Here is a 55,867-nt window from a genome sequence, read left to right as displayed (position 1 = left end):
ACCGCCCCGCCGGGCAGCCCTGGCCGACCTTCCCCATGCTCTACAAGGTCACCTCGGCCCACGAGGAGGGCGGCGAGCGGATCTACTCCGTCTCCACCACCCACTTCGAGGGTGACGAGGACGGCAACGTCCAGGCGCTGCACCTGATCGAGGTGGAGTTCGTGGACGGCAAGCTGGTCCAGAAGGAGGGCACCGAGCGCGTCCTCCCGGCGCAGCTGGTCACCCTCGCGATGGGCTTCACCGGCACCGACCAGGCCAACGGCCTGGTGGACCAGTTCGGCCTGGAACTGGACGCCCGGGGCAACGTCGCGCGGGACGCCTCGTACGCGACGAACGTGGACGGCGTCTTCGTCGCCGGTGACGCGGGCCGCGGGCAGTCGCTGATCGTCTGGGCCATCGCGGAAGGCCGCTCGGCCGCCCGCGGCGTGGACCGCTTCCTGACCGGCGCCAGCACCCTCCCGTACCCGGTCAAGCCGACCGACCGCTCGCTGACGGTGTAACGGAGCCCCGCCTCCGGCCGTCGGTGGGCGGCCGGGGCCCTCTCATGCGGTCCGTACAACGGTGTGCGGCACTCGACACAGCGCCTGCCATGTCCCCGACCGGGATGGCGGGCGCTGTGGCGTGCGGGGCCGCGGGTCAGAGCTTGAACAGGGCTCCGCGCCAGGTCCAGCCCGCGCCGAGGACCGCCTTCTGCAGGGGGGTCTTCATCTGCCGCGTGTCGAAGGAGAACTCCTCGACCATGCGGCGGCGGCCGTCGGGGCCCCGTTCGATCGTCCACTGCTTGGACACCGTCGTCACCTGACCGCGGCCGTACTCGGCTGACGTGGCCAGCTTGGGCGTGTCCCCGACCCAGGTGATCTCCAGCTGCTCGTCGAGCGCCCGCACCTCGTGGTTGCCGGGCACCAGGCGCATCCTGGTCTTGAGGGTCCGGTCCAGCCGGGACTGCAGGAAGAAGGAGCGCCAGGCCGGCTCCAGGACCCGCCACTCCGCCACCAGGTCCGCCTTCTCCGTCGGCCTCGCGTTCCGCACGACGTACGGCTTGTCCGGGCCGTTGACCGCGAGCAGCGCCTCCCGGACCTCCGAGGCGGACAGCGGCGCGACGCCGCGGTCCGGGTGGCGGGTGCCGGTGAACCTGTCCATCAGCCCCATGATCAGGCCCCCGTCCCGGTGTCGGGGCGGACCGTGCGCAGGAACTCCTGGAAGTCCGGGAGGACGTCGTCGTGCTGGGCGGCGGTGGCCGTCAGGATCGAGCGGACCAGCGCCCGCCTGTGCGGGTCCGTGACGTCCGTGAGGGCCATGTAGACCTGGGACTGGACGAGGTCGCGCCGTACGCCCGCGACGACGGCGGTCAAGGTCAGCCGCTGCGTCAGGCCGGGCGACTGCGCGGAGCCGATTTCGTGCCGGGTGGCCACCGTCACGGATTCGGCGGCCCCGAGCAGCTGCTGCACCGACGCGTCGGCGAGCTCCTCCATCGTCGTCTCGTCCCGCAGGAAGCCACCGTCGAGGGTGATGTTGGAGGTGAACCCGTCATCCGGCTGCGGGTACAGCGCGATGAAGGCCACCTCCGGCGCGCCGACCTCGTCCGGCGGCGCCGCCCGCCAGCCCTCCGGCAGGCTGAATTCGATGGGTACGGGCAGTGTGGTGGGCATCCGGGGCCTTCTTTCCGTATGGACGGGAAACGTACATCAGTCGAACCAGCCGCCGACGGTGTGCTTGACCGACCCGGCGGTGTCACCGATCGCGTGGGCGGCGTCACTGAAGGCATCGGTCACCTTGCCGGGGTCGACCGTGAACTCCCCGCCCACGGCGCCGCCGACACCGAGGGCCGCACCGACCTTGCCACCGAAGTGATATTTGCCGTCGTCGCCCTTGCCGAAGTCCCATTTCAGCTCCGCGCCCGCCGCGCCGTACCAGCCCTCCGCCGTACCGCCGGCGCCGATCCCGGCGACCTCGCCGCCGCCGGCCACGCTGGCCTTCCCCCCGGCGAACGCCTGGAACTTTCCATTGAAGCCCTCTTTGCCGAGCCCGACACCGGCCGAAGCCTCGGCGCCGGCGAAGACCTCGGTCCGCCCGTAGCCGCTGAGGGGCCCGTACTCGGCCTTGCCGCCGACGAGTTCGCGGATTCCCGCGGACGCCTCGGCCTTGGCGCTGAAGCCCTTGTTGGTGAACCCGTAGTTCGCGGTGCCCCTGGCGCCGCCGTAGACGTCGTACACCTCGGAGAAATGCACCCCGCCCTTGGTCGCCTCCCCCGCCTGGCTCAGGTGGAAGAGGTCGGCGTAGAGCTTGACCGAGCCCTCCTTGCCGTTCTTGACGCCGGTGAGTTTCAAGCCCGCGTCGGGCCCGGTGATCTTGAGGCCGTCGTCGGGCTTCTCGGCGTCGGGCTTCTCGGCCTTCTTCGCCTCCTGCGCGGCCTTCACGGCCTTCGTCAGATCGCCCTCCGCGCCCGCGTTGAACCCGGCGAGCGACATGTCGGCGCCCTTGCCCAGGGCGTCCTTGTTGCTGTCGACGACGCAGGCCTCAAGGGCCAGCTTGACGTTCTGGTCGAGCTCGGAGACGGCCTTGACCCGGTCGTCGATGTGCTGCTGCCACTTGGTGACGGCCGTGCGGACGGAGGCCTCACCGTCGGGGTCGTGGTGGTAGGCGCTGCGCTCGGAGGGCGTGAGCTTGCCCCAGTCGAAGGCGACGCGCCCCTCCTCGGAGACCGTCATGCCGGCGGCTATCGCATCGGCACGGGCGCTTTCCACCTTCTTCTTGAGGTCGGTGAACTTCTCGTGGGCGTCCCGCAGCAGGCTCCCGATCGCCTTGGCCTGGATCTGCGCGGCCGAGTACTCGTAGCGGGTGCCCGCGAAACCCGACTGTGCGGTACCGGAGCTGACACCGTTCCAGGTGTTGCCCATGGTGATCTTCTGTACGGAGTCGCCGTAGCGGGTCTCGACCTTGCCGAGCTCGCCCGCCATCGCCTCCCACTTGCCCGCGGCCGTCGACAGCAGACCCAGGTTCGTGGACATGACCTCGTGGTATTTCAGCACGGCAGCCCCCTAGAGACCGTTCAGCTTCGACTGCGCCGCGAACCGGTTGCGGATCCCGGTGTCATTGCCCGTGAAGAGGCCCGAGGCCCCGCGCAGCGCGCCCTTCTCCGCGTCCAGACGGGCCATCAGGTTCTTCACCTGCTGGTCCCACGTGTCCGCCACCTTTTTCAGGCCCGCTGCGGTGTCCCACCCGTCGAAGCCCTTGTGGGCGGCGTTGGTGGCCTCGTCCGCGTGCTCCGCGGCCTTCTTCGTGTTCGGCTGCAACTCGGTCTCGATCGTGCCCGCCGCCGCCTTCTTGTCCGCCGGCGACGAGGCGAAGTCGGCGGGCCCCTTGCCCGGGGCGAACGGCCCGTACACGGGCGGGGACGACGGCCCCGGACCCGATGGTTCCGGTGGCACGTGGTTCAGCCGCATGCCCACCTGCTGGTCCGCGCCGCCTGTGGCCGAACCCCACTCCTGATCGAAATCCCCTGCCATTTTTTGGCCTCCCCGTCGGCAAGAACCCGATCATATGCATGGCTCCTGTGCGTGCGAACAAGCCACCCGTGCATCCAACTCGCGCCAGGGCGGCGAAAAATGGGGCGCCGGCGCGGACGGGCTCGCCGACGCGGGTCGCTCGTGCGGGTGACCGCCGCCAGGGGACGGCCGGGAGGCGCCGCCGGGCTGCGGCGCGGGCCGGCCGGGCCGTGCCGGGGGACCGGCAGGGGACTTCGGACCGACCGGGCGCAGCGGTCCGCGAGGCCCGGCCCGGGTGTAGGCCGGACGGATCAACCGGGCCCGGCAAGGCCCCGGTTCAGGGCGGTGGCGTCTGGTAACTGTGGGGCCCATGCCGTCCCGAATGATGTTGGCCACTCTGCTGGGTGCCGCCCTGCTCGCGCCCGCCCCGCCCGCCGCCGCCGACGGGCGGACCGTCGAGTACCACGGGATGCGCCTCACCGTCCCCGCGGACTGGCGCGTCGTCGACCTCGACCGGAACCCCGAGGCCTGCCTGCGCCTCGACCTGCCCACCCTCTACCTCGGGCACGCCGGCAGCCAGGGCGAGTGCTCCGGCCGCGCCGTACGCAGCCGCGCCGACACCCTGCACCTGGAACCCCTCGACGGCGCCCCCGAGCGCGCCGACATCCCGACCCTGCGCACCGACGGGGCCGAGGTACCGCCCGCGCCGCCCGGCGACAGCCGCGAAGTGCGCTACGCCCTGCGCCACCCCGGGGTGATGGCCACCCTGTCGTACGGGAACAGCCCCGACGCCGTACGGGAACTCCTGGCACGGGCCCGTACGATCACCCCCGCCACCGCGGGCGCCCCGGCGGCCGACACCGTCAGCCCCGCAATGGTCCGGCGCCCCCTCACCGGCCAGCCGGCCTTCACCGGCACCGGCTTCGACGCCTGCACCGCCCCGACCCAGAGCGACATGGACACCTGGCGCGCCGATTCCCCCTTCCGCGCGGTCGGCATCTACATCGGCGGCCGCGCCCGGGCCTGCGCCCAGCCCCGGCTGACCTCCGGCTGGGTCCGGCACCAGGCCGAGGCGGGCTGGCACCTGATGCCGATCTGGGTCGGCCCGCAGCCCTGGGACAGCTCCAGCACCGGCCTGTCCACCGACCCCTCCGAAGCCAGCGACGAGGGTGTCGAAGCCGCCGACGGGGCGGTCGAGGCGGCCCGCTCGCTGGGCCTGGGCGCGAACACGGTGCTCTACAACGACCTGGAGCACTACACGGACCGCGACACCTGGGACGCCCCCGTCGTCGCCTACCTCACCGCCTGGACGGCACGGCTGCACGCGCTGGGCTACCGCTCGGCGGCCTACGTACACGCCGCGTCCGGGGTCCCGGCGCTGAGCGCCCACTACCACCAGGCCCCGCAGGACATGCCGGACGTGCTGTGGGTGGCCCGCTGGAACCTCTCCGCCTCGGTGACGGACGCCGACATGGGCCTGCCCGCCGGAGGCGCCCAGTGGCCCGGCCGGCGCCGCGCCCACCAGTTCCGCGGCGGCCACGACGCCACCTTCGGCGACGTCACGATCAACATCGACCGCAGCCGGCTCGACATCGACCCGGCCGCCTTCCCCCCGCTGCGACGCGGCCGGGACCTGATCCCGTTCACCTAGTGCTGTGGCAGGGAAGGTTTGCCGGGCGTCGCGACCCGGTGAACCTTTCCGGTCACAGCACCAGAGGCGGGTCATCCCTCGCGCGGCGGCTCGTCGTCGTTGCCGCGGCGCAGCGTGCGCACGGGATGGCCCGGGGTCCAGGTGCGGATCACCAGGTCGTCGCCCTCGACCGTGACGTGGACGACCTCCGTCAGGTCGGCGTGGAACAGGTGGAAGGGGTGCGGGGTCTGCGTCTCCTCCGCGTACCGGTGCAGCTCCGGCGGGTCCAGCAGCTCCAGCGCGCGCCCCGAGACCCGTGCGTCCCCGCCGGGCATCGACTCGTCCTCACCCGGGTTGGAGTGCAGGGCGAAACGCGGGTCGCGCCGGAGGTCCATGGCCTTCATCGAGCCGGGCATCATCCCGAGCCACAGCTCACCGCCGCGGATTTCGGCATTGAGCCCGCTCAGGCGCGGGGAGCCGTCCCGGCGCAGGGTGGCGAGGACGTGGTGGGGCCGCTGGGCGAAGCGGGCCCGGACGGCCTCCGCGAAGTCCGGGTCCGCCTTCTCGAGCGCTGCCCAGTTGTTCGTCGTCATACGCCCATCAAAGCGCGGCCCCCCGGCGGCCGCCGTTCAGGCGCACCGGCCCCGGCTCACGCGCCCGCGGGTCCGCGTTCCGCGGTGAGCGCCTCGATGTCGTCCAGCATCGCGGCGGCCAGATCGCGCTCACCGGCGTAGTACCGCTCGGCCCACTTGAGGGTGAGCGTGGGGAACGCCCAGGCCTCCTCGCCCCCGGCCGCCGCCGCGTCCGCTTCCGCGCGGCGGCGCATTTCCTCCGCGAACTCCCGGTGCCGGCCCAGTACGTCGCGCATCTGCGCCGGCTCCAGCAGATGGCCGAGCCACAGCCGCAGCATCGGCCCGTGCTTGAGCACCGGCGGATCGACGGGAGCCTGCTGCGCCCACTCCCGTACGGCCGCCATGCCGGTTTCGGTGATCCGGTACACGCGCTTGTCGCGGGCGCCGCCGTCCTCCTGGCCGATCCGGCGCGAGGAGGCGTAGCCGGCCTCCTCCAGGCGCCTCAGCTCGCTGTAGACCTGACTGAAAGACGGACTCCAGTAGAAGAAGCGCAAGGAGCGGTCGGCCCACTTCTTCACGTCGTAACCGGAGAGCTCCTGGCCGAAGGAGAGCAGTCCGAGCACCGCCCAGCCGGTGGCGGGCAGTGCGCGCTTGTTCGTCTCGTCTGGCACGCAGCGCAGTCTATGGCCGGTACGCGTCACGGCCCTTCCCCCTGCCGGGATATGACTGCTAGAAGTATGCCTATTAGAAACGAACAGGGGGGCTCCGTGGGCACGTTGGACGGGAAGGTCGTCGTCATCACCGGCGCCGCACGCGGCCAGGGCGCGGCGGAGGCCCGCATGTGCGCGGAAGCCGGCGCACGGGTCGTCGTCACAGACGTACGGGAGGACGAGGGCAGGACGGTCGCGAAGTCCCTCGGCGGCCAAGGGATCTTCGTACGGCACGACGTCGCCGACCCGGACGGCTGGGCGGCAGTCGTACGGGAGGCGGTCACCGCCTTCGGCACGGTCTCGGCGCTGGTCAACAACGCGGCGCTGTGGCGCACCGCCCACGTCGAGCAGCAGGGCCTCGCCGACTTCGAGGAACTGCTACGGGTCAACCTGCTCGGCCCGTTCCTCGGCATCCAGGCGGTGGCCCCGCTGCTGCGCGCCGCGTCAGGCGGCTCGATCGTCAACGTCTCCTCCACCGCCGGCCTGGTCGGGATACCCGGCCACGCGGCGTACGGCTCCACCAAGTTCGCCCTGCGCGGCCTGACCCGGTCGGCGGCGCTGGACCTGGCCGGCGACGGGATCCGCGTCAACTCGGTGCACCCGGGGGCCGTCGACACCCCGATGGTCGCCCGGGCCGTCGCGGGGCGGGACTGGTCGCACGTGCCGCTGGGGCGGATGGGGCGGCCGCAGGAGGTCGGGGAACTCGTCCGCTTCCTCTGCTCGGACGCCTCGTCGTACGTGACGGGCGCCGAGTTCGCGGTGGACGGCGGGATGACGGCCGGATGACCGGCGGCCCAGACCCCCTGTCCCCGGCCGCGCGGGCGCTGTGCGACGCGCTGGCGACGGGTTTCCCCGGCCCGGGCGACGTCGCGGCCCTGCGGGCGACGGCCGCCGGGGGCCGTTCCCGTCCCGGAGGCCCGGCCGTTTCCGGCGTCCACGACACGGACGCGGCGGGTGTTCCCGTACGGGTCTACGACCCCGCGCCGGGCGCGGCCGGGCGGCCGCTGGTCGTCTACTTCCACGGGGGCGGCTGGGTGATGTGCGGCCTGGACACCCACGACCCCGTGTGCCGGGCGCTGGCGGTGGCCTCCGGGGCGGTGGTCGTCTCCGCCGACTACCGCCTGGCCCCGGAGCACCCCTGGCCGGCGGCGCCGGACGACGCGCTGACGGTGCTGCTGTGGGCTCGCGCGCAGGCGGGCCGACTGGGCTGCGATCCGGGCCGGGTGACGGTGGCGGGGGATTCCAGCGGCGGCAACCTCGCGGCGGTGACCGCGCTGCGGGCGCCGGGCCTGGTCGCCGGGCAACTGCTCGTGTACCCGCCGCTGGACGCCTCGATGCGGTCGGGGTCCGTCGACCGCTACGGGCAGGGCTACTTCCACACCGCCGCGCACATGGCCTGGTACTGGGAGCAGTACGGCGGCGACCCGCAGCACCCGCACGTCTCACCGCTGCGGGCCGCCGACGTCTCGGGCCTCCCGCGCACCCTGCTGGTCCTCGCGGACTGCGACGTCCTGCGCGACGAGGGCCTCGCCCACGCCCGCCGTCTCGCGGCCGCGGGCGTCGACTGCGCCGTCCACCTCTACCCGGGCGTCTTCCACGGCTTCCTGGGCCTGCCCCTGCCCGCGGCCTCCTCGGCCCTCACGGCCGCCGCGGCCTGGCTCACGCGATAGGCGTCCCCGCCCGGGGGCGCGAATGCGGTGGCGGGGGCGGGGCTGCCCGTCTACTGCCGGGCGTCGCGACCCGTTGAACCTTCCCGGTCACAGCACTAGGGGCGGGCCGCACGTCCACTACGACGACCCTGTGGCGGCCCACCGGGCCGGCGTTCCTGGAGCGGTACCCGGTGCGGCGTGCCGGCGGCGAGACGATCCTGGAGCCGTGGGTCCCGGCGGAGGAACTGGACGAGTTCAACCGGCACATCGTCGGGCGCGTCGAGGTGGTGCGCGAGTTCCGCCGACGCGGGTGCGCAGGCCGCAGAATGGGGGGATGACTACGCAACCCCGCACCAGGGCGCGGTCCTTCGACGCCGCCGCCCCGCTGTACGCCGCCCACCGGCCCGGGTACCCCGGTGAGCTGTTCGATGCCCTGGAGGAGTTGGGCGGGCGGCCGCTGGAGGGGGCGCGGGTGGCCGATGTCGGGGCCGGGACCGGGATCGCCTCCGGGGCGTTGAGCGCGCGGGGCGCCGATGTCGTCGCCGTCGAGCCCGGCGACGGGATGGCCGCCGAGTTCCGCCGCGCGCACCCCCGTATACCGCTCGTCCGCGGGGACGGCGACCGGCTGCCCCTGGCCACCTCCGGGTTCGACCTCGTCACGTACGCCCAGGCCTGGCACTGGACCGACCCCGCGCGTTCCGTTCCCGAGGCCCGCCGCGTGCTGCGCCCCGGCGGCGCGCTCGCGCTGTGGTGGAACGACCTGGACTTCACCGTCCCCTGGATCGCCGAGCAGGACGCACGGATCGCGGCCTTCCTCGACGCCGCCCCGGGTGTCGCTCCCCGCGGGCTGCCGCCCGAGCTGGGGTTCACCACCCGTGAGATCCGATGGTCGCGCCGCGTCCCCCTGGACTCCCACCTCGCCAACCACGCCAGCCACTCCGTGTTCCTGATGCTGGGCGAAGCCGGCACCCGGGAGTTCCTGGACGCCGAACGGCCCCGCGTCGCGGCCCTGTTCCCCGACGGCGTCGTCGAGGAGCGGTACGTGGTCACGCTCGGCGTCAGCGTCCTGTGAGCGGCAGCCGCGCCTCCAGCACATCGGCGCGGCACTGCGACGGCGTGCCCCACGCGTCCCGCAGCGGGCGCGCCTTCCGCAGCCACAGGGACAGGTCCAGTTCCTCCGTGTAGCCGACCGCGCCGTGGACCTGGAGCGCGGTCATGGCCGCCGCGTACGCAGCCTCGCCCGCGGTGAGCTTCGCCGCCGCCACCTCGCCCCGCTCCAGCGACAGCGCCCCCGCCCACAGCAGCGGCCGCGCGAACTCCAGGGCCATGAGCGTGTCCGCCAGCCGGTGCTTGACCGCCTGGAAGCCGCCGATCGGCGTCCCGAACTGCGTGCGCTGCTTCGCGTACGCCACCGTGCGGGCCAGCAGCGCCTCACCCACGCCCAGGCACTGGGCCGCCGTCAGCAGGCGCGCCCACCCCAGCGCGGCCGCCGCCGCCTCCAGCACCCGGGGACCTTCCGCCAGCGGCTCCTCCTCGGCGACGGCGGGCCGGAACAGGCGCCGCGCCGGGTCCGTGGACGCAAGCCGTTCCCCCGCCGTCCGCGCCAGCCGCAGTTCGCCCGCCCGCGACACCCGGAACCGGCAGGCCGCCGCGTCCGCGTCCAGGGCGTACGGGCCCCCGCCCGGCAGCGTCAGCGTGGCGAGCACCTCACCGGCCAGCAGCCCCGGCAGGAAACGTTTCGCCAGCGTCCCGTCGCCCAGCCGGGACAGCAGCACCGCCACCGCCGCAGTCTCCACCGCCGGGCCCGGCATCCCCGACCGGCCCCACTCCACGAAGCCGAACGCCGTCTCCACCGGCAGCGGCCCCAGCCCGTCGTACGCCTCGTCTGCGGCCAGCGCGAACAGCCCCGTACCCGCGGCCCGGGCCCACACCGTCCGCCCGGGCCCGTGCTCGCCCGCGCCCCAGGCCCGTACCGCGGCCGGGACGTCCGCCGCGCCGAGCAGGGCGCGCAGCGTACGGGCGAAGTCGCGCTGCTCGTCGGTCGGCAGGAAGCGCATCAGCGGCGGCCCTTCGGGAGGCCGAGCAGCCGCTCGGCGATGATGTCGCGCTGGATCTCGTTCGTCCCGGCGTAGATCGGGCCGGCCAGGGAGAAGACCCACGGCTCGGCCCACGCCCCGTCCACCAGCTCCGCGTCCGCGCCCAGCAGGTCCAGCGCCGTCTCGTGGAGGGCGATGTCGTACTGGGACCAGAACACCTTGTTCAGGCTGGACTCGGCGCCGATGGTCTCGCCCGCCGCGAACCGGGCGGCATTGGCCCAGGTGAACAGCTCGTAGGCGCGCGCCCCGACCACCGCGTCCGCGACCCGGTCCCGCATCGCCGTGTCCCCGGGATCGCCGGCCGCCTCCCACAGCGACACCAGCCGGCCGGCCGCCGCCAGGAAGCGGCCCGGGGAGCGCAGGGTGAGCCCGCGTTCGTTGCCGGTCGTGGACATCGCGATCCGCCAGCCCTGTCCCGGCTCGCCGATCACGTCCTCGTCCGGGACGAACACCCGGTCGAGGAAGAGCTCCGCGAAGGCCGGTTTGCCGTCGAGCCGGCCGATGGGCCGCACCGTCACCCCGGGCGCCCGCAGGTCGAACATCAGGTAGGTCAGGCCCTGGTGCGGTTTCGCCGCACCCGCCTGCGACGCCTCCGACCGGAAGATCCCGAACGCCCGGTCCGCGAACGCCGCCCGGGAGGACCACGTCTTCTGCCCGGTCAGCAGCCAGCCGCCCTCCGTGCGCTCGGCCCGCGAAGTCAGCGAGGCCAGGTCGGAGCCGGCCTCCGGTTCCGACCAGGCCTGCGCCCAGATCACCTCGCCGCTCGCCATCGGCGGCAGCACCCTGGCCCGCTGCCGCTCCGTGCCGTGGGCCAGGAGCGTGGGGGCGAGCAGGCTGATGCCGTTCTGCGAGACGCGCCCGGGGGCGCCCGCGGCCCAGTACTCCTCCTCGAACACCAGCCAGCGCTCCAGGTCCACCCCCCGCCCGCCGTACTCCTCGGGCCAGGACACCACCGCCCAGCGGCCGCGGTGCAGCAGGGCCTCCCACGCCCGGTGCGCGGCGAAGCCCTCCGCCGTCTCCAGCGACGGCAGGGGTGAGGCGGGCACGTGGGCGGCGAGCCAGTCCCGGGCCTCGGCCCGGAAGGCCCGGACCCCGGCCGTGTGCGTCAGCTCCATCAGGCGTCCGCCTCCTCGCTTCCCTAACAAGTGTTAGGTAGGTTAACGTACGCTCATGAGCAGCGTCGAGGAGTCCGACCGAACCCCCCGGTACACCCCCGGGCACGGGCTGCTGGAGGACCGCGCCGCCGTCATCACCGCCGCGGCCGGCGCCGGCATCGGCGGCGCCACCGCCCGCCGCTTCCTGGAGGAGGGCGCCCGCGTCGTCATCGGCGACGCGCACGCCCGAAGGCTGGGGGAGGCCCAGAGCGCGCTCGCCGCCGAATTCGGGGCGGACCGGGTCACCTCCCTGCCCTGCGACGTCACCGACGAGGACCAGGTGCGCGCCCTGTTCGCACACGCGGAGCACGCCCACGGCCGCCTCGACATCGTCGTCAACAACGCCGGCCTCGGCGGCACCGCCGACCTCGTCGACATGGGCGACGACCAGTGGGGCCGCGTCCTCGACGTCACCCTGAACGGCACCTTCCGCTGCACTCGCGCCGCCCTGCGCTCCCTCAAGGCGGCCGGAAGCGGCGGCGTCATCGTCAACAACGCCTCCGTCGTCGGCTGGCGCGCCCAGCGCGGCCAGGCCCACTACGCCGCCGCCAAGGCCGGGGTGATGGCCCTGACCCGCTGCGCCGCGCTGGAGGCCGCGGAATTCGGCGTACGGGTCAACGCGGTCGCCCCGAGCCTGGCCATGCACCCGCACCTGGTGAAGGTCACCAGCGGGGAACTGCTCGCCGAACTCACCGCCCGAGAGGCGTTCGGCCGCTACGCCGAGCCGTGGGAGGTCGCCAACGTCATCGTGTTCCTGGCCAGCGGCTACTCCTCCTACATGACGGGCGAGACCGTCTCCGTCAGCAGCCAGCACGCCTAGTGCTGTGAACCTTCCCGGTCGCAGCACGAGACCGGCGCCCGGACCGACAATGGGCGCGTGCCAACGAACAAGAAGAAAACGCAGGTGACCGCATCGCCCGAGCGGCGCCGTGAACTCCTCGACACCGCAGCGGAGGTCTTCGCCGCACAGGGCTACAACGCCACCACCGTCCGCAAGATCGCCGACGCCGCCGGCATGCTCGCCGGCAGCCTCTACTACCACTTCGATTCCAAGGAATCGATGCTCGACGAGATCCTCTCCGCCTTCCTGAACGAGCTGTGGCAGGGCTACGACACCGTCCTCGCCGCCGGCCTCGGCCCCCGGGAGACCATCGAGGCCCTCGTCACCGAGTCCTTCCGCGAGATCGACCGGCACCGCGCCGCCGTCGCGATCTACCAGAAGGAGTCCCGCCACCTCTCGGCGCAGCCCCGCTTCCACTACCTGTCCGACTCCCAGCGCAAGTTCGAGGACGCCTGGCTGGGGACGCTGGAGCGCGGGGTGGCCGACGGCGTCTTCCGGGCCGACCTGGACATCCGCCTGACCTACCGCTTCGTACGCGACACGGTGTGGGTCGCGGCCTCCTGGTACCGGCCCGGCGGACAGCACAGCCCCGAGGAGATCGCCCGCCAGTACCTGTCGATGGTGCTGGACGGGATCGCCCTGCGAACCTGACCCGCCCCCGACCCCGAGGAGTCCCGATGCCCGAGGCCTACATAGTCGACGCGGTGCGCACGCCCGTGGGGCGGCGCGGGGGAGGCCTGTCGGCCGTCCACCCCGCCGACCTCGGCGCGCACGTCCTGCGGGCCCTGATGGAACGGTCCGGGGTGGACCCGGCGGCAGTGGAGGACGTCGTCTTCGGCTGCCTCGACACGGTCGGCCCCCAGGCGGGCGACATCGCCCGGACGGCGTGGCTCGCGGCCGGCCTGCCCGAGGAGGTGCCCGGCGTCACCGTCGACCGGCAGTGCGGCTCCTCGCAGCAGGCGGTGCACTTCGCGGCGCAGGGCGTGCTGTCCGGCACCCAGGACCTGGTCGTCGCGGGCGGGACGCAGAACATGTCGATGATCCCGATCGCCTTCGCCTCCCGGCAGGCGGCGCAGCCGCTCGGCCTCACCGAGGGGCCCTTCGCCGGCTCGGAGGGCTGGCGCGCCCGGTACGGGGACGCCCCGGTCGACCAGTTCCACGGCGCCGAGCTCATCGCCGCCAAATGGGGGATCTCGCGCCGGGACATGGAGGAGTTCGCCCTCCGCTCCCACCAGCGGGCCGTGCGGGCCGCCGGCGAAGGCCGCTTCGACCGGGAGATCGTCGCCTACGGGGACGTGGGCGCCGACGAGGGCCCGCGCCGGGACACCACGTTGGAGAAGATGGCGGCCCTCAGGCCCGTCGTGGAGGGCGGCACCATCACCGCGGCCGTCTCCTCCCAGGTCTCCGACGGCGCCGCCGCGATGCTGCTGGCCTCCGAGCGGGCGGTCTGCGCACACGGCCTGCGCCCGCGGGCCCGTGTCCACCACCTGTCGGTGCGCGGCGAGGACCCCATCCGGATGCTGTCGGCGCCGATCCCGGCGACGGCGTACGCGCTCAAGAAGACGGGGCTGTCACTGGACGACATCGACCTGGTGGAGATCAACGAGGCTTTCGCGCCGGTCGTCCTCGCCTGGCTCAAGGAGACGGGCGCCGACCCCGGCCGGGTCAACGTCAACGGGGGCGCCATCGCGCTGGGCCATCCGCTGGGCGCTACGGGCGTGAGGCTCATGACGACCCTCCTGCACGAGCTGGAGCGCACGGGCGGCCGCTACGGCCTCCAGACGATGTGCGAGGGCGGCGGCCAGGCCAATGTGACCATCATCGAGCGCCTGTAGGAGCCCAGCGGGGCGCCGGGGACACGGGTCACCCCATGGTGTTGACCGTCCCCGGGCGTCGTGTGCTAGCTTTGGAGGCGTTGCAGTTGTGGTACCCATGAAACTTATGTGCGCCTGACGGGATTGCTCCGACAGGCGCTTTTGTTTTTTACCGGGATCTCCGGATGGGGCCCTTGCCGCCTATTCAGGAGATTTAAAATGGCACTTGGCACCGTGAAGTGGTTCAACTCGGAAAAGGGCTTCGGCTTCATCGAGCAGGACGGTGGCGGCCCGGACGTCTTCGCCCACTACTCGAACATCGCCACCCAGGGCTTCCGTGAGCTCCAGGAGGGCCAGCGCGTGTCCTTCGACGTGACCCAGGGCCAGAAGGGCCCCCAGGCGGAGAACATCCTCCCCGCCAACTAAGTCTTTCAGCACGCCGGGGTCCGCACCGCGAGGTGCGGGCCCCGGCTTGTCTGCTGTTTCGACCTTTGTTTTACCTGCCGGTTTCAGGAGGGCTTTCTCGCATGACCAGCTCCAGCTCCGCACGACCCAGCCGCCGTCCCGTCCGGGGCCGAGGAGCGGCCCAGGGACGTCCGAAGGCTGGTGCGGGACGGCAGAAGTCCGCCCCCGCCGCCAGGCCCCAGGAATTCACCATGCCCGAACCGCTGACCCCGGCCCTGCCGCCGGTCGCCGCGTTCGAGGACATGGACATGCCCGAGGCGCTGCTGAAGACCCTCGCCGCCCAGGGCGTCACCGAGCCCTTCCCGATCCAGGCCGCGACCCTGCCGAACTCCCTCGCCGGCCGTGACCTGCTCGGCCGCGGCCGCACCGGCTCCGGCAAGACGCTTGCCTTCGGCCTGGCGCTCCTCGCCCGCACCGCCGGCCGTCGCGCGCAGCCGAAGGCGCCGCTCGCGCTGGTCCTCGTGCCGACCCGTGAACTCGCGCAGCAGGTCACCGACGCGCTGGCGCCGTACGCCACCGCCGTCAACCTGCGCATCGCCACCGTCGTCGGCGGCATGTCGATCAACCGGCAGTCCGGCGCCCTGCGGCGCGGCGCCGAGGTGCTCGTCGCCACCCCCGGCCGGCTCAAGGACCTCATCGACCGCGGAGACGCGATCCTCGACGAGGTCGCGATCACGGTCCTCGACGAGGCCGACCAGATGACCGACATGGGCTTCATGCCGCAGGTCACCGCGCTGCTCAAGCAGGTCCGGCCCGACGGCCAGACCATGCTGTTCTCCGCGACGCTGGACAAGAACATCGACAAGCTCGTCAAGATGTTCCTGACCGACCCGGTCGGCCACTCCGTCGACCCGTCGGCCGGCGCCGTCACCACGATGGAACACCACGTCCTGTACGTCATGGACGAAACCGACAAGAAGGCCGTGGCGACGCGCATAGCCGCCCGCGACGGCCGGGTGATCATGTTCGTGGACACCAAGCGGGGTGTCGACCGCATGGTCAAGAAGCTCCTGGCCGACGGCGTCCGCGCCTCCGGCCTGCACGGCGGCCGCTCCCAGCCGCAGCGCAACCGGACCCTGGACTGGTTCAAGACGGGCGAGGTCACCGCGCTCGTCGCCACCAACGTGGCCGCGCGCGGCATCCACATCGACGACCTGGACCTCGTCGTCAACGTGGACCCCCCCACCGACCACAAGGACTACCTGCACCGCGGCGGCCGTACCGCCCGCGCCGGTGAGTCCGGCAGCGTCGTCACCCTGGTCCTGCCCGACCAGAAGCGCGACATGACCCGCCTGATGTCGGACGCCGGGATCTCCCCGCGTACCGCGCAGATCAAGTCCTCCGACGAGGAGCTGTCCCGCCTGACCGGCGCCAAGACGCCGTCCGGCGTCCCGGTGGTGCTGGAGGTGCCGCAGCCCGCGCAGCCCAAGGCGCGTTCCGGCTCGGGCCGCCGTTCGGGCGGACCCCGCACGGGTTCCGCCGCAGGCGCGGCTCCGTCCGCCGGTGGTGGCCGCGGCCGCCGCTCCGGTGGCGCCGGCGTCGGCCAGGCTCCCGCGGCCGGGTCGGGCCAGGCCCGCCGCGGCCAGGCCGCCGGGCAGGGCTCCGGTTCCGGCGAGCGCGGCCGGCGTACCGGTGGCGGCGCCTCCGGCGGCGCGGCGGCGGCTTCGGCGCGCAGCCGCGTCGGTGGCGCGGGCCAGGGCCGGCGCCGGTCGGCCTGATCCGGCCGGAAATACCCCGCTACGCCGGGCGGCGCGCAGTGTGCGCGCCGCCCGGCGTAGCCGTTCCTACGACCTGACCAGCCGGCTCCGCAGCCTCGCCAGGGTCCGCAGGTCCAGGCCGAGGCCGTCGGTCAGGTAACCGTGGAAGCCGCCGTAGTCCGCCTCCAGCCGGGCGGTCGCGGCGTCCAGGTAGTCCTGGCGGACCTCCTGGAGCGGGATCAGCAGGTCCGGGTCCTGCATCCGGCCCGACTGCTCGAGGCCCGCCCGCACCTGGGCGTCGTAGGCCGCGCGGAAGGTGTTCGAGGCCAGGTAGTCCCGCCCGGCGCTGCTCTCGGGAACGCCGAGCGCCCGCAGCAGTACGTAACTCACCCAGCCGGTACGGTCCTTGCCCGACGTGCAGTGGTACAGCAGCGGCCCCGTGCCCCCCGCGATCTCCCGCAGCGTCGCCGCGAACTGCGCCCGGTTCTCGGGGCCGGTCACGAACGTCCGGTAGATGTCGCGCATGTAGGCCTCGGCGCGGCCGCCGCCGAGCATCTGCTCCTGCTTGACGGGGTCGCCGCTGGAGATGGCGGTGAGCAGGGTCGCGTACAGGCCGAGGTCGCTGACCGGGCGCGAGGTGGGGGTGAGCCCCGCGGGCAGCCGGTCGGCGCCGTCGTATTGGACCTCCAACGGGACGCGGAAGTCGACGGCCTTCGTGAGGCCGAGGCCGGAGACGGTGGTGAGGTCCGCGGCGGTCAGCTTGTTCAGCGCGTCGGAGCGGTAGACCAGCCCCTGGCGGACCTGGCCGCCGGTGTAGGTGCGGTAGCCCCCCAGGTCACGGAAGTTGACCGCGCCCTGGAGGGGGACCTGACGGATCGTTTCGGCCACGGCCGGCTGGTGGCGCCCTGGGCGGACGGGCACCTGCGCGGCGGAGGCGGCGGTGGCGGACACGGTGGTGACGACGAGGGCGCAGGTGAGGACCGCCGTCATCAGGCGGATACGGACACGGCTCATCGGGGCGGCTCCTGGGACGAGGAGGAGGAAGGGTGGTCACCCCGGTGGGGGCTGGGCTCCGGGCGCGTGCAGTCGTACGAGTGCGCTCTGTGCCTCGGCCATGACCCGGCCGACGAGCTCCGCGCAGGACGGGAGGTCCTCGATCACCCCCGCGACCTGCCCGGATGCCATGACACCGAGGTCCGTGCGGCCCTCGACCATGGACGCTTTGAGGAGCATCGGGGTGTTCGCGGCGAGCAGGACCTGGCTCCAGGACAGGTCCTTGCCGTGCTTCATCGCCAGCCCGTCGCGCACCATCCGCGACCAGGACAGCCCCGACAGCTTGCGGAAGCCGGCCGCGTGCCGCACCGCCCGGGCCAGCACCCGGGCGCGGCCCGCCCGCTCCAGCGAATCGACCAGCTCGCTGCGCAGCATCCGGTGCGGCAGCCCGTCGACGGCCGTGGTGACGGTGACGTCGTTGACGCCCGCCTTGAGGTACTCGGCCTTCACGGCGTCCGGGACGGTCGAATCGGAGGTCAGCAGGAAGCGGGTGCCCATCGCGATGCCCGCCGCCCCGTACGCGAGGGCCGCGACCAGGCCCCGGCCGTCGTGGAAGCCGCCCGCCGCGACCACCGGGACGTCCACGGCGTCGACCACCTGCGGCAGCAGGACGGTCGTGGCCACCTTGCCCGTGTGCCCGCCGCCCTCACCGCCCTGCACGATCACCGCGTCCGCGCCCCAGGCCGCGACCTTCTCCGCGTGCCGGCGGGCCCCGACCGACGGGATGACGACCACACCCGCGTCCTTGAGCCGGGTGATCAGCTCCCGAGACGGCGCGAGGGCGAAGGACGCGACCCGCACCCCCTCGTCGATGATCAGCCGGGCCCGCTCGGCGGCGTCGCCGGCGTCGGCGCGCAGATTGACCCCGAAGGGCGCGTCCGTACGGGACTTCACCTCGCGGACCGCGGCCCGCAGTTCACCGAGCGTCATCGTCGCCGACGCCAGGATCCCCAGCGCTCCCGCGTTCGCCGACGCCGACACCAGCCGAGGCCCGGCCACCCACCCCATGCCGGTCTGCACGATCGGGTACCGGACCCCGACCAGCGCGGTCAATGCCGTCTCCATCGCCTCAGACCCGCACTTCCCGCTCGCGCAGGCCCGCGGGGTCGATCACCTCGCGGATCAGGCGCAGCTCCTCGGCGCCCGGCTCCCTCGTGTACGGGACGTCGCCGGGCACCTCCAGCGCGAAACCGGTGGAGTCCCGGACCTGTTCGACGGTGACCCCGGGGTGGAGGGAGGCCAGGCGCATCGAGCGGTCGGGGGTCTCGAAGTCGAAGACGCCGAGATCGCTGACCACCCGGGGCAGACGGTGGAAACGCGTCACCCCGGCCGCCTCGGCACGGTCGTGGCCGACGCCGCTGACCATGTCGACGCGCTCGACGAAGACCCGTGCCGAGTGCCGCGGGATCCAGTAGCTCACCGGGTTGTTCAAGGTGTTGACGGGCGCGCCCCGCACCCCCAGGAGCTGGCGGGCGGGCCGCTCCCAGTCCCCGATGCAGGAGATGTTCTGGTTGCCGAAGCGGTCGATCTGGCTGGCGCCCATCATCACGTGGCGCCTGCCGCCGGTGACCATGGCGAGGTGACGGCGGTACGGCAGCCAGCCCTCCACCGTGCCGTCGAGCCCGACGAGCATCGCCTCGCCGTCGGTCAGGAGCAGGTCGGGGGAGAAGGTCCGCTTCGCGAGCCGCGCGCCGACGGAAGGGACGAGCCCCATGGGGCTGGCGAGGACCTCGCCGTCGCCGCGCCAGGCCTCGGCGCAGGCGATCACACAGTATTCGGCGCGGGTCGGCTCACTGTTCACCGCTGCTGCTCCTCGTGCCAGGCCTGGACGGCCGACTGGTAGGCGTGCTCGCCCGGACCGGACAGGAAGCGGGCGGCGAACTCGGGCCAGGGGGTGGACGCGTACAGCTTCTGGAAGGACTCGTCACGGCCGTAGTCGGGGACGCAGGAGGTGAAGTGCGCCCCGTTGGGGGTCTCCACGACGCCGGTGACGCTGTGGCGGCTGACGAGCAGGGACTGCGGGGGCCCTGACTTGGCGAGGTCGGCGCTCTCCACCAGCTGCTCGCAGGAGACGTACGCCGCGTCGGCGGCCTCGCAGAACAGGTCGTCGAAGTAGGGGTCGGGGCCCAGGTACTGGGCGTTGCCGAGGCGGTCGGCGCGGTTGAGGTGGACCAGGGCCGCGTCCATGCGCAGCGCCGGGACGGCGACGAACTCCTCGCCGTCGGCGTAGGGGGAGGTCACGGTCCGCAGCTCGGGGTTGACGCGCATCACGTCGGACCCGAGACCGGCGCGCACGGGCAGGAACGGCAGCCGGTTCGCGGCGGCGTGCAGGCCCCACATGAACATCGCCTCGTCCAGCTCCGTCAGCGCGAACGCACCCCGCTCGCGGGCGGCCCGGAAATGCGGCTCCAGGGGGATCGAGTCGAGGGTGGCGAAGGGGGCGACGAGGCGGCGGATCCGCCCGGCGGCGGCCAGCAGCCCGACGTCCGGGCCGCCGTACGAGACGACGGTGAGGTCGGTGACCTCGGAGCGCAGCAGTGCCCGCACCAGCGCCATGGGCTTGCGCCGCGAACCCCAGCCGCCGATGCCGAGCGTCATCCCGCTGCGCAGCCGCCCCACCACGTCCTCGGGGGTCATCGACTTGTCGGTCATGCGTCCCGCCCCTTCCCGAAGGAGTCGCGGACCCGGTCGGCGACCCCGCTGAGATTGGCCTCGAAGGTGAACCCCTGCTCGAATCGGTAGCTGCGCCGCACGTCGACGGGGTCGATGCCGTTGATGGCCGCCTTGGCCAGCCGGATCAGGTAGCCGTCCTTGCGCGCGATCTCCGCCGCCAGCTCCAGGGCGGCGGCGCGGACCTCCGCGCGCGGGACCACCTTCCACACCGAGCCGTGCGCGTGCAGCTCGGCCGCCGACGCGGTACGGGAGGTGTAGTACAGGGCCCGCATCAGGTGCTGGGGGACCAGGCGGGCCAGATGGGTGGCCGCGCCGAGCGCGCCCCGGTCCAGCTCGGGCAGGCCGAAGGCGGCGTCGTCGGAGGCGACGATCGCGTCCGCGTTCCCGGCCAGGCCGATCCCGCCGCCGAGGCAGAAGCCGTGGACGGCGGCCACCACCGGCACCTCGCACTCGTACACGGCGGCGAAGGCCTCGTAGCAGCCGCGGTTGGCGCCGATGAGGGAGCCGTGGCCGCGGTCGCGCTGCATCTCCTTGATGTCGACGCCGGCGTTGAAGCCCCGGCCTTCGGCGGCGAGGACGACGCAGCGGACGGCGGGGTCGCGGCCGGCCGCGCGCAGGGCGTCGGCGAGTTCGTACCAGCCGGCGACCGGAAGGGCGTTGACGGGCGGGAAGTCGACGGTGACCAGTGCGATGCCCTTGTCGGGGCTGGAGGTGGAGACACCCATGGGCGGATCAGCTACCTTTCCACCAAACATTTGTTAGGCGAGGAAGGTAGCAGCCGATGGAGCTCAAGGGGAGGGTGGCCGTCGTCACCGGCGGAACCCGGGGCGTCGGCGCGGGCATCGCGCGTGCGTTCCTCGCGGCGGGCGCGCGGGTCGTCGTCTGCGCGCGCCGACCACCGGAGCGGCCCGTCGAGGAAGGCGGCCTGCGGGCCTCCTTCACCGCCGTCGACCTGCGCGAACCCGGCGCCGTCCAGGAGCTGTTCGAGGCGGTCGCCGACCGGTACGGGCGACTGGACTGCCTGGTCAACAACGCGGGCGGGACCCCGTACCGGCTGCTGGGGGAAGGGGACGCGGCACGCCACGCCCGGGTCGTCGAACTGAACCTCCTGGCCCCGATGACGGCTTCGCTCGCCGCCTACCCGTGGCTGCGGGCCTCCCGGGGCTCGGTCGTGATGATCGGCAGCGTGAGCGGCACGCGGCCTTCCCCGGGCACGGCCGCCTACGGGGCGGCGAAGGCCGGGCTGGAGAACCTCGCCCGCTCCATGGCCGTCGAGTGGGCCCCCGAGGTACGGGTGAACTCGCTGGTCCCCGGCATGGTGCGGACCGAACTCGCGCACCTGCACTACGGGGACGAAGCGGGCGTCCGGGCGGTCGCCGAAACCGTACCGCTGGGGCGACTGGCGGAACCGTCCGACATCGGGGCGGCGGCGGTGTTCCTGGCCTCCGACCGGGCGGCGTACGTGAGCGGGGCGAGCCTGCTGGTGCACGGCGGCGGGGAGCGGCCCGCCTTTCTGGACGCGGCAACCGTCAACAAGGAGGACTGAGATGGGACTTGCCGAGGGGCGCGTGGTCATCGTGACGGGCGCGGGGCGGGGACTGGGCCGCGCCCACGCGCTGGCCTTCGCGGCGCAAGGGGCGCGGGTCGTGGTCAACGACCTCGGCGTGGGGCTCGACGGGCTCCCCGGCCCCGACAGCCCGGCCGCCCGAGTGGTGGCCGAGATCGAGGCGGCGGGAGGGGAGGCCGTCGCGCACGGCGGGGACATCGCCACCGGCGAGGGCGCGGCGTCCCTGGTGGAGTGCGCACTCGGGGCGTTCGGCCGCCTGGACACGCTGGTCAACAACGCCGGGTTCCTGCGGGACCGGATGCTGGTGAACCTGGACGAGGACGACTGGGACGCGGTGGTCCGGGTCCACCTGAAAGGGCACTTCCTGCCGCTCAAGCACGCGGCGGTGTACTGGCGGGCCGAGGCGAAGGCGGGGCGGCCCGTCGCGGCACGGGTGGTCAACACCTCCTCGGGCGCGGGGCTGCTGGGCTCGGTCGGACAGGGGAACTACAGCGCGGCCAAGGCGGGGATCCTGGCGCTGACGCTGGTCGCGGCGGCGGAGATGGGCCGCTACGGGGTCCAGGTCAACGCGATCGCGCCGGCCGCGCGGACCCGGATGACGGAACGGACCTTCGCCGGGGCCATGGCGGCGCCGGGCGGGGGCGGCTTCGACGCGATGGCCCCGGAGAACGTGTCGCCGCTGGTGGTGTGGCTGGGCTCGGCGGCCTCGGAGGGGGTGACGGGGCGCGTCTTCGAGGCGGAGGGGGGCCGGATCACGGTGATGGAGGGCTGGCGGCCCGGCCCGACGGCCGAGCGCTCCGCGCGCTGGACGCCGTCGGAGGCGGGCGAGACGGCGGCGAAGCTCCTGGCGCGCGCGCAGCCCCCGGGGGCGGTCTACGGATCGGGGCAGTAGCGCGCCGGCCCCGTCCGCCGAGGGGGACCTGCGCCCCCGGCCGGGGGGCGTCGCGACCGTACCGCTCGGACACCCGGCCCGGGGGCGCTGTGGCCTGGCGCCGGGCGGGGCGGGGTTCGCGGCGGCGGCCCCGGGCCGGGCTGGCCTTCGGCCCGGTGTCGTGACGCCGCGCGCGGGGCCCGGGGCCGGCCTTCTGCCCGGGGCGTTATGGCGCCATGCCGGGCGGCGCCGAGTCCCGGATAGCGGCCGGGGGTTGGGGGAGGGCGGCCCCCGGCCCGGGGTTGGCCTTGGCCCGGGGTGTTGTGGCGTGGTGCCGGATGGGGCCCGCGGTGGCGGCCCCCGCAGTCGGCCTTCGGCCCCGGGGCGTTGCGGCCCGTCAGGCGCGGCGGGGGCTGGGGCGCGGTCCGGGGTCGGGACGCGCCGCGGGCCCGGCCCCCTGGCGAGGGGTCGGGTCCGGGGCTTCGCGCGTGCGTTGCGGTATGACTACCCGCTACGCCTCCCCGCCGAACCATCCTGGCCCCGACTTCCCATCGGCGATGCTGTGATCATGCCGATTCACACGTACGAGAACACCTCCCGCACCGCCGCGGCGGGTCCGCTCACCCTCCACTACCACGAGGCCGGCCCCGCCGACGCCCCCGTTCTCGTCATGCTGCACGGTGGCGGCCCGGGCGCCTCGGGCTGGGGAAACTTCGCCGACAACCTGCCCCACTTCGCCGAGCGCTTCCGTACGCTGCTCATCGACCAGCCCGGATACGGCCGCTCCGACCTGCCGGAGCCCGACCGCGACTACTTCTCGTACAGCGCCCACGCCGTCGTCGCCCTCATGGACGAACTCCGCATACCCCGCGCCCACTTCCTCGGGACCTCGCTCGGTGGCGGCACCGCCGCCCGGATCGCCCTCGGCCACCCCGACCGGGTGGGCAGGCTGCTGCTGAACGCCCCCGCCGGGCTCTCCCTGAACCTCTTCTCCGCCGCGCCCACCGAAGGCCTGCGGCGGCTCATCGAGTTCGGCGGCTCGCCCGAGCCGACCCGCGAGCAGATGCGGGCCTTCCTCAGCACCCTCGTGCACGACCCGTCCCTCGTCACCGACGCACTCGTCGAGGAGCGCTACGCCGAGGCCGTCGACCCGCGCGCCCGGCTGGGCAGTGCCCGGATGGCCGCCTCGTTCGCCAAGTGGCCCGAGGGTTCGCTCCTGTGGCGCGAGACGCACCGCATCGGCTGCCCGGTGCTGCTGACCTGGGGGCGGGAGGACCGCGTCACCCCCGTCGGCGGGGCGTTCGTCGCACTCAAGGCCATCCCCGACGCCCGGCTCCACGTCTTCCCCCGCTGCGGCCACCTGGTCCAGGCCGAGGCCGCCGAAGACTTCCAGCGCCTGGCCGCGGACTTCTTCCTCCACTGACGGCCTGGCCCGGCCCGGCCGGTCCCGCCGGTCAGGTGTCGACATCGAGCTCCGTGCGGCACAGGCCGCACCGCGCGGTGAGCCGGCCCCGCCCGGCCGGGAGCCGCAGCCGCTGGGCACAGACCGGGCAGCGGAAGCCGACCCGCAGGGCGGCGCCCTGGCCCTCGAAGCGGTACGCGGCTCCCGGCGCGGCCGCCCCGGCCCGGCGGCCGTGGGCGTAGCGGCGGCGCTCCGCCCACGGCGCGGCCGCCAGCGGGGGCAGGCGGTGGTCCCGGTCGGCGAGCGCGCGGCCGCGCACGTAGGCCTCGTAGGCCTGGGGGCTGGTGAACCAGGTGGACAGGTCCTCGCCGAACAGGCGGCCGCGCTTGGCGAGGACGTAGCCGAACTCCTCGGGCGTGAGGTAGCCGAGCTTCTGGTGGGTCAGGGCGTCCTCGCGGTAGGCGTCGAGCAGCAGCCAGCCCGCCCCGAGGCAGGCGGCCGCGGTGTCGGTGAGGATCTCGTTCTCGGCGGTGGTGGGGAAGGCCAGGTCGAGCCGGTGCAGCAGGACGTGCGCGGCCTCGTGGGCCAAGGCGGCGGCCAGATCGCGGCGGTGGGTGCGGAAGCGCTCGTTCACCTCGACGAAGTACTCGGGTCCGGCCGTCAGCTCCACGGAGGCCGCCTCCGCCATCGGCCGGAAGCCGACCACCATCCGGGCGTCGGGCAGCCGTAGCGTGCGCACCACGGCGGAAGCCACGCGGTGCGCGCCGAGGTACAGGTCCTCGTCGTCGCCGAAGGCCGCCTCGGCGGGGGCGAGGCTCGCCCCGTACGCCAGGACGCCCTCGTAGGAGAGCCGCCGGAACAGCGCCGTGATCGCCTTGCGCACCGTTTCCAGATGCGGAAATCCGTGCGCGACCGGGCTGCTGTGCCTGCCGTTCTGCGTCATGGAGCCCTCCTCGCCGCAATCACGGCAGCGACGCGCGGAAGTTGTCCGAAAACGCGTTCTTGTTGCCCGGGCGGCGGCGTTGTGTCATGGACGCGTCATCACCCGTGACGCGCACGGCCCAACCCCCCACGAAAGGCAGTGTGTCGACTGTGTCCACCCTTGCCACCCTCCTCAAGCGCGCCCTCGCCGTCGGCGCCGTCGCCCTCGCGGCCGTCAGCCTCCAGCCGGGCTCCGCCACCGCCTCACCGACCCCCGTCGTCGGTGGAACGCGGGCCGCACAAGGCGAGTTCCCGTTCATGGTCCGCCTCTCCATGGGCTGCGGCGGCGCCCTCTACACCCAGCAGATCGTCCTCACCGCAGCCCACTGCGTGAACGGCTCCGGGAACAACACCTCCATTACCGCCACCGCCGGCGTCGTCGACCTCAACAGCACCAGCGCCATCAAGGTCAAGTCCACCAAGGTGCTCCAGGCGCCCGGCTACAACGGCTCCGGCAAGGACTGGGCGCTCATCAAGCTCGCCAAGCCCATCAACCTGCCCACCCTCAAGATCGCCGACACCAAGGCCTACGACAACGGCACCTTCACCATCGCCGGCTGGGGCGCCGCCCGCGAAGGCGGCGGCCAGCAGCGGTACCTGCTCAAGGCCACCGTCCCCTTCGTCTCCGACGCCGCCTGCCAGAGCGCGTACGGCAGCGACCTCGTCCCCGGCGACGAGATCTGCGCCGGCTACGACCAGGGCGGCGTCGACACCTGCCAGGGCGACTCCGGCGGCCCGATGTTCCGTCGCGACAACACCAACGCCTGGATCCAGGTGGGCATAGTCAGCTGGGGCGAGGGCTGCGCCCGGCCCGGCTACCCCGGCGTGTACTCGGAGGTCTCCACCTTCGCCGCCGACATCAGGGCGGCGGCCGCCGGCCTCTGACCCACCCCGCCCCGGCCTCCCGGCCCGCTCCGGCCCGGGAGGCCGAGGCCCCCGCCCGCCCGAAGCCCGTGCCCGCCCGGGGCGCGCGCCCGTCCGAAGCCCGGGCCCGCACCGCCCAAGGCGCCCACCCGAAGCGCGCGCCGCCCGGGGCCCGCACCGCCCGGGGCGACCGCCCGTCACCGCCCGCATCCCCACCGTCACCGCACACCCCGGCCCGCCCAGGCCCGGTCGTCTCACTGACCGGCCGACCAGGTCGACAGCCGTTCACGCACGTATTCTCGGGGACCATGAACACCAGCCACCCCGACGAGCCCGACGTCACCGGTCAGGCGACCGGCGAGACGCCCGGCCAGACGACCGGCGAGGACGTCACCGCCGAACTGGCCCGCCTCAGGGACAGCATCGACAACATCGACGCGGCCGTCGTCCACATGCTCGCCGAGCGCTTCAAGTGCACCCAGCAGGTCGGCCACCTCAAGGCCCGCCACCAGCTGCCCCCCGCGGACCCGAGCCGCGAGGCCCGCCAGATCGCCCGCCTGCGCCAGCTCGCCGAGAACGCCAAACTCGACCCGGCCTTCGCGGAAAAGCTCCTCAACTTCATCATCGCCGAGGTCATCCGCCACCACGAGACGATCGCTGCGGGCGAAGAGTAGACCCCTGGGGCCCGGCCGCCGCATCCGGCAGCATGGGCCCCATGTCCTCCGCCCTGACGCGCGACGAAGCGCAGCTCCGAGCCCAGCTCCTCGACGTCCACCACTACGCCGTCACCCTCGACCTGACCACCGGCGACGAGACCTTCGACTCCGCGACCGTCATCCGGTTCAGCGCCCGCACCCCCGGTGACACGTTCCTCGAACTCAAACCGGAGGAACTGCGCTCCGTCGAGCTCGACGGCCACCCCCTCGACCCTTCCACCCTCGACGGCAGCCGCCTCCCGCTGACCGGCCTCGCCGAAGGCCCCCACGAACTGCGCGTCGACACCCGCATGCGCTACTCCCGTACCGGCGAGGGCCTGCACCGCTTCACCGACCCCGAGGACGGGGAGACGTACGTCTACACCCAGATGTTCATGGACGACGTCCAGCGCGTCTTCCCCGCCTTCGACCAGCCCGACCTCAAGGCCGTCTTCGAGTTCACCGTCACCGCGCCCTCCCACTGGTACGTCCTCGCCAACGGCATCACCACCCGCACCGGCGACCGCGAGGGCGACGGCGCGGGAATCTGGACCTCCGCCCCCACCCCCGTCATCTCCACCTACCTCGCCGCCGTCGCCGCCGGCCCCTGGCACAGCGTCCGCACCGACCACGCCGGGCTGCCCTTCGCCCTCCACTGCCGGCGCTCCCTGGCCCCCCACCTCGACGCGGACGCCGAGGAGATCCTCTCCGTCACCAAGGACTGCTTCGACCGCTACCACGAAAAGTTCGCCGAGCCCTACCCCTTCGACTCCTACGACCAGGCCTTCGTCCCCGAATTCAACGCGGGCGCCATGGAGAACCCCGGCCTCGTCACCTTCCGCGACGAATTCATCTTCCGCTCCGCCGTCACCGACACCGAACGCCAGCGCCGCGCCATGGTCATCGCCCACGAGATGGCCCACATGTGGTTCGGCGACCTCGTCACCCTGCGCTGGTGGGACGACATCTGGCTGAACGAGTCCTTCGCCGAGTACATGGGCTACCAGACCCTCGTCGAAGCCACCCGCTTCACCGGCACCTGGACCGAGTTCGGCATGGAACGCAAGCCCTGGGGCTACGACGCCGACCAGCGGCCCTCCACCCACCCCGTCGCCCCCGACGCCGTCCCCGACACCGCCTCCGCCCTCCTCAACTTCGACGGCATCTCCTACGCCAAGGGCGCATCCGCGCTGCGCCAGCTCGTCGCCTGGCTCGGCGAAAAGGACTTCCTCGACGGCATCAACACCCACTTCACCCGCCACAAGTTCGCCAACGCCTCACTCGCCGACTTCGTCGACTCCCTCGCCGCCCACACCGAACGCGACGTCCACGCCTGGGCCGACGTGTGGCTGCGCACCACCGGCGTCGACACCCTCAGCCCCCGCATCGAGGAGAACGCCTCCGGCTGGACCCTCACCGTCGACCACCACGGCAGCCGCCCCCACCACATCGGCGTCGGCCTCTACGACCGCGTACCGGGCCGCCGCGATCTCGAACTGCGCGAGCGCCTCAGCCTCGACGTACCCTCCGACGAGGTCCTCTCCGTCAGCGGCCCCCGCCCCGCCCTGGTCCTCCTCAACGACGGCGACCTCGGCTACGCCAAGATCCGCCTCGACGCCACCTCCGTCGAAACCGCCCTGCGCAGCCTGTCCGCCCTGCCCGACCCGCTCACCCGCGCCGTCGTGTGGAACTCCCTGCGCGACATGGTCCGCGACGGCGAACTGGAACCGGACGCCTACCTGGAAACCGCCCGCGCCCACCTGCCGGACGAGCAGGACCTGGCCATCGTCCAAGGCGTACTCGCCTTCGCCCGGACCCACATCGCCGCCCGCTACGTCGCCCCCGCGCAGCGCACCGCCGCCCTCGCCACCATCACCGACACCGCCCGCGCCCTGCTGCGCCGCACCGAGGACGGGTCCGACCCCGGCCTGCGCCTGGCCGCCGTACGCGTCCGCATCGACAGCGCCACCCAGCCCGACACCCTCGCCACCTGGCTGGCCGACGGCACCGTACCCGGCGGGCCCGAACTCGACCCCGAACTGCGCTGGCGCATCCTGGCCCGGCTCGCCGTCCTCGGCGCCGTCGGCGAGAGCGACATCACCGCCGCCCTCGCCGCCGACCCCACCGCCACCGGCGAGGAAGGCGCCGCCCGCTGCCGCGCGGCACTGCCCAGCGCCGAAGCCAAGGAAGCCGCCTGGAACCGGCTCTTCCACGACGACACCCTGTCCAACTACCTGTTCAGCGCCACCGCCCAGGGCTTCTGGCAGCCCGAACAGGCCGACCTCGTCCAGGACTACGTCCCGCGCTACTACCCCGAGGCGATCGCCGTCGCGGCCCGCCGCGGACCCGCCATCGGCGACGCCGCCGGCCGCTGGGCCTTCCCCGCCCACGCCGTCGACGAGGACAACCTGCGGGCCGGGCGCGCCTGCCTCGAAGACCCCGAGCTCATCCCGCTGCTGCGGCGCAAGCTCGTCGACCAGCTCGACGACCTCGCCCGCGCCCTGCGCGTACGCACCGCGGGCTGACCCACTGCCGCCGCCCCCCGAACGACAGGGCCACCGGTCGAACAGCCGGCCGTGCGCCCCACCCGTACGGGGCAATCGGACAAACCCCGGCGGTTACCCCATTCGGGTCTGATCGTTGTGCTGGGCGGGGACCGGACTGTCCCCGCCCAGCCACGGTTTAAGGACACCCGATGACCAGCCCGCCCGGCACCCCGACGCCCCTGCCCCCGCTCGCCGGCGGCCCCGGCGGCGCCGACGCCCTGCGGCCCCTCATCGACACCGTCCTCGGCGCCCTGCGCACCGGAGCCGAAGAACGCGGTGGCCCCCTCCCCGCCGGCGGACCCGAAACCGTCACCGCCCGCGTCCTGGCCGCACTGGGCGACGTACTCCCCACCCACGGCACCGGCGACCACGAAGCCCTGCGCACCCTCGTCCACACCCTCACCGCCGGCGCCGCGGATCCCGCCGACCCCCTGTGCGCCGCCCACCTGCACTGCCCGCCACTCGCCGTCGCCGCAGCAGCCGACCTCGCCGCGAGCGCCCTCAACCCCTCCCTCGACTCCTGGGACCAGGCCCCCGCCGCCTCCGCCGTCGAAGCGCTCCTCACCCGCACCCTCGCCGCCGAGTTCTACGACACCCCCCGCGCCGACGCCCTCGTCACCACCGGCGGCACCGAAGCCAACCAGCTCGCCCTGCTCCTGGCCCGCGAACGCCACGGACCCCGCCTCACCGTCCTCCACGGAACCAACGCCCACCACTCCGTGCCCCGCTCCGCATGGCTCCTCGGGCTGCCCCCCGCCATCGCCCTCCCCACCCCCACCGGGACACTCGACCCCGACCGCGTCGCCGAAGCCCTCACCCGCACCACCGGCCCCGTCCTCGTCGCCGCCACCGCAGGCACCACCGACGCCGGCCTCATCGACCCCCTCGGCCCCCTCGCCGACCTCTGCCACCAGCACGGCGCCGACCTCCACATCGACGCCGCCTACGGGGGCCTCCTCGCCCTCAGCCCCCGCCACCGCACCAAGGTCGAAGGCCTCTCCCGCGCCCACTCCCTCACCCTCGACCTGCACAAACTCGGCTGGCAACCCGTCGCCGCGGGACTCCTCGCCGTCCCCGACACCGCCCTGCTGGCCCCTCTCGCCCACCAGGCCGACTACCTCAACGCCACCGACGACACCGAAGCAGGCCTCCCCGACCTCCTCGGCCGCTCCCTGCGCACCACCCGCCGCCCCGACGCCCTCAAGATCGCCACCACCCTGCGCTCACTCGGCCGCGACGGACTCGCCCACCTCATCGACCTCACCTGCGCCGCAGCCCACCGGCTCGCCGAACTCCTCGACGCACACCCCGGCTTCGAACTCCACGCGCCCCCCACCATCAGCACGGTCCTCTTCCGCCCCACCCCCACGGACGACGACCAGCTCGCGGCCCTGCGCCGCACCCTCCTCCTCGACGGCAGCGCCGTGCTCGGCCGCGCCACCGCCGGCGGCCGCCTCTGGCTCAAAGCCACCCTCCTCAACCCCCACACCACGCAGCGGGACCTGCAAGCCCTCCTCACCCTCCTGGCCCCGACCCCCTCCCGGAAGGCAGCACCCACCGATGACCGCGCAGCCCGAAGCACCCCATGACCTCGTAGGAATCGGCATCGGCCCCTTCAACCTCTCCCTCGCCGCCCTCGCCCACGGCCTCCCACGGCAAGGAACCGGCGAACTGGCCACCGCCTTCTACGACCAGCGCCGCGACTTCCGCTGGCACCCCGGACTCCTCATCGACGGAGCCACCCTGCAAGTCCCCTTCCTCGCCGACCTCGTCACCCTCGCCGACCCCACCAGCCCCTGGAGCTACCTCAACTACCTCCGGCACAAGGAACGCATGTTCCCCTTCTACTTCGCCGAGCAGTTCCACATCCAACGCGCCGAATACGACGCCTACTGCCGCTGGGTAGCCGGCCGCCTCCCCGGACTCCACTTCGGCCACCAAGTCGACGCCGTCCGCTGGAACCCCGAACGCGACGTCTTCGAAGTCGACTTCACCCAACTCGACAGCGACGGCGAAGCCGAAGCCCTCGGCCGCACCTACACCCGCAACCTCGCCCTCGGCATCGGTACCGCCCCCCACATCCCCGAACCCCTGCGCCCCCTCGCCGAAGCCCCGACCGTCCCCGTCATCCACTCCTGCGACTACCTCGACAACCGCGAACGCGTCCTCGGCGCCGAACACGTCACCGTCATCGGATCAGGGCAGTCCGGAGCCGAAGTCTTCCTCGACCTGCTCCGCGCCCGCCCCGCCGGCCGCGAACGCCTCACCTGGCTCGCCCGCACCCCCTCCTTCGCCCCCATGGAGTACTCCAAACTCGGCCTGGAACACTTCACCCCCGACTACACCCGCTACTTCCACGCCCTGCCCGAACCCGTCCGCGACCAGCTCGTCCCCGCCCAATGGCAACTCCACAAGGGCATCGACGCCGACACCATCGCCGCCATCCACGAAGAGCTCTACCGCCGCACCCTCCACGGCGGCTGGCCCGACGCCGTCCTCACCCCCGGCGTCAGCGTCCGCACCGCCGGCCGCGTCGCCACCACCAAAGTCGAACTCCACCTCGAACACACCCAGCAAGGCACCCGCTCCCGCCTCACCACCGACGCCGTCATCCTCGCCACCGGCTACCGCGAACGCCCCCTCACCAGCCTCCTCGCCGGCCTCGACCCCTACCTCCGCAAGGACTCCTCGGGCCGCCCCCGCATCGACGACCGCTACCGGATGATCCTCGACCCCAGCATCACCGGCAGCGTCTACGTCCAGAACGGCGAACGCCACACCCACGGCGTCGGAGCCCCCGACCTCGGCCTCGCGGCCTGGCGCAGCGCCGCCATCCTGAACACCCTCACCGGCAAAGAGGCCTACCCGCAGCCCGCCCGCACCGCATTCACCACCTTCGGCCTCGACCAGCGGGAACACGCCCGCCCCCACCCCGCGAGCGAACTGCTCCCGCTGGTCGAACACCCCTGACGGCCACCACCCGACAACCGGCCACGCGGGACCGGCCCGGCGGCACCCGGCCACACCAAGGCCGGCCGGCCAACGTGGCTACGCGAAGACCGGCACCCCGGCCCGCGTCAGCCGCCAGTCCACCGAAGCGAACTGCGCCGGATCGATCGTCCCCTTCGCCTTCACCCACTGGATGATCGTGTTGCGTATCTCCTCCGAGTTCGACCACAGCTGCCCGGCCTGCGGGACGTGCGGGAAGTTCCCCCCGCCCGAGGCCCGGTAGTTGTTCACCGCGAACACGAACCGCGCCGCCGGATCCAACGGCTTCCCCTGGAAGGCCAACCCCGTGATCCGCGACCCCACCGGCTGCGCGATGTCGATGTCGTACGTCAACCCGTACACCGCGTCATAGTTGTAATCCGGAACGTTCTCCGAGTTCGTCAACTTCGCCGGGTCCACCACATCGCCCGGAGCAGTACGCACGTAATACCGCGCCGAGTACTCGAGGTAATCCTTCACCTGCGCACCCGTCAGCAGCCGCGCCTCCAAGGTGTTCTCAAACGGGTACAGCCCCGCCGCATCCTTGATCGTCACCTGCCCGGCCGGGATCGCCGCCGTCCGCGAGAAACACGAAGCCTGCGACAACACCGGCAGCGCCGCCCACTGCGTACCCGCCAGAGCCGCCTTCACCGTCTCCGCCTGCACGTGGTTGATCAGATCGATGATCGGAACGTCCTTCACCGGACCCTCAGCCGAAGACATCGCCTGCACCGACGTACCGATCACCTGGTTCACGTACGCGACGACCTTGCGGTGCTCGTCCGACAACAGCCCCGTGATCTTCGGATCCTCCACCGCCGTGTTCGAATCCAGCACCTGCGCCGCGACCTTCGCCACCGACCAGCGACCCCGCTCCCACACCAGCTCGAAGTCGAACAACGTCAGCCGCTGCCCCCACTTCAACGGCTCGGACAGCACCACGTCCTTACCGGTCGCCTTGTTCCTCACCCGGTACTCGGGGATCTCCGTGTGCGCATGACCCACCAAGATCGCGTCGATCCCCGGCACCTGCTCCGCCACCAGCCCGGCCGCGTTCTCGACGTACGGCAGCTGGTCCCCGTAGCTCGACGTACCGCTGGAACCCGAATGCGCCGCCACGACCACCACATCGGCGCCCATCGAACGCAGCCGCGGCACGAACTTCGCCGCCTGCTCCTCCAGACCCGGGAACGTCATCTTCCCCTGCACGTTCGCCTTGTCCCAGATCGCGATCCCCGGATTCGTCAACCCCAGCACCGCCACCTTCACATCCCGCCCGTGCGGAGTCCGCAACCGGTGCATGCTGTACGGCGGGAACGCCGGCTGCAACGTCTTCGCATCCAGCGCATTCGCCCCCAGCAACGGGAAACGGCACTGCTCCTGGAACTTGCGCAACACCGGAATGCCGTAGTTGAACTCGTGGTTGCCGAGCGCCGCGGCGTCGTACCCGATCGCGTTCATCGCCTGCGCCATCGGATGCACCGGACCCCGCCGCGCGGTGATCGGATCCACCTTCGCGTAGTAGTACGCCAGCTGCGTGCCCTGGATCGTGTCTCCGGCATCGATCAGCAGCGTGTTACAGCGCCCCTTCTGCGCCCGCACCCGCTCCACCAGCGTGGAGATCTTCGCGAGACCGACGTCGTTGTGGGCCTTGTCGTCGAACTCCTTGTCCGTGAAGTAGTCCCAGTTGAAGACGTTCCCGTGCAGATCGGTCGTCCCCATCACCGTGAACGAGTACGTCCGCGGCCCGGGCCCGTGCCCCGGCTGCTGCCCGCTCACCGCGGCCGCGGCCGGAGTGCCCGCGCCCCCCGCCAGCGCCACAGCCGCACCCGTCGCAGCCGAAGTACCCAGAAAAGTCCTGCGGTCGAACGCCATGCCATCTCCCCTGTCTGAGGCGTATACAACGCGCGTAGATTCTGACCCACGGGTAACAACCCACAACACCCCCAACAGGTTTCGATCCGATGACCACACCCGGACGAGCGACAGTGCGACAGTGAAACCATGACTCAGGACGCCATGCACCAGCCCTACGGAACCCCCGAAGTCCCGCGCGTCGCGGTCCGCGGCGAAGCCCGGCTCGAAGTCGACCCCGAAATCGCCCGCATCGGCATCACCGTCAACGCCCGCGGCACCGACCGCCGCACCGCACTCGAAGACCTCACCCGCCGCAACAACGCCGTACTCGACCTCATCAAGAGCTACGGCGACCCCGTCGAAAAACTCGAAACCGGCGCCTTCTCCATCACCCCCGAACTCACCCGCCACGGCCGCGCCGAACGCGTCCGCGCCTACCACGGCCGCGTCGTCATCACCGCCGAACTGAGCGACTTCACCACCCTCGGCGAACTCACCACCCGCCTCGCCGACCTCGACCTCACCCGCGTCGACGGCCCCTGGTGGGCCCTGCGCCCCACCTCACCCGCCCACGGCCAAGCCCGCCGCCAAGCCGTACTCGAAGCCGTCCAGCGCGCCCGCGAATACGCCGAAGCCCTCGGCGCCGGCCTCACCGCCCTCGTCGAACTCGCCGACCTCGGCGCCGACGACGCCACCCCCTACGGCACCCCCGCCGGTGCCGGCATGCGCACCATGGCCTACGGCGCCCCCGCCGAAGACGCCGGCGCACCGCCACTCGACCTCGAACCCCAGCGCCAGACCGTCTACGCCCAGGTGAACGCCCGCTTCACCATGACCCCGCCCCGGCTCTGACACCCCCATGACGGCATTCCGGGGGTGCTCATCAGAGCACCCCCACGCACATTCAACAAATGTCAACAACCTTTCTCCCAAAGGTTGTTGAGTGGACACCCGGAACCAATTTCCTACTCCCTGGTAGGGGCATACGCTCGCCTCATGCGCCGAGCAAAAATCGTTTGTACCCTGGGACCCGCCACCGACTCATACGACCAGATCAAAGCCCTGGTCGAAGCCGGAATGGACATCGCCCGCCTCAACCTCAGCCACGGCACCTACGCCGAACACGAGGAGCGCTACCAGCGCGTACGCAAGGCCTCCGACGAGACCGGCCGCAGCGTCGGCGTCCTCGCCGACCTTCAAGGCCCGAAGATCCGCCTCGGCCGCTTCCACGAAGGACCCGTACTCCTTGAACGCGGCGACGAATTCACCATCACCGTCGAAGACCACGAAGGCGACCGCCACACCTGCGGCACCACCTACAAAGGCCTCGCCGCAGACGTCACCACAGGCGAACGCATCCTCGTCGACGACGGCCGCGTCACCCTCCAAGTCGTAGGCGTCGACGGCCCCCACGTCCACACCCTCGTCATCGAAGGCGGCATGGTCTCCGACCACAAGGGACTCAACCTCCCCGGCGTCGCAGTCTCCGTCCCCGCCCTCTCCGAAAAAGACATCGAAGACCTCCGCTGGGCCCTGCGCGCCGGCGCCGACATCATCGCCCTCTCCTTCGTCCGCAGCGGCCGCGACATCGAAGACGTCCACCGCATCATGGACGAGGAAGGCCGCCGGCTCCCCGTCATCGCGAAGATCGAAAAGCCCCAGGCCGTGGAGAACATCGACGACATCGTCGCCGCCTTCGACGGCATCATGGTCGCCCGCGGCGACCTCGGCGTCGAAATGCCACTCGAACAAGTCCCGATCGTGCAAAAGCGCGCCGTCAAACTCGCCAAGCGCAACGCCAAACCGGTCATCGTCGCCACCCAAATGCTCGACTCGATGATCGAAAACTCCCGGCCCACCCGCGCCGAAGCCTCCGACGTCGCAAACGCCATCATCGACGGAACCGACGCCGTCATGCTCTCCGGGGAAACCAGCGTCGGCAAACACCCCGTCGAAACCGTACGCACCATGGCACGCATCGTCGAAGCCGCCGAAGAAGACATCCTCGCCAAAGGCCTCCCCCCGCTCACCGAACGCAACAAACCCCGCACCCAAGGTGGCGCCGTAGCCCGCGCCGCCGCCGAAATGGGCGACTTCCTCGGCGCCAAATTCCTCGTCGCCTTCACCCAGAGCGGAGACACCGTCCGCCGCCTCTCCCGCTACCGCTCACCCATCCCCCTCCTCGCCTTCACCCCCGACCCCGCCACCCGCTCCCAGCTCAACCTCACCTGGGGCGTCGAAACCTTCCTCGGACCCCACGTCGACTCCACCGACGCCATGGTCGACCAGGTCGAAGAGGAACTCCTGCGGATCGGACGCTGCGTACCCGGCGACATCGTCGTCATCACCGCCGGCTCACCCCCCGGCGTCACCGGCTCCACCAACCTGGTCCGCGTCCACCACATCGGCGACGCCGTCCGCTGACGACACCGGATCGGCCGCGTACGCCAACCCGCCGGAAGCACCCGCTCCCGGCGGGACACCCTCACGCCAGATCGGTACCCGGATCCACCACCCAGTGGTTCGCCGCCAGCACCCGCCCCGCGAACACCACCTCACGCGCGGCCAGCAGCCGGAAACCAAGAGACCGGCAGATACCGTTCGAAGCACCGTTGTCCACTGCCGGAAACGCGTGCACCAACCCCCAGCGCCCCTCCTCCCGCGCCCGCTCCAGCAAGCTGCGGACGGCACGCTTGCCCAGCCCCCGCCCCTGGAACTCCGGCAGCACCATCCACCCGATCTCCGACACCGGACCGTCCTGCGAGTCGTGCGACCACAAGGTCACCGAGCCCGCCACCACCGCCGGCACGGCCGGATCAGGAACGATCATCTTGATCCAGTCGAGATCCGCCGCCGCCCTGCGGACATCCCGCTCGACCTTCTCCTCGATACCCGCACGCGGCAACGGCCCGCCCAGATCGCCCATCATCGCCGGATCGCACCGCATCCTCACGTACGCACCGACATCGCCGAGCTCCACGTCCCGCAACTGCACTGCCCACCCCTTTCGTCCGCCTGACCGCTCCGCTCCGATTCTCCCGGACCGCCGGAGAACGCCTGGAGGCTTGACCTCAAGCTAAGTTGAGGTCCTACCTTCACCGCATGGACTTCAAGCACTACCCCCAAGAGCAGGTCGCCGCCCAAGCCATCGGCTACTGGAGCCGCGAAGCCGCCAACCTCGTCATCACCAGCCTGCGCACCGCCCTCGCCGAAGAAGACCTCACCCAACCCCACTGGTGGATCCTCAACCACGTGGCAGGCGCCCCCGGCGCCTGGACCAGAACCGCCCTCACCGGCAAGCTCACCCGCTTCGACGACCAGAACACCGACTTCGAAGCCGTCTACGACGACCTCACCGACCGGGGCTGGCTCACCACCACCAGCGGCGCCCTCGCCCTCACCGTCGAAGGCGAAGCCGGCCGCCTGCGAGCCCACGACCGCAACGCGGCCGTCCACACCCGCATCCGCCAGGGCATCGACACCCCCGCCTACGCCGCCACCATCGACACCCTCCGCCGCATGGTCGCCAACCTCGGCGGCAACCCCGACCTCCCCTGACCCGCTGTCAGGCCCTGCCGCTACCGTCCGCCCAGGGGCTTCACCAGCGCTTGGGCCATCAGAGGCCGCGCAGATAGGCGTAGGCGGGCTTGTCGGTGGGGGCCGAGCAGGGTGGGGTGAGGGTTCGAGCCGGGTTTGCCAGGCCTGGATGGTCGACCGGGATATGCCGGTCCCCTTGCTGACGGAGTTCAGGCTGCGTCCGTCGGCGAGCAGCCCGATCACGTGGTTGCGGGTGAGCATGTCGTACATGCGGCCGACGCTGGCGTGAGCATTTCGCTCACGCAGTCGATTCCGGCGGAGCTTCGCTGGAACGAGTGAAGGTCACGCGCTTCGCGCGTGACCTTCGAAAATAAGGAGAAGTACCCCGGGTCGGATTCGAACCGACGCTGAATGGGTTTTGAATCCATTGCCTCTACCGCTGGGCTACCGGGGCCCCTTGGAAACGAAGGATACCGAAGACCCTCCGTGACACAAACATACAGGAGCTAGGTAGGCTCATGGGAGCTGAATCGCCCCGCAACGAGGAGCCACCCGTGACCGCCGAGCACGAGTCGACGCCCACGCCCGACGCCGACCAGTCGCACGTTCCGCCGCTGACGACCCGCGTCGTCATCGCCGAGGACGAGGCGCTCATCCGTCTCGACCTGAAAGAGATGCTCGAAGAGGAGGGGTACTCCGTCGTCGGCGAGGCCGGGGACGGCCAGGCCGCCGTCGAGCTGGCCCGGGAGCACCGGCCCGACCTGGTGATCCTCGATGTGAAGATGCCGGTCCTCGACGGGATCTCCGCCGCCGAGAAGATCGCGGAGGAGTCCATCGCGCCGGTGCTGATGCTGACCGCGTTCTCGCAACGCGACCTCGTGGAGCGGGCCCGTGACGCCGGGGCGATGGCGTACCTGGTGAAGCCGTTCAGCAAGAGCGACGTCGTTCCGGCCATCGAGATGGCCGTCTCCCGGTTCGCCGAGTTGAAGGCGCTGGAGAAGGAGGTCGCGGACCTTTCGCTGCGGCTGGAGACCCGCAAGCTGGTGGACCGGGCGAAGAGCATCCTGCAGACCCAGTACGGTCTGAGCGAGCCGGCCGCGTTCCGGTGGATCCAGAAGACCTCCATGGACCGCCGTATGTCCATGCAGCAGGTTGCCGAGGCGGTCATCGAGGACGCCGAGGAGAAGAAGCAGAACGCCGCCAAGTAGGGGCGTGGAACGCGCGTGAGGCCCGCCACCGGGTGACGGTGGCGGGCCTCACGCGTGTTGTACGGCGGAGGGGTCAGTCCTCGCCGAGGTAGGCCTTGCGGACGTCCTCGTTGACGAGGAGTTCGCGGCCGGGGCCGGAGAGGACGACCTTGCCGATCTCCATGACGTGGCCCTGGTCGGCGAGCGAGAGCGCCGCCTGGGCGTTCTGCTCGACCAGGAGGATGGTCGTGCCCTGGGACTTGAGTTCGGCGATCGTCGCCATGATCTTCTGCATCATGAGCGGCGAGAGGCCCATCGACGGCTCGTCCAGCATGAGCAGCTTCGGCCGGGACATGAGCGCGCGGCCCATGGCGAGCATCTGCTGTTCGCCGCCCGAGAGGGTGCCCGCGGCCTGCTTGCGGCGTTCCCCGAGGATGGGGAAGAGGTCGTAGGCGCGCTGGACGTCCTTCTGGATGCCGTCTTTGTCGCTGCGCAGGAAGGCGCCGAGGAGGAGGTTGTCCTCGATCGTCATGCGCGGGAAGATGTGCCGCCCCTCGGGGGAGTGGGCGAGTCCGAGCGCGACGATGTTGTGCGCGGGGACCTTCTTGAGCGACTTGCCCTGGAACTTGATCTGGCCGCCGCGCGGTTTGATCAGGCCGGAGAGGGTGCGCAGGGTCGTGGTCTTGCCGGCGCCGTTGGTGCCGATGAGGGTGACGATCTCGCCCTCGTCGACGCTGAAGGAGATGCCTTTGACGGCTTCGATCTTGCCGTAGGCGACGCGGAGGTCCTCGACCTCGAGGAGTGCGGTCACTTGGCTTCTCCGTCCGTGCTGGTGGTGCTGTGCGCCTCCGTGGTTTCCGTGACCTGTGCGGTCTCGGGAGCTTCGGCCGTTTCGGTGGCTTCGGCTGCTTCGGCTGCTTCGGGAGTCTCCGGAGTCTCGGTGGCCTCGGCGGTCTGTGAGGCTTCGGCGGCTTCGACTTCCGCGACTTCTTCGGCGCCGGGGGCGCCTTCGAAGGGTTCGCCGAGGTAGGCGGCGACGACGCGTTCGTCGCTCTGGACCTCGGTGGCGGTGCCTTCGATGAGCTTTTCGCCCTGGACGAGGCAGGCGACGCGGTCGCAGAGGTTGAAGATGAAGCGCATGTCGTGCTCGATGACGAGGACGGCGATGCCCTTGTCGCGGATCGCGAAGATGAGTTCTTCGGTGGTCCGGGTTTCCTGCGGGTTCATGCCGGCGGTGGGCTCGTCCAGGAGGATGAGGCCGGGGTCGCTGGCGAGGGCGCGGGCGATTTCGAGCTTGCGCTGTTCGCCGTAGGGCAGGTTGCGCGCGAGGTGTTCGGCCTTGTGGTCGAGGCCGATGAACTCCAGGAGTTCCATGGCCCGTTCGCGGCTGGCTTGTTCGGCGCGGCCGAAGCTGGGCAGGCGCAGGAGGGCGGACCAGAGGCCCTCCTTGGTGCGGGTGTGGCGGCCGACGAGCACGTTTTCCAGGACCGTCATGTTGTTGAAGAGACGGATGTTCTGGAAGGTGCGGGCGATGCCGGCGGCGGTCACCTTGTACGACTTGGGGGGCAGGACCGTGCCCTTGTACCGGACTTCGCCCTCGGTGGGGATGTAGAGGCCGGTGAGGCAGTTGAAGAAGGTGGTCTTGCCGGCGCCGTTGGGGCCGATGAGGCCGACGATCTCGCCGCTGCGGACGGTGAGGTCGACGTTCTTGACGGCGGTGAGGCCGCCGAATCGCATGGTGACGCCGCGGGCGTCGAGGACGGTCTCGGCGGTTGCCGTGGTGGTCGTCGTCATGGGTCAGACCCCTGTCTTGCCGAGGACTGTGGGCGCTTCGAGGTCCGCGCGGAGTTCGAGCTGGTTGCGCCGGTTGGGGATGAGGCCTTCGGGGCGCAGGCGCATGAGGATGACGAGCGCGATGCCGAAGACGAGGAGCTGGTATTCGCCGAGGAATTGCAGCTTGTTGGGGATCATGAAGAGGAGGGCGCCGCCGACGAGGGGGCCGGAGATGGTGCCCATGCCGCCGAGGACGACTGCGGCGAGGAGGAACGCCGAGTTCGGGGGTACGGCGTTGGCGAAGACGTACTGGTCCGGGGTGACGGTGTAGTTCACGTGGGCCTGTACGGCGCCGGCGAGGCCGGCGAGGGTGGCGCCGAGTGCGAAGGCGACGAGTTTGACGCGGAAGCCGTTGATGCCCATGGCCTCGGCGGCGGTCTCGTCTTCGCGGATGGCGACCCAGGCGCGGCCGATGCGGGATTCGGCGCTGCGGCGGAAGACCATGATCACGATGAGGGTGACCAGGAGCATCAGCAGGAAGTAGTTGGCGAAGCGGCCGACGGTGAATCCGGCGATGGTGTGGTTGGCGCCGAAGTCGAATCCGAAGAGGTCGACGTTGGGGACGCCGGCGATGCCGTTGGGGCCGTTGGTGAGGTCGGGGCCGGAGACTCCGTCGAGGTTGTTCATGGAGATCCGGAAGATCTCTCCGAAGCCGAGCGTCACGATGGCGAGGTAGTCGCCGCGCAGGCGCAGGGTCGGGGCGCCGATGAGGACGCCGAAGACCATGGAGGCCGCGGCGCCGAGGAGGATGGCGGCCCAGAACGGGAGGTGTACTCCGAAGGGGGAGTTGGGGGAGCCGGAGACCAGGGCGGCGGTGTAGGCGCCGACGCCGAGGAAGGCGACGTAGCCGAGGTCGAGGAGGCCGGTGAGGCCGACGACGATGTTCAGGCCGAGGGCGACGGTGGCGAAGATGAGGATGTTGACGCCGAGGGTCGCGTACTGGTCGTCGGTCTGGGTGAGCGGGAAGGCCGCGGCGGCGGCGAAGGCGCCGACGAGGGCGACGTTGCGGTGCTTGGCGGTGAGCGCCGTGAAGCGGGCGAGCAGGCCGGCCTTGTTGAGGGCGGCGAAGCCGAATCCGGCGGTGATGAGGAAGCCGAGGAAGAGTTCCTGGTACGGCGTGGTGATGCCGTAGGTGAAGACTCCGAGGGTGACGGCCAGGACGGCTGCGATCAGCAGGATCTCGGCCCAGGCCGGGAGCGTGCGGGCGGGGCGCGGGGTGTCGGTGGCGAGGGCGGCCTTGACGGTCGTCCAGGTGTTCCCGAGGTGGTGCTTGCGCTGTTCCCAGGGGGTGTCGTCGGGGTCCGGGGCGTCCAGGGCGGGGCGCTCGAAGGGGAGTGCGAGCGCGCCGGTCAGGGCGAGGAGGGTGACGACGGCGACGATGTAGCCGCCGGGTTCGAGGTTGACGACGCCGCCGAGGGTGACCGTGATGGTGATGATCGTGTACCAGGCGGTGGCGAAGGCGGCGAGTGCGGCGAGTTTGAGGGCCGCGTCGGCGCCTGCGGGGGTGAGCCAGCGCAGGCCCTTGATTCCGTAGGAGGCGAGTCCGAAGACGGTGGTGAGGGCGCCGCCGATGAGGACGAGCCACTGGAGGCCGCCGGGGTAGCCGTAGACGGTGAGGTCTCCGGGGAAGGCGGCTGTCCAGGTCCAGGACAGGAAGCAGGAGATGACGGTGAGGATGCCGCCGGCGGTGGCGAGGAGGCGGGCCGTCTTTTCGGGGATCGCGATGAAGCCGGTGTCGGCTGCGGTGGTCTTCGCGGTGTCCGCGGTGATGGTCGTCATGGTTCTCACGCCCTGTCCGCCACGCGCTCGCCCAGCAGGCCCTGGGGCCGCAGGAGGAGCACGAGGATGAGGAGTACGAACGCCCAGGTGTTGCCCCAGGACTGGCCGCCGAGCTGGCTCATGCCGGGGACGTCGGCGATGTATGCGGTGGTGAGGGTCTCGGCGAGGCCGAGGACCAGGCCGCCGATCATGGCGCCGTAGATGTTCCCGATGCCGCCGAGGACGGCGGCGGTGAAGGCCTTGAGGCCGAGGATGAAGCCCATGCGGTAGTTGACTTCGCCGTACTTGAGGCCGTAGGCGACGGCTCCGATGGCGGCGAATGCGGCGCCGAGGGCGAAGGCGACCGTGATGATGCGGTCGGTGTTGATGCCCATGAGCTTCGCGGTGTCGGGGTCTTGGGCGGTTGCCTGCATGCCGCGGCCGGTGCGGGTCTTCTTGACGAAGAAGCCGAGGAAGGCCATGGAGATGGGGGCGGCGATCAGGAGGAAGACGTCACCGGTCTGGATGGTGACGCTGCCGAGGTGGAAGGCGCCCCCGGGGATCTGGGGGAAGACTACGGAAGACTTCGCGTCGGGGTACCAGGCCCATACCGCCTGCTGGAGGACGATGGAGAGGCCGATGGCGGTGATGAGCGGGGCGAGCCGGGGCGCTGTGCGCAGCGGTCGGTAGGCGAAGCGTTCGGCTCCCACGGCTATGAGGGTGGCGACGATGACCGCGCCTATGAGCATGAGCGGCAGCGCGATCCACATGGTGGTGCCGGTGGGGAGCATCAGCCAGACCGTGAGGGCTCCGAAGCCGCCGGTCATGAAGATCTCGCCATGCGCGAAGTTGATGAGCTGGACGATGCCATAGACCATCGTGTAGCCGATGGCGACGAGCCCGTACATGGATCCCAGTAGCAGGCCGTTGACCAGCTGTTGCGGCAGTTCGTGCACCGCAGGTCCTCCGAGTCTTTCGACGGATGTGACACCGCGCGGGGCGCTGTGTGCGCGCCCCGCGCGGCAAATGAGGGGTGGGCTGCTAGCGAGCTAGCGGAGGATGGTCAGCTGCCGAGGGTGCCGGACTCGACGGTCTTGAAGTCGTCGCCGTCGACCTTGTAGACGGTCAGCTGCTTGTTGGTGGCGTCACCGAACTCGTCGAAGGAGACCTTGCCGGTCACGCCGTCGAAGTTGACGCCCTGGACGGCTTCGAGGACCTTGGCGCGGGCGTCCGAGGGGAGCTTGCCGTTGTTGTCGTCGACGACCTTCTTGACGGCCTCGATGACGGCCCAGGCGGAGTCGTACGAGTAGCCGCCGTAGGCGGAGTAGTCGTCCTTGTAGCCGGCCTTCTTGTAGTTGGCGATGAAGTCCTTGGCGGAAGGCAGGGTCTCGACGGGTGCGCCGACGGAGGTGCACAGGTCGCCCTGGGCTTCGGCTCCGGCGAGCTCGACGTACTTCTTGTCCTTCATGCCGTCGCCGCCGACGAGCGGGATGTTGGTGCCGGAGGCCTTGATCTGCTTGCTGAGGGGGCCGGCCGCGGGGTATTCGCCGCCGTAGTAGACGACGTCGGCGCCGGAGCTCTTGACCTGGGTCACGATCGCGGAGAAGTCCTTGGACTCCGGGTCGATGTGGCCTTCGCCGACGACCTGGCCGCCGAGCTTGGTGAACTCGCCCTTGAAGGTTCCGGCGAGGCCGGCGCCGTAGGTCTTCTTGTCATCGATGATGAAGACCTTCTTCTTGCCCGCCTTGTTGAAGAGGTACTGCGCGGCGAACGGGCCCTGGATGGCGTCCGTGGTCGCGGTGCGGAAGTAGCTCTTGTAGGTGCGGACCTTCTGGCCTTCGGCCCACTTGGGGCCCTGGGTCAGGGAGGGGCTGGTGTTGGCCGGGGAGATCTGGGCCAGTTTGGCGTCGTCGAAGACCTTCTGCATCGACTCGGACACCGAGGAGTTGAGGGGGCCGACGACGCCGAGGACGGTCTTGTCGGCGGTGAGCTTGGTGGCGTTCTGCTGGCCGGAGGAGGCCTGGGCCTGGTCGTCGAGGGCCTGGATCTTGAAGGTGACGCCCTTGACGTACTTCTTCTCGTTGGCCTGCTTGGCGGCGAGGTCGGCGGAGTTCTTGATGCCGAGGCCGAGGGCGGAGAGGTCGCCGGTCAGCGGGGCGTCGACGCCTATGACGACCGTGGTGCCGCCACCGTCACCGGTGGAGCCGGCCTTGTCGTCGCGCGAACCACAGGCGGTGAGAGTGAGAGCGCCCGCGGCGAGGGCGGCCGTCACGGCGATGAGCTGACGATGACGCACGATCAGTCCTTTCCTGGCGCCGCGTCCCCCCTGGGACGCGTCGAGTCGAACGCGCGGAACCGAACTGAATGGAATCCGGTGGTCGCGGTAACTGGCGGTGACTCTAAGCGGGACTTCGGACGTTATGGAGGGCTCAGGCCAATGATGTGACTCTCTTGTTATGCCACGGCGTAATACATACCGGACCGGTGCGGGTGGAACGGGGGAATTGCAGCCGGTTTCGTGCAGTCCGCATGCTGAGATGCGGCAGGACCGTGGGGTGGTTTGAGTCCTGTCATTCCAGGACTCTGGGGAGTTTTGCTCATGACGGCGTCGGAGGGGTGACGTCTCGATCTTCGGGACAGGCCCTGGTCAGGGCGACGGAAAGATCCCGTGCATATCGGTCACCGGGGATGTAACTGTGGTCCTCTTTCACGATTCCATTACTGAGGGTTACTTCCAGGAAAGGCAGCCCGGAATTCCGTGCCACATGCACGCAGTCGCCGACCCGAATCCCGATGACCAGCTCGCGGAGCTCCCCCTTGGCCACCACGAGGGGCAGCGGTGGCTTGATCACTACGCTCAGTGCCTGCGACGGCTGCGTGATCCGGTCGACGGAGACGGGCAGGGCGGACTCGCTGCGCACACGCACAGTGAACGCGAACGCGAGGTCCGAGGTGGGTGGATCGACCGGTTCGCCGTAGGAGAGGGAGACGGTCTGGGAGGGCGCGGCCTGCGTCTGCGGCGCGGGCCGGGGGCGTCCGGCATACCGGTGGGCGAGCCCGAAGGTGAGGCCGGCGGTGCAGAGCACGGCCGTGACGGCGATGACGGTCCGGCGGCGTCCACGGCTGGAGCCGGTCCGTGTGAGGGCGGGTCCACGGGGCTCCGTGCGCGGGATCTCATGGCCCGAGGTGCCGTCCCCGGGCTCGACGGGGCCGATGCCGCCGCTCACCGCCGGGGCCCGCCGGCCGGGGCGTCCGGAACGGCGGTCGCGGCGTCCGGGAGGGCGGTCGTGGCGTCCGGGACGGCGCTCGGGACTGCGGTCGCCGCGCGGGTGGCGGTTGCGCGCCGCGGCGCCGGTCCGGATCCCATGCGGGGAACGCTAGACCGGCGCCGGGGACAGCACAACTGCTGTCGGCGCAAAGGCCGTTACGAGTTCGTGTCGCGCAGGAGGCAGGTGAGGCGGGCCGTGCAGACGCGCTTGTCCTGGTCGTCGGTGATGACGATTTCGAAGGTGGCGGTGGAGCGGCCCTTGTGGACGGGGGTGGCGACGCCGGTGACCAGGCCGGAGCGGGCGCCGCGGTGGTGGGTGCAGTTCAGGTCGACGCCGACGGCGATCTTGTTGATGCCGCCGTGCATCATCGCGCCGACCGAGCCGAGCGTCTCGGCGAGGACGGCGGAGGCTCCGCCGTGCAGGAGTCCGTAGGGCTGGGTGTTGCCCTTGACGGGCATGGTGCCCACCACACGGTCGGCCGAGGCCTCCAGGATGCGGATGTCCATGCGCTCGCCGAGGTCGCCCGCCGAGAACAGGGCGGGCAGGTCCACGCCCAGGGCCGCGTACTCGTCGAGGACCTCCTGCGGGAACTTCACTGCGTGCTGCTCGCCCATGGGCCGGCTCCGTTCGTGTGTCAACGTTCGTTAACCATCTTGTCCTGAGGTCGTTCTATCAGGCCGGTTCGAAGCGCACGACGACGGACTTGCTCGCGGGGGTGTTGCTGGTGTCGGCGGTCGAGTCCAGCGGGACCAGCACGTTGGTCTCGGGGTAGTACGCGGCGGCGCAGCCGCGGGCCGTCGGGTAGTGCACGACGCGGAAGCCCGGGGCGCGCCGCTCCACGCCGTCGGCCCACTCGCCGACGAGGTCGGTGTAGGAGCCGTCGGCGAGCCCCAGCTCGGCCGCGTCCTCGGGGTGGACCATGACGACGCGGCGGCCGCCGGTGATCCCGCGGTAGCGGTCGTCGAGGCCGTAGATGGTGGTGTTGTACTGGTCGTGGCTGCGCAGGGTCTGCAGCAGCAGCCGGCCCGCCGGGACCTTCGGGTACTCCACGGGCGCGGCGGTGAAGTTGGCCTTGCCGGTCTTGGTGGGGAAGCGGCGCTCGTCGCGCGGGGCGTGGGGGAGGCGGAACCCGCCGGGGCGGGCGGCGCGGGCGTTGAAGTCCTCGAAGCCGGGGACGACGCGGGAGATCCGGTCGCGGATGGCGGCGTAGTCCTTCTCGAACTCCTCCCACGGGGTGCGCGAGGCGTCGCCGAGGACGGCGCGGGCCAGGCGGGCGACGATCGCGGGCTCGGAGAGCAGGTGGGGGGAGGCGGGGGCGAGGTTGCCGCGCGAGGCGTGGACCATGCCCATGGAGTCCTCGACGGTGACGAACTGCTTGCCGCTCGCCTGGACGTCCTTGTCGGTGCGGCCGAGGGTGGGCAGGATCAGGGCGTGCCTGCCGGTGACGGCGTGGGAGCGGTTGAGCTTGGTGGAGACGTGCACGGTCAGGGCGGCGCGGCGGATCGCGGCTTCGGTGACCTCGGTGTCGGGGGTGGCGCCGACGAAGTTGCCGCCCATGGCGAAGAGCACCTTGGCCCTGCCGTCGCGCAGGGCCTCGATGGAGCGGACCACGTCGTAGCCGTGGTGGCGGGGCGAGGTGATGCCGAATTCCGCATCGAGGGCGTCGAGGAAGGCGGGCGCGGGCCGTTCGAAGATGCCCATGGTGCGGTCGCCCTGGACGTTGGAGTGGCCGCGGACGGGGCAGACGCCGGCGCCGGGCCGGCCGATGTTGCCGCGCAGCAGGAGCAGGTTCACGACCTCGCGGATGGTGGCGACGGCGTGCTTGTGCTGGGTGAGGCCCATGGCCCAGCACACGATGGTGCGCTCGGAGGCCAGGAGCATGGCCAGGGCGCGTTCGATCTCGGGGCGGGTCAGGCCCGTGGCGGTGAGGGTCTCGGCCCAGTCGGCCTTCTTCGCGGTGGCCGCGAACTCCTCGTAGCCGTGGGTGTGCTCGCGGATGAACGCCTCGTCGGTGGCGCCGTCGGCTTCGATGACGAGCCTGTTCAGGAGGCGGAAGAGGGCCTGGTCGCCGCCGATGCGGATCTGCAGGAACAGGTCGGTCAGGGCCGTTCCCTTGATCATGCCCAGCGGTTTCTGCGGGTTCTTGAACCGCTCGGTGCCGGCCTCGGGCAGCGGGTTCACCGAGATGATCTTCGCGCCCGCGGACTTGGCCTGTTCCAGGGCGGAGAGCATGCGCGGGTGGTTGGTGCCCGGGTTCTGGCCCGCGACGATGATCAGGTCGGCCTGGTGGAGGTCTTCGAGGGAGACGCTCCCCTTGCCGATGCCGATGGTCTCGTTCAGTGCGGAGCCCGAGGACTCGTGGCACATGTTGGAGCAGTCCGGCAGGTTGTTGGTGCCGAACTCGCGGGCGAAGAGCTGGAAGAGGAAGGCGGCCTCGTTGCTGGTGCGGCCCGAGGTGTAGAAGAGGGCCTCGTCGGGGGAGGCGAGGGCGCGCAGCTCCTGCGCGATGATCTCGAAGGCCCGCTGCCAGGACACCGGCTCGTAGTGGTCGGATCCCTCCGCCAGGTACATGGGCTGCGTGATGCGGCCCTGCTGGCCGAGCCAGTAGCCGCTGCGGGCGGCGAGCTCGGAGACCGGGTGCCCGGCGAAGAAGTCCGGGGTCACCCGGCGGAGCGTCGCCTCCTCGGCGACGGCTTTGGCGCCGTTCTCGCAGAACTCGGCGGTGTGGCGCTTGTCGCCCTCGGGCCAGGCGCAGCCCGGGCAGTCGAAGCCGTCCTTCTGGTTGACCTTGAGGAGGGTGCGGGCGGTGCGGGTCAGGCCCATCTGCTGCCCGGCGATCTTGAGGGTGTGCCCGATCGCGGGCAGGCCGGCCGCGGCGTGCTTGGGGGGCGCGACCTGCGGCGCGTCCTGTACGGGATCACCTGCGGGCGGCTTGGTGGCCATGTCGCTCCCCTTCGAGCATCCGGGCATCGCGTCGGCGGGGCCGCGCGCATCGCGTGTTCAGCAGATCCTGTCACGCCCCGCCGACATCCCGGGCGGCGAGAGCTGCCGTCCCGGATTGTCACAGCGGACGCCTAGGATCGGAGGCGTGGCAGATTCAGCATCGAAGAAGACCGACCAGCCGACCGCAGCGGACCGCCCCCGCCTGATGCTCATGGACGGGCACTCCCTGGCGTACCGGGCGTTCTTCGCGCTGCCCGCGGAGAACTTCACCACCGCGACGGGCCAGCCGACCAACGCCATCTACGGCTTCGCGTCGATGCTGGCGAACACGCTGCGCGACGAGGCGCCCACGCACTTCGCGGTGGCGTTCGACGTGTCCCGCAAGACGTGGCGGGCGACGGAGTTCCCCGAGTACAAGGCGAACCGCTCCAAGACGCCCGACGAGTTCAAGGGACAGGTCGAGCTGATCGGCGAGCTCCTGGACGCGATGAACGTGCCGCGGTTCGCGGTCGACGGCTTCGAGGCCGACGACGTGATCGCGACGCTGGCCACGCAGGCCGAGGCCGAGGGCTTCGAGGTGCTGATCGTCACGGGCGACCGGGACTCCTTCCAGCTCGTCTCCGAGCACACCACCGTGCTCTACCCGACCAAGGGCGTCTCCGAGCTGACCCGTTTCACCCCCGAGAAGGTCGAGGAGAAGTACGGGCTCACCCCGCAGCAGTACCCGGACTTCGCGGCGCTGCGCGGCGACCCGTCCGACAACCTGCCGGGCATCCCGGGCGTCGGCGAGAAGACCGCCGCCAAGTGGATCACGCAGTTCGGGTCGTTCAAGGAGCTGGTGGAGCGCGCCGAGGAGGTCAAGGGCAAGGCCGGGCAGAACTTCCGTGACCACCTGGAGTCGGTGAAGCTCAACCGCGTCCTGACGGAGATGGTCAAGGACGTCCAGCTGGACAAGACCCCCGCCGACCTGGCGCGCACCCCCTACGACCGGCCCGCGGTCACGGGTGTGCTGGACGTGCTGGAGATCCGCAACGCCTCGCTGCGCGAGCGGCTGCTGGCGATGGACCCGGGCGCCGCCGAAGTGCAGGCCCCCGCCCCGGCGGCCGGGGTGGAGCTGGACGGATCCGTGCTGGGCGCGGGCGAGCTCGCCCCCTGGCTGGAGCGCCACGCCGGTGAGGCCCTCGGCGTGTCGACCGTCGACAGCTGGGGTCTGGGCCAGGGCAACATCAGCGAGATCGCGCTGGCCACGGCCGGCGGCCCCGCCGCCTGGTTCGAGCCGTCCGAGCTGGACGAGGCCGACGAGCGGGCCTTCGCCGCCTGGGCCGCCGACCCGGCGAAGCCCAAGGTCGTGCACAACGCCAAGGGCCTGATGCGGGTCTTCCCCGAACACGGCTGGACCCTCGCGGGCGTCACCATGGACACCGCGCTCGCCGCCTACCTGGTCAAGCCCGGCCGCCGCTCCTTCGCGCTTGACGCCCTGTCCAACGAGTACCTGCACCGGGAACTCGCCCCGGCCGCCGCCGACGGTCAGCTCGCCTTCGGCGCCGACGAGACCGCCGAGGCGGAGGCCCTGATGGCGCAGGCCCGCGCCGTCCTGGACCTGGGCGAGGCCTTCACCGGCAAGCTCGCCGAGGTGGGCGCCGTCGAGCTCCTCCACGACATGGAGCTGCCGACCTCCGAGCTGCTGGCCAGGATGGAGCGGGCCGGCGTCGCCGCCGACCGCGACCACCTCGAAGGCATGGAGCAGCAGTTCGCGGGAGCCGTGCAGCAGGCGGTGAAGGAGGCGCACGCGGCCGTCGGCCACGAGTTCAACCTCGGCTCGCCCAAGCAGCTCCAGGAAGTGTTCTTCGGCGAGCTGGACCTGCCCAAGACGAAGAAGACCAAGACCGGCTACACCACCGACGCGGACGCCCTGGCGTGGCTCGCGACCCAGACCGACCACGAACTCCCGGTGATCATGCTCCGCCACCGGGAGCAGGCCAAGCTGCGCGTCACCGTCGAGGGCCTGGTCAAGTCGATCGCCGCCGACGGCCGCGTCCACACCAGCTTCAGCCAGACCGTCGCCGCGACCGGCCGCCTGTCCTCCACCGACCCCAACCTGCAGAACGTGCCGGTGCGCACCGACGAGGGCCGCGCCATCCGCCGCGGTTTCGTCGTCGGCGAGGGCTACGAGTCCCTCATGACCGCCGACTACAGCCAGATCGAGCTGCGCGTCATGGCCCACCTCTCCGAGGACGAGGGCCTGATCGAGGCGTTCTTGTCGGGCGAGGACCTGCACACCACCGTCGCCTCCCAGGTGTTCGGCGTGGAACGCGACCGGGTCGACCCGGAGATGCGCCGCAAGATCAAGGCCATGTCGTACGGCCTGGCCTACGGGCTGTCCGCCTTCGGCCTGTCGCAGCAGCTGAACATCGAACCCGCCGAGGCGCGGGGCCTGATGGAGACCTTCTTCGAGCGGTTCGGCGGGGTACGCGACTACCTCCAGCGCGTCGTGGAGGAGGCCCGCGCCACCGGCTACACCGAGACCGTACTGGGCCGCCGCCGCTACCTGCCCGACCTCAACAGCGACAACCGGCTGCGCCGCGAGGCCGCCGAGCGGATGGCGCTGAACGCCCCCATCCAGGGGACCGCCGCCGACATCGTCAAGGTCGCGATGCTGCGCGTGGACCGGGCCCTCACCGAGGCCGGGCTCACCTCGCGCATGCTGCTCCAGGTCCACGACGAAATCGTGCTGGAGATCGCCCCCGGCGAGCGCAAGAAGGTGGAGGCACTGGTACGCCGCGAGATGGCCGCCGCCGTCGACCTGCGCGCCCCGCTCGACGTGTCCGTGGGCGTCGGCCCCGACTGGGAGTCCGCCGCGCACTGATCGCGGCCGCGGCCGTCCCGGCGCCCGTCCCCGCTACACGGTGGGGACGGGCGTCCGCCGCTCATCGTCACTCCCACGGGCGTCGCTGCCGCGCCGGTCGCCGCGGGGGTGGCGCAGCCGCACCAGGGCCCCGTAGAGCAGCAGCGCCACCAAGAGGCCGCCGCCCGCGCCGAAACAGACGGTCGGGATGATGTCGAGGGGCGTACGGATCCGGTCGAAGAACGTGAAGTAGCGCAGCACCCGCATCGTGACCCCCGCCCCGACGCACGCCGCGAGCAGAGCGGCCGCGCACCACGCCTCCGCCCGCCCCAGCGACGGCACGGACCGCGGGGCGGGCGACAGCGGCAGGCGGCGCAGTGCGCTCACCGTGAACCACAGCAGGGCGCAGGCGGCGAGCGCCGAACTGCCGTACTGGAGGTAGGAGTAGAGGGGCAGACCGAAGGCGAGCGGCTCGCCCAGCCCGGGCAGCGCGTCGGTCCCCCACCGGTCGAGGTGCGTGAAGCTGTCCCACACCACGTGCGTCAAGGAGCCGAGCACCGCCGAAAGGTAGAACCAGAGCGCGAGCACGGCCGGCCGGCGGCCCGCGCGCCAGTCCTCACCCCGCAGCAAGGCGTACGCCCTGCCCCGCCAGGCCGGTGGCAGCAGGGCGATCAGAGGCTCGCGCAGAAGCAGCCAGCAGGCGGCCAGGGCGGCGGTCAGCGCGGCGTCGGCCGTCACCACCCCGAGAAGGGAGTGGGTGAAATCGCCGTACCCCATCACGCCCTCCACCACCGCGTCCAGGAAGTAGAACGTGTCCGGGGCGAACGAACCCAGTACCAGCGCGGAGGCGACCAGCGGCCCGCGGGCGCGCCCGGCCCGTCGGACGGCCGGAAGTACGGCCGCCGCATGGCTGAGGGTGAACGGCATGGCGCCCCTTCTCGTTCGCGAAACGGTCCGGGACAGTATGCGGGACCTGCGCAGGAGGTGCGGGAATGGTGAAGTCCCGCCTCCGGTACGTGCCTTGTGCAGGCACCTGACGTAGGGTCACGCGGACGTCGACGGGGAGGAGTCAGGCTCATGCGGGGACGAATACCGGCCCGGTTGGTCCGGCTGCGCAGGAGCGGCGCCGCCGCATTGGTCTCCGCGCTGGTGGTGGCCGCGGTGACCGCCTCCCAAGGGCCGGCCTCGGGCAGCGAGGAACGGCCGTCCGTCGCCGCCGGGGAGGGGCCCGGCGCCTCCGCGACCGCGGGCCTGGGCGGGGACTCCGCCTACTCCACCGAACTCCCGCCCCCCGACGGGCCGCAGCAGCCCGGGGCCGCGCCGGCCGGGGGTACTCCCGCGTCACCCGCGGCCACGGGGACCGCGGGGGAGCCGGGCAACGAGCCGGTGGCCATGGGCGGGGCCGAGGGCGCCCGGGGGATACCGGCGAGCGTGCTCGCGGCGTACCGGCGCGCCGAGCGGAGGATCGCGGAGACCGACCCCCGGTGCGGGCTGCCCTGGCAACTGCTCGCGGCGATCGGCAAGGTGGAGTCGGGGCAGGCCCGGGGCGGCCGGGTGGACGCCGAGGGCACCACGCTCCGGCCGATCCTCGGCCCCGTGCTCGACGGCAACGGCTTCGCGGACATCGCGGACACCGACGCAGGTGCCTACGACGCAGACGCCCGCCACGACCGCGCCGTCGGGCCGATGCAGTTCATCCCGTCCACATGGGCGGCGTGGGGCCAGGACGGCAACGGGGACGGCCGTCGGGACCCGAACAACGTGTACGACGCGGCGCTGGCCGCCGGGCGCTACCTGTGCGCGGGCAGCCGTGACCTGCGGGTGGGCGCCGACCTGGACCGGGCGGTGCTGTCGTACAACCAGTCCGGGGAGTACCTGAGGACGGTCCGGTCCTGGTTCGCGTACTACCTCAACGGGACGCACGAGGTTCCGGACGAAGTCGGCACGGGCACCGGGACCCCGCCGACGCATGCGCCCGAGCCGCCTGCGGCGCCGACTCCTTCGCCTACTCCGCCACCTTCGCCTACTCCGGTGCCGACCCCGAAGCCCACCCCCACACCCAGCCCGACGCCCACGCCCAGCCCGACGCCCACGCCCAGCCCGACGCCCACGCCCAGCCCGACGCCCACGCCCACGCCGAAGCCGACCCCCACCCCGACTCCGAAGCCCACGCCGACTCCCAGCCCGAAGCCGTCCCCCACGCCCACGCCGAAGTCCAGTCCCACCCCCACCCCGAAGTCCAGTCCCACCCCCACCCCGAGCCGCTCCGAAACCCCGTAGCCGAACGGTTCTCATCTCCACCCCGCGTTGCTACGGTGCCTCCTCCCTGACACCCCATCAGATCAGGAGGCCCCGTATGCGCGCCCTCGTCGCCGCCGCAATCGGGCTGGCCGCCGCGCTGGCCCTCGTCTTCGCCGTCACGGCGCTCGGGGTGCCCGAAGGCACGACCTCGCCCAAGCCCCTGCTCACCACCGCGCCCCCCGCGCCCGGAAAGTAGAGGAGGGCCCGGCCATGCGACGCAGAGCGAGCCTCGTCCTGCTTGCCGCAGCCGTTTTCTGCGCAGCCCTCGCACCGCTGCTGCGCTGGTACGCGTACCCCCGCCTCGCCAAGATCCCGCCGAACCAGTACCAGGAGATGGTCCTGGAGGCGAAGGACGCGACGCTGCTCGACTACACCGCCGGCATGCAGCCCAAGAAGGTCGACAAGGTCACGATCGTCCAGACGCTCAAGGGCAACGTCGAGGCGTCGAAGCAGATCGAGGCGAGCGCCGGCAAGGACGTCGTCGTCTGGGACACGCTGTCGTACATCATGGGCCCCGACGGCAAGATGGTCTCCCAGATCCCCGAGCGGTACGTCTTCGACGCCCACACCCAGGACCCGGTGCACGCCACCGGCGAGATGGTCGACGGGGACCCGGTGAAACGGGAAGGCATCGAGTTCAAGTGGCCGTTCTTCACCGAGCCGCGCGACTACCTCTACTTCGACGCCCAGACGCGCAGTTCCTCACCCATCCACTACGTCGGCCCCCGCACGTTCAAAGGCATGGACGTCTACTACTTCGAGCAGACGGTCCCCTGGACCAAGGTCCCCCTGCCGAAGAAGATGCCGATCGAGGGCATCGATCCCAAGACGTTCGAGGAGAGCACCGGCACCAGCCTCTGGTACACGGTCAAGGCCATGTTCTGGGTGGACCCGGTGACCGGCGCGCCCGTCAACGCCGAGCAGCAGATCCAGCAGGAGATGCGCGGCGGGATCGCGGCCGGCGCGCCCGACGGCAGGCTGACCGTCTTCGCGGGGGACGTGAAGATACGCCCGGACTACTCGGCGTACACGGTGGACCTGGTGCGGTCGAACCGTGTGAAGGTCCTCGCCCTGCACACCTACGCACCCCTCGGCCTCACGGTCGGCGCGCTCGCCCTCCTCGCGCTCGCCCTGTGGCTGGAGGCGCGCGGACGGCGGCGCGAGGCGGAACTCACCGCCTGAGCCGGGCGTTGGTGTGCCGGGTCGGCTCCGCGGTCGCGGGATCCTCCGGCCACGGGTGCTTGGGGTAACGGCCGCGCAGCTCGGCGCGGACGGCGCGGTAGCCGCCCTGCCAGAAGGAGGCGAGGTCGGCCGTGACGGCCGCGGGCCGGCCGGCGGGCGACAGGAGGTGGACGAGTACGGGAACCCCCGCCACCCGCGGGGTCTGCGCCAGCCCGAACAGCTCCTGGAGCTTCACGGCGAGCACGGGCTGCTCTCCCGTGTAGTCCACCCGGATACGGGAACCGCTGGGCACCTCGATCCGCTCGGGGGCGAGCTCGTCGAGCCGGGCCGCCTCACCGGTCGCCCAGGGCAGCAGCCGGTTCAGCGCCTGACCGGCGTCGATCCGCGCGAGGTCGGCGCGGCGGCGGGCGCGCGACAGCTCGGGCTCCAGCCAGTCGTCGGCCCGCTCCAGCAGTGCCGAGTCGTCCGCCACGTCGGGCCAGGCGCCGCCCAGCGTGCGGTGCAGGAAACCCAGCCGGGCCCGTAGTGTCCGCGCGTCCGGCGACCAGCGCAGCAGGCCGAGCCCCTCGGTGCGCAGCCCGTCGACGAGGGCGGCCCGCACCAGCGCGGGGTCGGGGTCGCGCAGCGGCCGGGTGACCAGCTCGATCGCCCCGAGCCGCTCCGCCGCCCGGGCCACCACGTCGCCGTCCTCCCAGCGGACCTCCTCGCCGGAGGCCAGCAGGTGTGCGGCGGCGGTCCGCGCGGTGTCCTCGTCGAGGATCGCGGCGAGGCGCACCCGGGCGGAAGCGGAGTGCGGGGGCCGGTCGGCGACGGCCACGGCCAGCCAGGGCGCGGTGCGCAGCGGTGACCCCTCGGCGAGTTCGGCCCCCGTCCCGGAGGCCATGAGGAAGGCTCCGCCGCCCTTGGCCTTCGCCACCCGCTCGGGGAAAGCGAGTGCCGCGACGAGTCCGGCGGCGGTCTGGTCGGGGAGCTCTTCCGCCCCCGCCCCGCCCCTTCCCGAAACCGGTCCTGCGCCCCGGGCCCCTTCGGGAGCTCCGCCCAAGGGCCCCCGCGCCCCGATCGCCGGCGCTGCGCCCCGGGCCCCTTCGGGAGGGGGCGGGCCGGGGGGAGTCCCCGCAGGGTCGCCCAGAGCGCGCTCCAGACGCTTGGCCTCCGCCCGCCAGCGGGGCGCATAGCCGTCGGAGCCACGGCGGGCAGCCCGCCAGGCGGCCGCCAGGTCGTCCCCGTACTCCCGCGGCGGCTCCTCGCTGAGCAGGGCCACCAGCTGCGCGGCCCGGCGCGCGCCCAGTGCCGCCGCGCCGTCCAGCAGGGCCCGCGCCAGCCGCGGGTGCAGCCCCAGCCGGGCCATCCGCACCCCGCGCCGGGTCGGCCGCCCGGCGTCGTCCACCGCGCCGACCGCCCG

At 71.9% G+C, this 55,867-nt stretch carries 53 protein-coding genes and 1 tRNA gene (2 of these 54 only partly in view); 27 read left to right on the top strand and 27 right to left on the bottom strand.

The genetic code is table 11. From position 1 onward, the window contains the following. Positions 1-500 carry the 3' end of a glutamate synthase subunit beta gene (locus tag IE207_RS01070; protein WP_190182077.1) on the top strand. It extends 961 nt beyond the left edge of the window, so 500 of the gene's 1,461 nt are visible here — the last part of the coding sequence; its start codon lies beyond the left edge, outside the window; the stop codon is at positions 498-500. Positions 501-636: 136 nt separating this feature from the next. Here IE207_RS01070 and IE207_RS01065 read toward each other — a convergent pair whose 3' ends face one another. The 4 genes from IE207_RS01065 to IE207_RS01050 are packed head-to-tail and all read right to left on the bottom strand — an operon-like array spanning position 637 to position 3,506. After that, positions 637-1,140: a hypothetical protein gene (locus IE207_RS01065; RefSeq protein WP_308433539.1), complete on the bottom strand. Its 504-nt coding sequence runs from the start codon at positions 1,138-1,140 to the stop codon at positions 637-639. Between the two features lie 11 nt (positions 1,141-1,151). Next, entirely contained in the window at positions 1,152-1,649 is a 498-nt protein-coding gene (locus IE207_RS01060) for a hypothetical protein (RefSeq protein WP_190182075.1), read from the bottom strand. A 36-nt stretch (positions 1,650-1,685) separates the two neighbouring features. Continuing rightward, on the bottom strand, positions 1,686-3,008 hold the full coding sequence (locus IE207_RS01055) for a hypothetical protein (RefSeq protein ID WP_229873223.1): 1,323 nt from the start codon (positions 3,006-3,008) through the stop codon (positions 1,686-1,688). Positions 3,009-3,038: 30 nt separating this feature from the next. Then, positions 3,039-3,506 (bottom strand): hypothetical protein, encoded by a 468-nt coding sequence (locus tag IE207_RS01050; RefSeq protein ID WP_190182073.1) that lies wholly within the window; start codon positions 3,504-3,506, stop codon positions 3,039-3,041. Between the two features lie 361 nt (positions 3,507-3,867). On the opposite strand from IE207_RS01050, the gene IE207_RS01045 reads away from it, so the two are divergent. After that, positions 3,868-5,136, top strand: a complete 1,269-nt coding sequence (locus IE207_RS01045; protein WP_190182072.1) for a DUF1906 domain-containing protein — start codon at positions 3,868-3,870, stop codon at positions 5,134-5,136. Between the two features lie 71 nt (positions 5,137-5,207). Here the strand turns inward: IE207_RS01045 and IE207_RS01040 are convergent, their stop codons facing one another. Further along, positions 5,208-5,708 carry a pyridoxamine 5'-phosphate oxidase family protein gene (locus IE207_RS01040; protein ID WP_190182071.1) on the bottom strand — a complete coding sequence of 167 codons (501 nt, stop codon included), beginning with the start codon at positions 5,706-5,708 and terminating at the stop codon, positions 5,208-5,210. Between the two features lie 56 nt (positions 5,709-5,764). After that, on the bottom strand, positions 5,765-6,358 hold the full coding sequence (locus tag IE207_RS01035; RefSeq protein WP_190182070.1) for a PadR family transcriptional regulator: 594 nt from the start codon (positions 6,356-6,358) through the stop codon (positions 5,765-5,767). 66 nt (positions 6,359-6,424) lie between these two features. Here IE207_RS01035 and IE207_RS01030 point away from each other — a divergent pair, with 66 nt between their 5' ends. The 4 genes from IE207_RS01030 (at position 6,425) to IE207_RS01015 (ending at position 9,118) form a co-directional block, all read left to right on the top strand. Then, a complete protein-coding gene (locus IE207_RS01030) occupies positions 6,425-7,183 on the top strand; it encodes an SDR family NAD(P)-dependent oxidoreductase (RefSeq protein ID WP_190182069.1) in 759 nt (252 codons plus the stop codon). Continuing rightward, positions 7,180-8,067, top strand: a complete 888-nt coding sequence (locus IE207_RS01025) for an alpha/beta hydrolase (protein WP_190182068.1) — start codon at positions 7,180-7,182, stop codon at positions 8,065-8,067. The genes IE207_RS01030 and IE207_RS01025 overlap by 4 nt, the downstream gene beginning before the upstream one ends. Positions 8,068-8,237: 170 nt before the next feature. After that, positions 8,238-8,384 (top strand): hypothetical protein, encoded by a 147-nt coding sequence (locus IE207_RS01020; protein ID WP_229873219.1) that lies wholly within the window; start codon positions 8,238-8,240, stop codon positions 8,382-8,384. Then, entirely contained in the window at positions 8,381-9,118 is a 738-nt protein-coding gene (locus IE207_RS01015) for a class I SAM-dependent methyltransferase (RefSeq protein WP_190182067.1), read from the top strand. Before IE207_RS01020 ends, IE207_RS01015 begins: the two co-directional genes overlap by 4 nt. On the opposite strand, the gene IE207_RS01010 is transcribed toward IE207_RS01015, so the two are convergent. Continuing rightward, the gene (locus IE207_RS01010; protein WP_190182066.1) at positions 9,105-10,103 is read right to left on the bottom strand and encodes an acyl-CoA dehydrogenase family protein; all 999 of its coding nucleotides are present in this window, start codon (positions 10,101-10,103) and stop codon (positions 9,105-9,107) included. The two genes, IE207_RS01015 and IE207_RS01010, sit on opposite strands and share 14 nt — an antisense overlap. Then, entirely contained in the window at positions 10,103-11,257 is a 1,155-nt protein-coding gene (locus IE207_RS01005) for an acyl-CoA dehydrogenase family protein (RefSeq protein ID WP_190182065.1), read from the bottom strand. The genes IE207_RS01010 and IE207_RS01005 overlap by 1 nt, the downstream gene beginning before the upstream one ends. A gap of 55 nt (positions 11,258-11,312) precedes the next feature. Here IE207_RS01005 and IE207_RS01000 point away from each other — a divergent pair, with 55 nt between their 5' ends. The 5 genes from IE207_RS01000 to IE207_RS00980 all read left to right on the top strand — a co-directional run bounded on the left by IE207_RS01000 (position 11,313) and on the right by IE207_RS00980 (position 16,134). Further along, on the top strand, positions 11,313-12,116 hold the full coding sequence (locus IE207_RS01000) for an SDR family oxidoreductase (protein WP_190182064.1): 804 nt from the start codon (positions 11,313-11,315) through the stop codon (positions 12,114-12,116). Positions 12,117-12,173: 57 nt separating this feature from the next. Next, positions 12,174-12,788, top strand: a complete 615-nt coding sequence (locus IE207_RS00995) for a TetR/AcrR family transcriptional regulator (protein ID WP_190182063.1) — start codon at positions 12,174-12,176, stop codon at positions 12,786-12,788. A 26-nt stretch (positions 12,789-12,814) separates the two neighbouring features. Continuing rightward, the gene (locus IE207_RS00990; RefSeq protein ID WP_190182062.1) at positions 12,815-13,972 is read left to right on the top strand and encodes an acetyl-CoA C-acetyltransferase; all 1,158 of its coding nucleotides are present in this window, start codon (positions 12,815-12,817) and stop codon (positions 13,970-13,972) included. A gap of 198 nt (positions 13,973-14,170) precedes the next feature. Further along, positions 14,171-14,377 (top strand): cold-shock protein, encoded by a 207-nt coding sequence (locus tag IE207_RS00985; RefSeq protein WP_030707191.1) that lies wholly within the window; start codon positions 14,171-14,173, stop codon positions 14,375-14,377. 101 nt (positions 14,378-14,478) lie between these two features. Beyond that, positions 14,479-16,134 carry a DEAD/DEAH box helicase gene (locus IE207_RS00980; RefSeq protein WP_229873217.1) on the top strand — a complete coding sequence of 552 codons (1,656 nt, stop codon included), beginning with the start codon at positions 14,479-14,481 and terminating at the stop codon, positions 16,132-16,134. Between the two features lie 66 nt (positions 16,135-16,200). Here IE207_RS00980 and IE207_RS00975 read toward each other — a convergent pair whose 3' ends face one another. From IE207_RS00975 to IE207_RS00955, 5 genes are read right to left on the bottom strand one after another with little or no spacing between them, the layout of a single operon-like run. Then, the gene (locus IE207_RS00975) at positions 16,201-17,127 is read right to left on the bottom strand and encodes a tyrosine-protein phosphatase (RefSeq protein ID WP_229873215.1); all 927 of its coding nucleotides are present in this window, start codon (positions 17,125-17,127) and stop codon (positions 16,201-16,203) included. Between the two features lie 36 nt (positions 17,128-17,163). Beyond that, positions 17,164-18,231 carry an NAD(P)H-dependent flavin oxidoreductase gene (locus IE207_RS00970; protein WP_190182060.1) on the bottom strand — a complete coding sequence of 356 codons (1,068 nt, stop codon included), beginning with the start codon at positions 18,229-18,231 and terminating at the stop codon, positions 17,164-17,166. A 4-nt stretch (positions 18,232-18,235) separates the two neighbouring features. Further along, positions 18,236-18,967 carry a CoA-transferase subunit beta gene (locus IE207_RS00965; protein ID WP_229873213.1) on the bottom strand — a complete coding sequence of 244 codons (732 nt, stop codon included), beginning with the start codon at positions 18,965-18,967 and terminating at the stop codon, positions 18,236-18,238. Continuing rightward, positions 18,964-19,818, bottom strand: coding sequence for a CoA transferase subunit A (locus IE207_RS00960; RefSeq protein ID WP_190182059.1), 855 nt, complete (start codon positions 19,816-19,818; stop codon positions 18,964-18,966). Before IE207_RS00960 ends, IE207_RS00965 begins: the two co-directional genes overlap by 4 nt. After that, entirely contained in the window at positions 19,815-20,564 is a 750-nt protein-coding gene (locus IE207_RS00955) for an enoyl-CoA hydratase family protein (protein WP_190182058.1), read from the bottom strand. Before IE207_RS00955 ends, IE207_RS00960 begins: the two co-directional genes overlap by 4 nt. A 56-nt stretch (positions 20,565-20,620) precedes the next feature. Between IE207_RS00955 and IE207_RS00950 the strand changes: the two genes are divergently transcribed. From IE207_RS00950 to hsaD, 3 genes are all read left to right on the top strand, one after another. Beyond that, the gene (locus tag IE207_RS00950; protein WP_190182057.1) at positions 20,621-21,385 is read left to right on the top strand and encodes an SDR family oxidoreductase; all 765 of its coding nucleotides are present in this window, start codon (positions 20,621-20,623) and stop codon (positions 21,383-21,385) included. A gap of 1 nt (position 21,386) precedes the next feature. Then, the gene (locus IE207_RS00945; protein ID WP_190182056.1) at positions 21,387-22,298 is read left to right on the top strand and encodes an SDR family oxidoreductase; all 912 of its coding nucleotides are present in this window, start codon (positions 21,387-21,389) and stop codon (positions 22,296-22,298) included. Between the two features lie 547 nt (positions 22,299-22,845). Beyond that, positions 22,846-23,700, top strand: coding sequence for a 4,5:9,10-diseco-3-hydroxy-5,9,17-trioxoandrosta-1(10),2-diene-4-oate hydrolase (gene hsaD, locus IE207_RS00940; RefSeq protein ID WP_190182055.1), 855 nt, complete (start codon positions 22,846-22,848; stop codon positions 23,698-23,700). Between the two features lie 31 nt (positions 23,701-23,731). Here hsaD and IE207_RS00935 read toward each other — a convergent pair whose 3' ends face one another. Beyond that, positions 23,732-24,622, bottom strand: a complete 891-nt coding sequence (locus IE207_RS00935) for a hypothetical protein (RefSeq protein ID WP_190182054.1) — start codon at positions 24,620-24,622, stop codon at positions 23,732-23,734. Between the two features lie 140 nt (positions 24,623-24,762). Here IE207_RS00935 and IE207_RS00930 point away from each other — a divergent pair, with 140 nt between their 5' ends. From IE207_RS00930 to IE207_RS00910, 5 genes are all read left to right on the top strand, one after another. Then, positions 24,763-25,545: a serine protease gene (locus IE207_RS00930; RefSeq protein ID WP_229873211.1), complete on the top strand. Its 783-nt coding sequence runs from the start codon at positions 24,763-24,765 to the stop codon at positions 25,543-25,545. A gap of 287 nt (positions 25,546-25,832) precedes the next feature. Further along, a complete protein-coding gene (locus IE207_RS00925) occupies positions 25,833-26,198 on the top strand; it encodes a chorismate mutase (RefSeq protein WP_190182052.1) in 366 nt (121 codons plus the stop codon). A 32-nt stretch (positions 26,199-26,230) separates the two neighbouring features. After that, positions 26,231-28,744: an aminopeptidase N gene (gene pepN / locus IE207_RS00920; protein ID WP_190182051.1), complete on the top strand. Its 2,514-nt coding sequence runs from the start codon at positions 26,231-26,233 to the stop codon at positions 28,742-28,744. Positions 28,745-28,914: 170 nt separating this feature from the next. After that, on the top strand, positions 28,915-30,354 hold the full coding sequence (locus tag IE207_RS00915) for a pyridoxal phosphate-dependent decarboxylase family protein (protein ID WP_190182050.1): 1,440 nt from the start codon (positions 28,915-28,917) through the stop codon (positions 30,352-30,354). Then, the gene (locus IE207_RS00910; RefSeq protein WP_190182049.1) at positions 30,326-31,735 is read left to right on the top strand and encodes a lysine N(6)-hydroxylase/L-ornithine N(5)-oxygenase family protein; all 1,410 of its coding nucleotides are present in this window, start codon (positions 30,326-30,328) and stop codon (positions 31,733-31,735) included. The genes IE207_RS00915 and IE207_RS00910 overlap by 29 nt, the downstream gene beginning before the upstream one ends. A 78-nt stretch (positions 31,736-31,813) precedes the next feature. Here the strand turns inward: IE207_RS00910 and IE207_RS00905 are convergent, their stop codons facing one another. Then, positions 31,814-33,628 (bottom strand): bifunctional metallophosphatase/5'-nucleotidase, encoded by a 1,815-nt coding sequence (locus IE207_RS00905; protein ID WP_190182048.1) that lies wholly within the window; start codon positions 33,626-33,628, stop codon positions 31,814-31,816. A gap of 129 nt (positions 33,629-33,757) precedes the next feature. Here IE207_RS00905 and IE207_RS00900 point away from each other — a divergent pair, with 129 nt between their 5' ends. Both IE207_RS00900 and pyk read left to right on the top strand, forming a co-directional pair. Further along, complete coding sequence (locus IE207_RS00900; protein WP_190182047.1) at positions 33,758-34,462, top strand: SIMPL domain-containing protein; 705 nt, start codon at positions 33,758-33,760, stop codon at positions 34,460-34,462. Between the two features lie 144 nt (positions 34,463-34,606). Further along, a complete protein-coding gene (gene pyk / locus IE207_RS00895; protein ID WP_190182046.1) occupies positions 34,607-36,034 on the top strand; it encodes a pyruvate kinase in 1,428 nt (475 codons plus the stop codon). A gap of 61 nt (positions 36,035-36,095) precedes the next feature. Here pyk and IE207_RS00890 read toward each other — a convergent pair whose 3' ends face one another. Then, on the bottom strand, positions 36,096-36,605 hold the full coding sequence (locus IE207_RS00890) for a GNAT family N-acetyltransferase (RefSeq protein ID WP_190182045.1): 510 nt from the start codon (positions 36,603-36,605) through the stop codon (positions 36,096-36,098). A gap of 107 nt (positions 36,606-36,712) precedes the next feature. Here IE207_RS00890 and IE207_RS00885 point away from each other — a divergent pair, with 107 nt between their 5' ends. Next, positions 36,713-37,168 (top strand): winged helix DNA-binding protein, encoded by a 456-nt coding sequence (locus IE207_RS00885; protein WP_190182044.1) that lies wholly within the window; start codon positions 36,713-36,715, stop codon positions 37,166-37,168. 360 nt (positions 37,169-37,528) lie between these two features. On the opposite strand, the gene IE207_RS00880 is transcribed toward IE207_RS00885, so the two are convergent. Further along, positions 37,529-37,601 (bottom strand) — tRNA-Leu (locus IE207_RS00880). 64 nt (positions 37,602-37,665) lie between these two features. On the opposite strand from IE207_RS00880, the gene IE207_RS00875 reads away from it, so the two are divergent. Then, complete coding sequence (locus IE207_RS00875) at positions 37,666-38,355, top strand: ANTAR domain-containing response regulator (RefSeq protein ID WP_373304641.1); 690 nt, start codon at positions 37,666-37,668, stop codon at positions 38,353-38,355. Positions 38,356-38,428: 73 nt separating this feature from the next. Here IE207_RS00875 and IE207_RS00870 read toward each other — a convergent pair whose 3' ends face one another. From IE207_RS00870 to IE207_RS00835, 8 genes are all read right to left on the bottom strand, one after another. Then, positions 38,429-39,145: an ABC transporter ATP-binding protein gene (locus IE207_RS00870; RefSeq protein WP_190182042.1), complete on the bottom strand. Its 717-nt coding sequence runs from the start codon at positions 39,143-39,145 to the stop codon at positions 38,429-38,431. After that, positions 39,142-40,128 (bottom strand): ABC transporter ATP-binding protein, encoded by a 987-nt coding sequence (locus IE207_RS00865; protein WP_190182041.1) that lies wholly within the window; start codon positions 40,126-40,128, stop codon positions 39,142-39,144. The genes IE207_RS00870 and IE207_RS00865 overlap by 4 nt, the downstream gene beginning before the upstream one ends. Positions 40,129-40,131: 3 nt before the next feature. Continuing rightward, positions 40,132-41,955 (bottom strand): branched-chain amino acid ABC transporter permease, encoded by a 1,824-nt coding sequence (locus IE207_RS00860; protein ID WP_373304640.1) that lies wholly within the window; start codon positions 41,953-41,955, stop codon positions 40,132-40,134. Further along, positions 41,952-42,881 (bottom strand): branched-chain amino acid ABC transporter permease, encoded by a 930-nt coding sequence (locus IE207_RS00855; RefSeq protein WP_190182039.1) that lies wholly within the window; start codon positions 42,879-42,881, stop codon positions 41,952-41,954. The genes IE207_RS00860 and IE207_RS00855 overlap by 4 nt, the downstream gene beginning before the upstream one ends. Before the next feature lie 107 nt (positions 42,882-42,988). Continuing rightward, on the bottom strand, positions 42,989-44,221 hold the full coding sequence (locus IE207_RS00850) for a branched-chain amino acid ABC transporter substrate-binding protein (protein WP_190182038.1): 1,233 nt from the start codon (positions 44,219-44,221) through the stop codon (positions 42,989-42,991). Between the two features lie 301 nt (positions 44,222-44,522). Further along, entirely contained in the window at positions 44,523-45,011 is a 489-nt protein-coding gene (locus IE207_RS00845) for a Tat pathway signal sequence domain protein (protein ID WP_190182037.1), read from the bottom strand. 338 nt (positions 45,012-45,349) lie between these two features. Continuing rightward, positions 45,350-45,808: a PaaI family thioesterase gene (locus IE207_RS00840; RefSeq protein ID WP_190182036.1), complete on the bottom strand. Its 459-nt coding sequence runs from the start codon at positions 45,806-45,808 to the stop codon at positions 45,350-45,352. Positions 45,809-45,866: 58 nt separating this feature from the next. After that, a complete protein-coding gene (locus IE207_RS00835; RefSeq protein WP_190182035.1) occupies positions 45,867-48,137 on the bottom strand; it encodes an FdhF/YdeP family oxidoreductase in 2,271 nt (756 codons plus the stop codon). 145 nt (positions 48,138-48,282) lie between these two features. On the opposite strand from IE207_RS00835, the gene polA reads away from it, so the two are divergent. Then, positions 48,283-51,003, top strand: coding sequence for a DNA polymerase I (gene polA / locus IE207_RS00830; protein WP_190182034.1), 2,721 nt, complete (start codon positions 48,283-48,285; stop codon positions 51,001-51,003). 33 nt (positions 51,004-51,036) lie between these two features. On the opposite strand, the gene IE207_RS00825 is transcribed toward polA, so the two are convergent. Further along, positions 51,037-51,909 carry a DUF4184 family protein gene (locus IE207_RS00825; protein ID WP_190182033.1) on the bottom strand — a complete coding sequence of 291 codons (873 nt, stop codon included), beginning with the start codon at positions 51,907-51,909 and terminating at the stop codon, positions 51,037-51,039. 150 nt (positions 51,910-52,059) lie between these two features. Here IE207_RS00825 and IE207_RS00820 point away from each other — a divergent pair, with 150 nt between their 5' ends. The 3 genes from IE207_RS00820 (at position 52,060) to pgfA (ending at position 54,465) form a co-directional block, all read left to right on the top strand. Beyond that, complete coding sequence (locus IE207_RS00820; protein ID WP_190182032.1) at positions 52,060-53,262, top strand: lytic transglycosylase domain-containing protein; 1,203 nt, start codon at positions 52,060-52,062, stop codon at positions 53,260-53,262. A gap of 76 nt (positions 53,263-53,338) precedes the next feature. Beyond that, positions 53,339-53,479 carry an SPW_0924 family protein gene (locus tag IE207_RS00815; protein WP_190182031.1) on the top strand — a complete coding sequence of 47 codons (141 nt, stop codon included), beginning with the start codon at positions 53,339-53,341 and terminating at the stop codon, positions 53,477-53,479. Between the two features lie 14 nt (positions 53,480-53,493). Then, positions 53,494-54,465, top strand: coding sequence for a cell envelope lipid trafficking protein PgfA (gene pgfA, locus IE207_RS00810; RefSeq protein ID WP_190182030.1), 972 nt, complete (start codon positions 53,494-53,496; stop codon positions 54,463-54,465). On the opposite strand, the gene IE207_RS00805 is transcribed toward pgfA, so the two are convergent. Continuing rightward, positions 54,455-55,867: the 3' portion of an ATP-dependent RNA helicase gene (locus IE207_RS00805; RefSeq protein WP_190182029.1), read on the bottom strand. It continues 1,227 nt past the right edge of the window; the window shows 1,413 of its 2,640 coding nt (coding positions 1,228-2,640); the start codon falls outside the window, past its right edge; the stop codon is at positions 54,455-54,457. The two genes, pgfA and IE207_RS00805, sit on opposite strands and share 11 nt — an antisense overlap.

The organism is Streptomyces cirratus, from assembly GCF_014650775.1.
Classification (GTDB): domain Bacteria; phylum Actinomycetota; class Actinomycetes; order Streptomycetales; family Streptomycetaceae; genus Streptomyces; species Streptomyces cirratus.
This window is presented reverse-complemented; position numbering and strand designations above follow the sequence as displayed.

Coding starts and splice junctions, on each gene's coding strand:
- IE207_RS00955 (WP_190182058.1), bottom strand. CDS start 20,564: ATGGGTGTCTCCACCTCCAGCCCCGACAAGGGCATCGCACTGGTCACC.
- IE207_RS01015 (WP_190182067.1), top strand. CDS start 8,381: ATGACTACGCAACCCCGCACCAGGGCGCGGTCCTTCGACGCCGCCGCC.
- IE207_RS00885 (WP_190182044.1), top strand. CDS start 36,713: ATGGACTTCAAGCACTACCCCCAAGAGCAGGTCGCCGCCCAAGCCATC.
- IE207_RS00985 (WP_030707191.1), top strand. CDS start 14,171: ATGGCACTTGGCACCGTGAAGTGGTTCAACTCGGAAAAGGGCTTCGGC.
- IE207_RS01055 (WP_229873223.1), bottom strand. CDS start 3,008: ATGTCCACGAACCTGGGTCTGCTGTCGACGGCCGCGGGCAAGTGGGAG.
- IE207_RS00910 (WP_190182049.1), top strand. CDS start 30,326: ATGACCGCGCAGCCCGAAGCACCCCATGACCTCGTAGGAATCGGCATC.
- IE207_RS00980 (WP_229873217.1), top strand. CDS start 14,479: ATGACCAGCTCCAGCTCCGCACGACCCAGCCGCCGTCCCGTCCGGGGC.
- IE207_RS01005 (WP_190182065.1), bottom strand. CDS start 11,257: ATGGAGCTGACGCACACGGCCGGGGTCCGGGCCTTCCGGGCCGAGGCC.
- IE207_RS00950 (WP_190182057.1), top strand. CDS start 20,621: ATGGAGCTCAAGGGGAGGGTGGCCGTCGTCACCGGCGGAACCCGGGGC.
- IE207_RS00915 (WP_190182050.1), top strand. CDS start 28,915: ATGACCAGCCCGCCCGGCACCCCGACGCCCCTGCCCCCGCTCGCCGGC.
- IE207_RS00835 (WP_190182035.1), bottom strand. CDS start 48,137: ATGGCCACCAAGCCGCCCGCAGGTGATCCCGTACAGGACGCGCCGCAG.
- IE207_RS00925 (WP_190182052.1), top strand. CDS start 25,833: ATGAACACCAGCCACCCCGACGAGCCCGACGTCACCGGTCAGGCGACC.
- pepN (WP_190182051.1), top strand. CDS start 26,231: ATGGGCCCCATGTCCTCCGCCCTGACGCGCGACGAAGCGCAGCTCCGA.
- IE207_RS01060 (WP_190182075.1), bottom strand. CDS start 1,649: ATGCCCACCACACTGCCCGTACCCATCGAATTCAGCCTGCCGGAGGGC.
- IE207_RS00990 (WP_190182062.1), top strand. CDS start 12,815: ATGCCCGAGGCCTACATAGTCGACGCGGTGCGCACGCCCGTGGGGCGG.
- IE207_RS00975 (WP_229873215.1), bottom strand. CDS start 17,127: ATGAGCCGTGTCCGTATCCGCCTGATGACGGCGGTCCTCACCTGCGCC.
- IE207_RS01010 (WP_190182066.1), bottom strand. CDS start 10,103: ATGCGCTTCCTGCCGACCGACGAGCAGCGCGACTTCGCCCGTACGCTG.
- IE207_RS01025 (WP_190182068.1), top strand. CDS start 7,180: ATGACCGGCGGCCCAGACCCCCTGTCCCCGGCCGCGCGGGCGCTGTGC.
- IE207_RS01030 (WP_190182069.1), top strand. CDS start 6,425: ATGCCTATTAGAAACGAACAGGGGGGCTCCGTGGGCACGTTGGACGGG.
- IE207_RS00840 (WP_190182036.1), bottom strand. CDS start 45,808: ATGGGCGAGCAGCACGCAGTGAAGTTCCCGCAGGAGGTCCTCGACGAG.
- IE207_RS01040 (WP_190182071.1), bottom strand. CDS start 5,708: ATGACGACGAACAACTGGGCAGCGCTCGAGAAGGCGGACCCGGACTTC.
- IE207_RS01065 (WP_308433539.1), bottom strand. CDS start 1,140: ATGGACAGGTTCACCGGCACCCGCCACCCGGACCGCGGCGTCGCGCCG.
- IE207_RS01050 (WP_190182073.1), bottom strand. CDS start 3,506: ATGGCAGGGGATTTCGATCAGGAGTGGGGTTCGGCCACAGGCGGCGCG.
- IE207_RS00815 (WP_190182031.1), top strand. CDS start 53,339: ATGCGCGCCCTCGTCGCCGCCGCAATCGGGCTGGCCGCCGCGCTGGCC.
- IE207_RS00935 (WP_190182054.1), bottom strand. CDS start 24,622: ATGACGCAGAACGGCAGGCACAGCAGCCCGGTCGCGCACGGATTTCCG.
- IE207_RS00900 (WP_190182047.1), top strand. CDS start 33,758: ATGACTCAGGACGCCATGCACCAGCCCTACGGAACCCCCGAAGTCCCG.
- IE207_RS00825 (WP_190182033.1), bottom strand. CDS start 51,909: ATGCCGTTCACCCTCAGCCATGCGGCGGCCGTACTTCCGGCCGTCCGA.
- IE207_RS00970 (WP_190182060.1), bottom strand. CDS start 18,231: ATGGAGACGGCATTGACCGCGCTGGTCGGGGTCCGGTACCCGATCGTG.
- IE207_RS00865 (WP_190182041.1), bottom strand. CDS start 40,128: ATGACGACGACCACCACGGCAACCGCCGAGACCGTCCTCGACGCCCGC.
- IE207_RS00820 (WP_190182032.1), top strand. CDS start 52,060: ATGCGGGGACGAATACCGGCCCGGTTGGTCCGGCTGCGCAGGAGCGGC.
- IE207_RS00905 (WP_190182048.1), bottom strand. CDS start 33,628: ATGGCGTTCGACCGCAGGACTTTTCTGGGTACTTCGGCTGCGACGGGT.
- IE207_RS01000 (WP_190182064.1), top strand. CDS start 11,313: ATGAGCAGCGTCGAGGAGTCCGACCGAACCCCCCGGTACACCCCCGGG.
- IE207_RS00960 (WP_190182059.1), bottom strand. CDS start 19,818: ATGACCGACAAGTCGATGACCCCCGAGGACGTGGTGGGGCGGCTGCGC.
- IE207_RS00945 (WP_190182056.1), top strand. CDS start 21,387: ATGGGACTTGCCGAGGGGCGCGTGGTCATCGTGACGGGCGCGGGGCGG.
- pyk (WP_190182046.1), top strand. CDS start 34,607: ATGCGCCGAGCAAAAATCGTTTGTACCCTGGGACCCGCCACCGACTCA.
- IE207_RS00875 (WP_373304641.1), top strand. CDS start 37,666: ATGGGAGCTGAATCGCCCCGCAACGAGGAGCCACCCGTGACCGCCGAG.
- hsaD (WP_190182055.1), top strand. CDS start 22,846: ATGCCGATTCACACGTACGAGAACACCTCCCGCACCGCCGCGGCGGGT.
- IE207_RS01045 (WP_190182072.1), top strand. CDS start 3,868: ATGATGTTGGCCACTCTGCTGGGTGCCGCCCTGCTCGCGCCCGCCCCG.
- pgfA (WP_190182030.1), top strand. CDS start 53,494: ATGCGACGCAGAGCGAGCCTCGTCCTGCTTGCCGCAGCCGTTTTCTGC.